General features: G+C 62.8%; 51 protein-coding genes, 1 tRNA gene and 2 pseudogenes (1 of these 54 only partly in view). 35 read left to right on the forward strand and 19 right to left on the reverse strand.

Translation table 11 applies throughout. From position 1 onward, the window contains the following. From AC0L3H_RS20900 to rpoC, 13 genes and pseudogenes are all read left to right on the forward strand, one after another. A partial coding sequence (locus tag AC0L3H_RS20900; protein ID WP_454589835.1) for an EF-Tu C-terminal domain-related protein occupies nt 1-76 on the forward strand: 76 nt, incomplete at its 5' end. Nucleotides 77-256: 180 nt separating this feature from the next. Further along, a pseudogene (locus tag AC0L3H_RS20905) lies at nt 257-2,076 on the forward strand (COG3904 family protein). 203 nt (nt 2,077-2,279) lie between these two features. Beyond that, entirely contained in the window at nt 2,280-3,947 is a 1,668-nt protein-coding gene (locus AC0L3H_RS20910) for a COG3904 family protein (protein WP_473586755.1), read from the forward strand. Nucleotides 3,948-4,059: 112 nt separating this feature from the next. Beyond that, on the forward strand, nt 4,060-4,569 hold the full coding sequence (locus tag AC0L3H_RS20915) for a metal-dependent hydrolase (protein WP_128248381.1): 510 nt from the start codon (nt 4,060-4,062) through the stop codon (nt 4,567-4,569). A gap of 35 nt (nt 4,570-4,604) precedes the next feature. Beyond that, a tRNA-Trp gene (locus AC0L3H_RS20920) sits at nt 4,605-4,680 on the forward strand. A 373-nt stretch (nt 4,681-5,053) separates the two neighbouring features. Next, nucleotides 5,054-5,257, forward strand: a complete 204-nt coding sequence (secE, locus tag AC0L3H_RS20925; protein WP_013531408.1) for a preprotein translocase subunit SecE — start codon at nt 5,054-5,056, stop codon at nt 5,255-5,257. A gap of 27 nt (nt 5,258-5,284) precedes the next feature. After that, on the forward strand, nt 5,285-5,812 hold the full coding sequence (gene nusG, locus AC0L3H_RS20930) for a transcription termination/antitermination protein NusG (RefSeq protein ID WP_006333333.1): 528 nt from the start codon (nt 5,285-5,287) through the stop codon (nt 5,810-5,812). A 169-nt stretch (nt 5,813-5,981) separates the two neighbouring features. Next, the gene (gene rplK / locus AC0L3H_RS20935; protein ID WP_023798121.1) at nt 5,982-6,410 is read left to right on the forward strand and encodes a 50S ribosomal protein L11; all 429 of its coding nucleotides are present in this window, start codon (nt 5,982-5,984) and stop codon (nt 6,408-6,410) included. Nucleotides 6,411-6,414: 4 nt separating this feature from the next. Next, complete coding sequence (gene rplA / locus AC0L3H_RS20940) at nt 6,415-7,113, forward strand: 50S ribosomal protein L1 (RefSeq protein WP_027155818.1); 699 nt, start codon at nt 6,415-6,417, stop codon at nt 7,111-7,113. 413 nt (nt 7,114-7,526) lie between these two features. Continuing rightward, nucleotides 7,527-8,045, forward strand: coding sequence for a 50S ribosomal protein L10 (gene rplJ / locus AC0L3H_RS20945; RefSeq protein WP_023798119.1), 519 nt, complete (start codon nt 7,527-7,529; stop codon nt 8,043-8,045). Nucleotides 8,046-8,099: 54 nt separating this feature from the next. Next, nucleotides 8,100-8,477 carry a 50S ribosomal protein L7/L12 gene (gene rplL / locus AC0L3H_RS20950; protein WP_023680442.1) on the forward strand — a complete coding sequence of 126 codons (378 nt, stop codon included), beginning with the start codon at nt 8,100-8,102 and terminating at the stop codon, nt 8,475-8,477. Between the two features lie 253 nt (nt 8,478-8,730). Further along, the gene (rpoB, locus tag AC0L3H_RS20955; protein WP_023798118.1) at nt 8,731-12,867 is read left to right on the forward strand and encodes a DNA-directed RNA polymerase subunit beta; all 4,137 of its coding nucleotides are present in this window, start codon (nt 8,731-8,733) and stop codon (nt 12,865-12,867) included. 184 nt (nt 12,868-13,051) lie between these two features. Next, on the forward strand, nt 13,052-17,248 hold the full coding sequence (rpoC, locus tag AC0L3H_RS20960; protein ID WP_091591775.1) for a DNA-directed RNA polymerase subunit beta': 4,197 nt from the start codon (nt 13,052-13,054) through the stop codon (nt 17,246-17,248). A 349-nt stretch (nt 17,249-17,597) separates the two neighbouring features. Here rpoC and AC0L3H_RS20965 read toward each other — a convergent pair whose 3' ends face one another. Continuing rightward, nucleotides 17,598-18,797, reverse strand: a complete 1,200-nt coding sequence (locus AC0L3H_RS20965; RefSeq protein WP_473586756.1) for an IS256 family transposase — start codon at nt 18,795-18,797, stop codon at nt 17,598-17,600. A gap of 281 nt (nt 18,798-19,078) precedes the next feature. Beyond that, nucleotides 19,079-22,045 (reverse strand): DNA polymerase I, encoded by a 2,967-nt coding sequence (polA, locus tag AC0L3H_RS20970; protein WP_473586757.1) that lies wholly within the window; start codon nt 22,043-22,045, stop codon nt 19,079-19,081. 404 nt (nt 22,046-22,449) lie between these two features. On the opposite strand from polA, the gene AC0L3H_RS20975 reads away from it, so the two are divergent. The 7 genes from AC0L3H_RS20975 (at nt 22,450) to AC0L3H_RS21005 (ending at nt 28,799) form a co-directional block, all read left to right on the forward strand. After that, nucleotides 22,450-23,835 carry a M20/M25/M40 family metallo-hydrolase gene (locus AC0L3H_RS20975; RefSeq protein ID WP_473586758.1) on the forward strand — a complete coding sequence of 462 codons (1,386 nt, stop codon included), beginning with the start codon at nt 22,450-22,452 and terminating at the stop codon, nt 23,833-23,835. 111 nt (nt 23,836-23,946) lie between these two features. Beyond that, nucleotides 23,947-24,567, forward strand: coding sequence for a ribonuclease D (locus AC0L3H_RS20980; protein ID WP_128184720.1), 621 nt, complete (start codon nt 23,947-23,949; stop codon nt 24,565-24,567). A gap of 51 nt (nt 24,568-24,618) precedes the next feature. Then, nucleotides 24,619-24,867 carry a hypothetical protein gene (locus AC0L3H_RS20985; RefSeq protein WP_473586759.1) on the forward strand — a complete coding sequence of 83 codons (249 nt, stop codon included), beginning with the start codon at nt 24,619-24,621 and terminating at the stop codon, nt 24,865-24,867. Between the two features lie 105 nt (nt 24,868-24,972). Further along, nucleotides 24,973-25,227 (forward strand): GlsB/YeaQ/YmgE family stress response membrane protein, encoded by a 255-nt coding sequence (locus AC0L3H_RS20990; protein ID WP_023797416.1) that lies wholly within the window; start codon nt 24,973-24,975, stop codon nt 25,225-25,227. 27 nt (nt 25,228-25,254) lie between these two features. Next, nucleotides 25,255-25,401, forward strand: a complete 147-nt coding sequence (locus AC0L3H_RS20995; protein ID WP_027153083.1) for a hypothetical protein — start codon at nt 25,255-25,257, stop codon at nt 25,399-25,401. Nucleotides 25,402-25,737: 336 nt separating this feature from the next. Next, nucleotides 25,738-27,990, forward strand: a complete 2,253-nt coding sequence (locus AC0L3H_RS21000; protein WP_473586760.1) for a transglycosylase domain-containing protein — start codon at nt 25,738-25,740, stop codon at nt 27,988-27,990. 56 nt (nt 27,991-28,046) lie between these two features. Then, complete coding sequence (locus AC0L3H_RS21005; protein WP_065010150.1) at nt 28,047-28,799, forward strand: SDR family NAD(P)-dependent oxidoreductase; 753 nt, start codon at nt 28,047-28,049, stop codon at nt 28,797-28,799. Nucleotides 28,800-28,863: 64 nt separating this feature from the next. Here AC0L3H_RS21005 and AC0L3H_RS21010 read toward each other — a convergent pair. Continuing rightward, a pseudogene (locus tag AC0L3H_RS21010) lies at nt 28,864-29,223 on the reverse strand (NAD-binding protein); the annotation flags it as partial. Nucleotides 29,224-29,265: 42 nt separating this feature from the next. Next, on the reverse strand, nt 29,266-29,715 hold the full coding sequence (locus AC0L3H_RS21015) for a baeRF12 domain-containing protein (protein ID WP_473586802.1): 450 nt from the start codon (nt 29,713-29,715) through the stop codon (nt 29,266-29,268). Nucleotides 29,716-30,151: 436 nt separating this feature from the next. Here AC0L3H_RS21015 and cysG point away from each other — a divergent pair, with 436 nt between their 5' ends. The 6 genes from cysG to AC0L3H_RS21045 all read left to right on the forward strand — a co-directional run bounded on the left by cysG (nt 30,152) and on the right by AC0L3H_RS21045 (nt 35,822). Then, complete coding sequence (cysG, locus tag AC0L3H_RS21020) at nt 30,152-31,603, forward strand: siroheme synthase CysG (RefSeq protein WP_473586761.1); 1,452 nt, start codon at nt 30,152-30,154, stop codon at nt 31,601-31,603. Then, nucleotides 31,600-31,905 (forward strand): DUF2849 domain-containing protein, encoded by a 306-nt coding sequence (locus AC0L3H_RS21025; RefSeq protein ID WP_473586762.1) that lies wholly within the window; start codon nt 31,600-31,602, stop codon nt 31,903-31,905. Before cysG ends, AC0L3H_RS21025 begins: the two co-directional genes overlap by 4 nt. Before the next feature lie 47 nt (nt 31,906-31,952). After that, nucleotides 31,953-33,623, forward strand: a complete 1,671-nt coding sequence (locus tag AC0L3H_RS21030) for a nitrite/sulfite reductase (protein WP_473586763.1) — start codon at nt 31,953-31,955, stop codon at nt 33,621-33,623. Next, complete coding sequence (locus AC0L3H_RS21035; RefSeq protein ID WP_091595551.1) at nt 33,598-34,362, forward strand: phosphoadenylyl-sulfate reductase; 765 nt, start codon at nt 33,598-33,600, stop codon at nt 34,360-34,362. The genes AC0L3H_RS21030 and AC0L3H_RS21035 overlap by 26 nt, the downstream gene beginning before the upstream one ends. 167 nt (nt 34,363-34,529) lie before the next feature. Next, the gene (locus AC0L3H_RS21040; protein ID WP_473586764.1) at nt 34,530-35,066 is read left to right on the forward strand and encodes a DUF934 domain-containing protein; all 537 of its coding nucleotides are present in this window, start codon (nt 34,530-34,532) and stop codon (nt 35,064-35,066) included. A gap of 135 nt (nt 35,067-35,201) precedes the next feature. After that, on the forward strand, nt 35,202-35,822 hold the full coding sequence (locus tag AC0L3H_RS21045; RefSeq protein ID WP_023797428.1) for a DJ-1/PfpI family protein: 621 nt from the start codon (nt 35,202-35,204) through the stop codon (nt 35,820-35,822). A 140-nt stretch (nt 35,823-35,962) separates the two neighbouring features. Here AC0L3H_RS21045 and AC0L3H_RS21050 read toward each other — a convergent pair whose 3' ends face one another. Continuing rightward, the gene (locus AC0L3H_RS21050; protein WP_023797429.1) at nt 35,963-36,985 is read right to left on the reverse strand and encodes a fatty acid desaturase; all 1,023 of its coding nucleotides are present in this window, start codon (nt 36,983-36,985) and stop codon (nt 35,963-35,965) included. 134 nt (nt 36,986-37,119) lie between these two features. Beyond that, a complete protein-coding gene (locus tag AC0L3H_RS21055) occupies nt 37,120-37,353 on the reverse strand; it encodes a hypothetical protein (protein ID WP_023797430.1) in 234 nt (77 codons plus the stop codon). Nucleotides 37,354-37,592: 239 nt separating this feature from the next. Between AC0L3H_RS21055 and grpE the strand changes: the two genes are divergently transcribed. Next, entirely contained in the window at nt 37,593-38,228 is a 636-nt protein-coding gene (gene grpE / locus AC0L3H_RS21060) for a nucleotide exchange factor GrpE (RefSeq protein WP_091595557.1), read from the forward strand. Between the two features lie 118 nt (nt 38,229-38,346). Continuing rightward, complete coding sequence (locus AC0L3H_RS21065; RefSeq protein ID WP_473586765.1) at nt 38,347-38,979, forward strand: trimeric intracellular cation channel family protein; 633 nt, start codon at nt 38,347-38,349, stop codon at nt 38,977-38,979. A gap of 93 nt (nt 38,980-39,072) precedes the next feature. Here AC0L3H_RS21065 and olsB read toward each other — a convergent pair whose 3' ends face one another. The 11 genes from olsB to sppA all read right to left on the reverse strand — a co-directional run bounded on the left by olsB (nt 39,073) and on the right by sppA (nt 49,656). After that, nucleotides 39,073-39,948: a l-ornithine N(alpha)-acyltransferase gene (gene olsB / locus AC0L3H_RS21070; protein WP_473586803.1), complete on the reverse strand. Its 876-nt coding sequence runs from the start codon at nt 39,946-39,948 to the stop codon at nt 39,073-39,075. Nucleotides 39,949-40,125: 177 nt separating this feature from the next. Further along, a complete protein-coding gene (locus AC0L3H_RS21075; RefSeq protein ID WP_473586766.1) occupies nt 40,126-42,414 on the reverse strand; it encodes a hybrid sensor histidine kinase/response regulator in 2,289 nt (762 codons plus the stop codon). A 189-nt stretch (nt 42,415-42,603) separates the two neighbouring features. Further along, the gene (gene acuI, locus AC0L3H_RS21080) at nt 42,604-43,593 is read right to left on the reverse strand and encodes an acrylyl-CoA reductase (NADPH) (protein WP_473586767.1); all 990 of its coding nucleotides are present in this window, start codon (nt 43,591-43,593) and stop codon (nt 42,604-42,606) included. Between the two features lie 65 nt (nt 43,594-43,658). After that, nucleotides 43,659-44,129 carry a signal peptidase II gene (gene lspA / locus AC0L3H_RS21085; RefSeq protein ID WP_473586768.1) on the reverse strand — a complete coding sequence of 157 codons (471 nt, stop codon included), beginning with the start codon at nt 44,127-44,129 and terminating at the stop codon, nt 43,659-43,661. Between the two features lie 44 nt (nt 44,130-44,173). Continuing rightward, nucleotides 44,174-45,025 (reverse strand): TrmH family RNA methyltransferase, encoded by an 852-nt coding sequence (locus AC0L3H_RS21090; protein ID WP_473586769.1) that lies wholly within the window; start codon nt 45,023-45,025, stop codon nt 44,174-44,176. Continuing rightward, nucleotides 45,026-46,063 (reverse strand): RsmD family RNA methyltransferase, encoded by a 1,038-nt coding sequence (locus AC0L3H_RS21095; RefSeq protein WP_473586770.1) that lies wholly within the window; start codon nt 46,061-46,063, stop codon nt 45,026-45,028. 89 nt (nt 46,064-46,152) lie between these two features. After that, nucleotides 46,153-46,638 (reverse strand): DUF1772 domain-containing protein, encoded by a 486-nt coding sequence (locus AC0L3H_RS21100; RefSeq protein WP_473518542.1) that lies wholly within the window; start codon nt 46,636-46,638, stop codon nt 46,153-46,155. A gap of 193 nt (nt 46,639-46,831) precedes the next feature. Then, a complete protein-coding gene (lhpI, locus tag AC0L3H_RS21105) occupies nt 46,832-47,800 on the reverse strand; it encodes a bifunctional Delta(1)-pyrroline-2-carboxylate/Delta(1)-piperideine-2-carboxylate reductase (RefSeq protein WP_473586771.1) in 969 nt (322 codons plus the stop codon). A 134-nt stretch (nt 47,801-47,934) separates the two neighbouring features. Next, the gene (locus AC0L3H_RS21110; RefSeq protein WP_091595569.1) at nt 47,935-48,267 is read right to left on the reverse strand and encodes a LapA family protein; all 333 of its coding nucleotides are present in this window, start codon (nt 48,265-48,267) and stop codon (nt 47,935-47,937) included. An 81-nt stretch (nt 48,268-48,348) separates the two neighbouring features. Further along, a complete protein-coding gene (locus AC0L3H_RS21115) occupies nt 48,349-48,633 on the reverse strand; it encodes an integration host factor subunit beta (protein ID WP_023797441.1) in 285 nt (94 codons plus the stop codon). Nucleotides 48,634-48,702: 69 nt separating this feature from the next. Beyond that, on the reverse strand, nt 48,703-49,656 hold the full coding sequence (gene sppA / locus AC0L3H_RS21120; RefSeq protein WP_473586772.1) for a signal peptide peptidase SppA: 954 nt from the start codon (nt 49,654-49,656) through the stop codon (nt 48,703-48,705). 322 nt (nt 49,657-49,978) lie between these two features. Between sppA and lptC the strand changes: the two genes are divergently transcribed. From lptC to ptsN, 6 genes are all read left to right on the forward strand, one after another. Next, entirely contained in the window at nt 49,979-50,692 is a 714-nt protein-coding gene (lptC, locus tag AC0L3H_RS21125) for an LPS export ABC transporter periplasmic protein LptC (protein WP_091595571.1), read from the forward strand. Beyond that, nucleotides 50,679-51,290, forward strand: a complete 612-nt coding sequence (locus tag AC0L3H_RS21130; RefSeq protein WP_419694699.1) for an LptA/OstA family protein — start codon at nt 50,679-50,681, stop codon at nt 51,288-51,290. Before lptC ends, AC0L3H_RS21130 begins: the two co-directional genes overlap by 14 nt. After that, entirely contained in the window at nt 51,290-52,108 is an 819-nt protein-coding gene (lptB, locus tag AC0L3H_RS21135; protein ID WP_287230420.1) for an LPS export ABC transporter ATP-binding protein, read from the forward strand. Before AC0L3H_RS21130 ends, lptB begins: the two co-directional genes overlap by 1 nt. 187 nt (nt 52,109-52,295) lie before the next feature. After that, nucleotides 52,296-53,822 carry an RNA polymerase factor sigma-54 gene (gene rpoN, locus AC0L3H_RS21140; RefSeq protein WP_473586773.1) on the forward strand — a complete coding sequence of 509 codons (1,527 nt, stop codon included), beginning with the start codon at nt 52,296-52,298 and terminating at the stop codon, nt 53,820-53,822. Nucleotides 53,823-54,091: 269 nt separating this feature from the next. After that, nucleotides 54,092-54,676, forward strand: coding sequence for a ribosome hibernation-promoting factor, HPF/YfiA family (hpf, locus tag AC0L3H_RS21145; RefSeq protein WP_023797447.1), 585 nt, complete (start codon nt 54,092-54,094; stop codon nt 54,674-54,676). 129 nt (nt 54,677-54,805) lie between these two features. Continuing rightward, nucleotides 54,806-55,270 carry a PTS IIA-like nitrogen regulatory protein PtsN gene (gene ptsN / locus AC0L3H_RS21150; protein WP_023797448.1) on the forward strand — a complete coding sequence of 155 codons (465 nt, stop codon included), beginning with the start codon at nt 54,806-54,808 and terminating at the stop codon, nt 55,268-55,270. 91 nt (nt 55,271-55,361) lie between these two features. On the opposite strand, the gene AC0L3H_RS21155 is transcribed toward ptsN, so the two are convergent. Together AC0L3H_RS21155 and AC0L3H_RS21160 are read right to left on the reverse strand one after the other, a co-directional pair. Continuing rightward, the gene (locus tag AC0L3H_RS21155) at nt 55,362-55,619 is read right to left on the reverse strand and encodes a BQ00720 family protein (RefSeq protein ID WP_023797449.1); all 258 of its coding nucleotides are present in this window, start codon (nt 55,617-55,619) and stop codon (nt 55,362-55,364) included. Between the two features lie 63 nt (nt 55,620-55,682). Continuing rightward, nucleotides 55,683-56,108, reverse strand: a complete 426-nt coding sequence (locus tag AC0L3H_RS21160) for an Hsp20 family protein (RefSeq protein ID WP_023797450.1) — start codon at nt 56,106-56,108, stop codon at nt 55,683-55,685. 142 nt (nt 56,109-56,250) lie between these two features. Here AC0L3H_RS21160 and AC0L3H_RS21165 point away from each other — a divergent pair, with 142 nt between their 5' ends. Continuing rightward, a protein-coding gene (locus tag AC0L3H_RS21165) for a nucleoside hydrolase (RefSeq protein WP_091595580.1) crosses the window boundary here: on the forward strand, nt 56,251-56,736 show its 5' portion. It continues 456 nt past the right edge of the window; 486 of the gene's 942 nt are visible here — the first part of the coding sequence; it begins with the start codon at nt 56,251-56,253; its stop codon lies off the right edge, out of view.

Here is a 56,736-nt window from a genome sequence, read left to right on the forward strand (position 1 = left end):
AGAGAAGCTGCGCTTCGCCATCCGTGAAGGCGGCCGCACCGTCGGTGCCGGCATCGTCGTCACCATCAAAGAGTAATCGACGCCGGCATCCACCGGATCGACAGGGAAGGGCGGTCTTCGGGCCGCCCTTTTTTCTTATTTGCGTACACCCGGCTTGCCAGTTTTAGGTACAGCCGGCGCCTTCGTCGTCGCATATCCCTGTTGCAAGCCTTCAAAGCTGAACTAGTATAGGTCGCATTGCGGGGGGGCTTGCCCGATGGTTCCATGGCACGGTCTGAATGGTCAGGCATGGTGGATGCTTGGGCTGATCTGCCTGGCGTCGTTCCTCATCATGGAACATGCTGCCTTCGCGGCGGACACCAAAGAATCCGGGCCGGATCTTGGTCCGGCGATGCGGTTTGTCGTCGTCCGCAGCAGCGCGCCCGGTTGCGAACCGACCTGCCCGGAATGGATATCGGCTGAAGGCTCAATAGAAGTTGGCACGCCGGCCCTGTTGAAACGCACGCTCAAGGGGCTTGGTGGCCGAAAACTGCCGATCGTAGTCAGTTCTCCGGGCGGCAATGTCGATGCAGCCCTTCAGATCGGCCGCATGATCCGCAAGAATAAGCTCGATATCGCAGTCGGTGCGACGATGTTTTACGGCTGCGAGCCACAGATGAACAATTGCCAAGCCAATGACGGCAAGGGCGCGACCTATTTCGGCTTCACCTATGCCAGTGGCGCCATCTGCAATTCCGCTTGTCCGCTGATGTTTGCCGGCGGCATCAGGCGCGTTGCCGGACAATGGGCCTATCTCGGCGTCCATCAGATTACCACGACCCACATCCAGACGAAATTGCAGTACCGGACCACCTATCACGTGGTCGGAGGCAAGAAGAAGGTCCTCAGCAAGAAGATCGTCGGCCGCAAGAACGCCGGCAGCTCCAAAACCTACGAGATGAGCAAGTCGGTGGAGAAAAGACTGGCAGCCTATTTGAAGGAGATGGGCGTCGATCATGGCGTGCTGGACGTAATGAAAGCAACGCCGGCCAGCGATATAAGGCAGATCAAGTCGGGAGATATGCTGGCGATGAAGCTCGTCACCAGCCTCGACTCCGTCGACATCCTGACGGAGGCGGCCATATGCCGGCGGAGCCCGGCGCCGCCGAACTGCAGGGAGGTCCCTGCGAATGCCAAGCCGGCCAAGCCAGCAGCGATCGAGGCGAAGGCCGGATCCTCTCAACCGGATCAAGTCCCACTTTCTCAGTCGGCCAAGGATGCACCTACTCAGCCGGTCGAGGCAGCGCCAGGGAACGAGGCGCCGGACAAGGGCTCCATACTCGTTCGCGGCAGCAATCCGATGTGCGAGCCCCACTGCCCGGAATGGATGTGGGCTCTGCCGCTCGGGGCAGTGCCAGGGAACGGGGCACCCGAGATGAGCTTCGTCGTGGTTCGTGGCAGCAATTCGTCCTGCAATCCCGACTGTCCGGAATGGATATCGGCCCAAGGCGTAATCACGAGCCAGACCCCGCAGAAGCTGCGCCATTTCCTCGCCACGCTTGGCAACCGGCGGCTGCCCATAGTGGTTAGCTCGCGAGGTGGCGACTTATTTGGCGCCTTGGCGGCCGGGAGGATTATCCACGAGAGGAGGCTCGACGTCGCCGTTGCTCGCACCGTTTTCGTTGGCTGCGACCCGGGAGAGTGGAGTTGCCTGGCCAAAGACGGTGCATATGCCGGAGTGGCCAGCGATGCGAAAGGCGACTGCGATTCGGCCTGCGCGCTGATGCTGGCGGGCGGCGTCAGGCGGCTTGTCGGTTCATGGGCGCTGCTCAGCCTGGGCCTGATGGGACAAACCAGCTGATCAAGACTTACCTTGACGAGATGGCAATCAACGCTGATCTGTTCATGGCGCTTCAGCGCATTCCGGTCGAGCACCAACTCGAACCTGACACGATGCTGAAGCTTGGCCTGACGACGGGTCCTCAATCCGTGGACGAACTGACCGGCGCCACCATTTGCAAGTCGCTGCCGAAGCCCGACAATTGCAGGGTCACGCCGTCAACCAACGCCGAAGCCGCGGCGCCCCCCAGGCTGTAGCTTCGCGTCGGCCAATAATCGGCGTCGGCGTTGCCGGCCGATATCCGATGCGAAGGGCGGTCCTCGGGCTGCCCTTTTTGCTTATTCGCGTACACCCGGTTTGCCTTTTTAGGTACGGCCGGCGCTTGCGCCATCGTCGCAAAACGCTGTTGCAAGCCGGCAAAGCTGAACTACTATAGGTCGCATTGCGGGGGGCTTCCCGAATGGTTTCGTGGCACCGTCTGAATAGCCAGGCATGGTGGATGCTTGGGATGATCTTGCTGGCGTCGTTCCTGGTCATGGGACACGCTGCCTTTGCGGCGAATACCAAAAAATCCGCGCCGGATCTTGGTCCGACGATGCGGTTTGTCGTCGTCCGCAGCAGCGCGCCTGGTTGCGAACCGACCTGCCCGGAATGGATATCGGCTGAAGGCTCGATAGAGGCCGGCACGCCGGCCCTGTTCAAGCGCACGCTCAAGGGGCTTGGTGGCCGAAAACTGCCCGTTGTCGTGGATTCTCCCGGCGGCAACGTCGAAGCGGCGCTGGCGCTTGGCCGGCTGCTGCGCAAGAACAAGCTCGATATCGCGGTCGGCAAAACCCGGTTCACCGGCTGCCAGCCCGATGCCAAGGACTGCAAGCAAAACGACGGCAAGGGCGCTCGCTATTTCGGCAATGCCTATGCCAGCAGCGCCATCTGCAATTCAGCCTGTCCGCTGATGTTTGCCGGCGGCATCAGGCGCGTCGTCGGGCAATGGGCCTTTCTCGGCGTACATCAGATCACCACGACCTACATCCGCACGAAATTGCAGTACCGGACCACCTATCGCGTGGTCGGAGGCAAGAAGAAGATCGTCAGCAAGAAGATCGTCGGCCGCAAGAACGCCGGCAGCTACAAGACCTACGAGATGAGCAAGTCGGTGGAGAAAAGACTGGCTGCCTATCTGAACGAAATGGGCGTCGGCCAGGCCGTGCTCGAGACGATGAAGAACACGCCGGCCAGCAGCATCCAGCAGCTGGCTCCCTACGACATGCTGCAGGCGAAGCTGGTGACCAGCCTGGATGCCGTCGACCTGCTGACCGCGCCAACCCTGTGCAACACCGATCCGGTGGCCGCGAACTGCAGGGAAATACCGGCGCCGGCCGGCGACGTGGTGGCCTACGCCAAGCACGCTCCCGCCGCGCCGGTCGAACCTGAAACCGGGCAGCGGGCCGATGTTGGCGATATGCGCTTCGTCCTGGTTCGCGGCAGAAGTTTTCTCTGCGATCCCAATTGTCCCGAATGGATCTCGGCGGAAGGCACGATCAGCGCTCGAACGCCGGAACGGCTGCGCCAACTGCTGGACACGATCGGTGACCGGCGACTTCCCGTGGTGATCAACTCGCCGGGAGGCGACGTGCTCGGCGCTCTGGCCGCCGGAAGGTTGATCCGAGAACGCAAGCTCGATGTGGCGGTTGCGCGGACGGACTTCATTGGATGCGAGCCGGACAAGGCGGATTGCACCGCCGAGGATGGCGTCCATGTCGGACTGACGATCGATGCGAGCGGCGCGTGTGGCGCGGCCTGTCCGATCATGCTTGCCGGCGGTGTCAGGCGCCTTGTCGGTCCTCGCGCGCAGTTGACCGTGCACTCGATGGGGCTGGAGCAGCGGGTCAAAACCTATCTCAGGGAAATGGCGGTCGGATCCGCTCTGCTGGCGGCGATGCGGTCGGTGCCCGCCTCGCGCCATCGGCAGCTCGAACCCGAGATGATGCTGAAAGTCGGGCTGACGACCGGGCTTGGTTCGGCCGATGAATTTACCGGCCCGACCATCTGCAAGTCGCAGCCAATGCCGGAGAATTGCCGCGTCGTGTCGACGTCCGAGGTTCAGGCCGAGGCGGCCGTCAAGCTGTAAGGCGCAGTCACGCCCCAGCCCAGCGCGATAGGGCGAGGCGGGGTAGTCCTTCCTGAATGCGCCACAATCCGCCGCGACGTTCGACCGATTCGGCAATGAACAAGGTTTGACGATGCTGATCGCTCATCTTCCGGCTGGCTACATACTCGGTACTTTCGCACGAAACCGTTGGCCCGGCAGATCGGGGATCATGGCGGCGGCAATGCTCGGCAGCGTCGTCCCGGACCTCGACATGGTCTATTTCCATTTTGTCGATGGCGGACGAACCCATCACCACGCCTACGTCACGCACTGGCCGCTCTTCTGGGCAGCGGTTGGCCTTGTGGCACTGTCGGTCGCGAAATGGCGGGATCCGCGATATCTGGCCCCGGTCGGCGCCTTCTTTGCCGCCGCAATGATACACATGATCCTGGACTCAGTGGCGTCGCCTATCATGTGGCTAATGCCGTTCGACCGGCGCGCGCTCGAACTCGTCACGGTTCCGGCGATGTATCGCAACTGGGTCATGAGCTTCATGTTGCATTGGACTTTTGCCCTCGAACTTCTGATATGCGCCTGGGCGCTGGCCCTCGGATTTCGACGATTGCAGCCCGGCGCGGCCACGCCTGAAAACTCGACTTGAGTTCTTGTCCGCTTTATGAAATAGCAGCGCGCGATACGGGCATAGCTCAGTTGGTAGAGCGGCGGTCTCCAAAACCGCAGGTCGTAGGTTCGAGCCCTGCTGCCCGTGCCATTTTTCGAAATGGCCAATTCATGAAAAAATTTCTGGTCTTCCGCGCATCGACCTTTTGAAAATCGCGCGGTGGCTTGCCATATAGGCTGTCTTGAGGCATAAGAGCGCCATAGCCGGAACGGGACGACTGGATGGTTCCGAGGCGGCGTTTGGCATAAAGCGGACACTTGCCACTTGCGTGGATCAAGAATCGGTTTTATGTAGACGAAACAGACACGCGACGCGTGGAGCTGGGAAGCCGGCTTTACGCGTCCGATTTGCATGGGCGAAATGATTGCGCTGATTCGGCGCGGACACAGGCTCAGGCGGCACATCCCGGCCAGCGGGATCATCCAGGAGATCCGGTCAACGGGTCTTGCAGACAGAGCGGCACATGGCTTCGAAAACCACAAATCCATTCGTCTTTCTCCAGCAGGTTCGCGCGGAGACCGCCAAGGTGACTTGGCCGTCGCGTCGCGAAACGATGATCTCGACGGTGATGGTTCTGGCGTTCGCTGTGATCGCGATGATCTTTTTCTTTACTGCCGATCAGCTCATGGGCCTCGCGGTCGAGCAGATTCTGGGCATTGGACGCTGAGTCCGGCGATTACGGAGAAGCCTTGAAATGACTGCGCGGTGGTACATCGTCCACGCCTATTCGAACTTTGAAAAAAAGGTCGCTGAGGACATCGAGAACAAGGCCAAGCAGAAAGGCCTGTCCGCTGACATCGAGCAGATCGTGGTGCCTACCGAGAAGGTCGTCGAGATACGCCGCGGCCGCAAGGTCGATGCCGAGCGCAAGTTCTTCCCGGGCTACGTGCTGCTGAAGGCCAACCTGACCGACGCAGTGTTCTCGCTCGTGAAGAACACGCCGAAGGTCACCGGCTTCCTGGGTGATTCGAAGCCGGTGCCGATCACCGAGGCCGAGGCCCAGCGCATCCTGAACCAGGTGCAGGAAGGCGTCGAGCGGCCGAAGCCGTCGGTCACTTTTGAGATCGGCGAGGCGATCCGCGTCTCGGACGGTCCGTTCGCCTCGTTCAACGGTTTCGTCCAGGAAGTGGACGAGGAGCGGGCGCGGCTCAAGGTGGAAGTTTCGATCTTCGGGCGCGCCGTGCCGGTCGATCTCGAATTCGGACAGGTCGAAAAGGGCTGATCCGAAATCCTTGTCGCCAATTCGGCGGTGAGGGAGGCGGCGTGGAAATCGCCGCCAAAACGGGTGGGAGGCGAATGCGGCTTTAGCCCGCTGCAGGAACCGCACCACCAGACTGCAACCGCCGGTGTTGCCCAGATTTGGGGCCGGCATGAGATAAAGGCAGGAAGAGATGGCTAAGAAAATTGCAGGCCAGCTCAAGCTCCAGGTTTCCGCGGGCTCGGCGACGCCGTCGCCCCCGATCGGACCGGCGCTTGGTCAGCGCGGCATCAACATCATGGAGTTCTGCAAGGCGTTCAACGCGCAGACCCAGGAAATGGAAAAGGGATCGCCGGTTCCGGTCGTGATCACCTACTACCAGGACAAGTCGTTCACCTTCGTCATGAAGACGCCGCCGGTGAGCTACTTCCTGAAGAAGGCCGCAAACCTGAAGTCGGGCTCGAAGGAGCCGGGCAAGGTCAAGGCCGGCACGATCGGCCGCGACAAGGTGCGCGCCATCGCCGAGCAGAAGATGAAGGATCTGAACGCGACCGATATCGAGGGGGCCATGCGCATGGTCGAGGGCTCCGCCCGCTCGATGGGTCTGGAAGTGGTGGGCTGAGATCATGGCAAAGATTGCAAAGCGTGTATCGAAGACCCGCGAAGGCATCGATCCCAACAAGGCCTATGCCTTGGGTGATGCGCTGAAGCTGCTCAAGGACCGGTCCTCGGTGAAGTTCGACGAGACCGTTGAAATCGCGATGAACCTGGGTGTCGACCCGCGCCATGCCGACCAGATGGTCCGTGGCGTGGTCAACCTGCCGAACGGCACCGGCCGTACCGTCCGCGTCGCGGTTTTCGCGCGTGGCGACAAGGCCGAGGAAGCCAAGGCGGCCGGCGCCGATATCGTTGGCGCCGAGGATCTGGTCGACATCGTCCAGAAGGGCACGATCGACTTCGATCGCTGCATCGCCACGCCGGACATGATGCCGCTGGTCGGCCGTCTGGGCAAGGTGCTCGGCCCGCGTGGCATGATGCCGAACCCCAAGGTCGGCACTGTCACCACCGACGTTACCGCCGCCGTCAAGGCGTCGAAGGGTGGCGCGGTCGAGTTCCGCGTCGAGAAGGCCGGCATCGTTCATGGCGGCGTCGGCAAGATCTCGTTCGACGTCAAGGCACTGGAAGAGAACGTCCGCGCCTTCGCTGACGCGGTCACCAAGGCGAAGCCGGCTGGCGCCAAGGGCAACTACGTCAAGAAGGTGTCGGTCACCTCGACGATGGGCCCTGGCCTCAAGCTCGACGTCTCGACGTTGGCAGCGTCCTGATACGAACCATTTGGATCTGCCGCTAAAGGGCTGATCCGCAAACAGAATTCCGGGCCTCCGATTATCTTGGCGGCCCGGTACCGGAAGTCGGAAGGCTTCCGGACATCCTGTCCGAGATTGCGGGCGGCCCCAGGCCTTGGTTCAAGGGGGGGCCTTAATTCATGTGGGCCTGCATGAGACGGGTGAAGACCGGACAACGGAGCGACTGCTCCAATGAAAGGTTCGAACCGTGTTTGCCTTTTGTCTGCGCACCATTCGGCTTGCCGGCTGGTGTGGCGAAAGGGGGCAGGATCCTCGAGCGTCGTTCGGGAGATCCGTTACTGGATGGCCCGGCCGGCAAAAGGCAACCCGACACCTGTCCTCGTAATGGGAATGTTCCCGTTAACAGGATTGGGGTCAACTGGAGATAGGCAGTGGACAGAGCGGAAAAACGCGAACTCGTCACGGGCCTGAATGAAGCGTTTTCGGGCGCTGGTTCAGTCGTCGTGGCCCACTACGCCGGTATTACCGTCGCGCAAATGAACGACCTTCGGTCGAAAATGCGTGTCGCCGGTGGCACCGTCAAAGTCGCGAAGAACCGTCTCGCCAAAATCGCTCTTCAGGGCACGGACTCCGCATCGATCATCGACCTGTTCAAGGGACAGACGCTGATCGCCTATTCGGAGGATCCGATTGCGGCGCCGAAGGTCGCGTCCGATTTCGCCAAGGGAAATGACAAGCTCGTCATTCTCGGCGGCGCAATGGGCACCACCTCGCTCAACGCCGACGGTGTGAAGGCACTCGCCACACTTCCGTCGCTCGATGAGCTGCGCGCCAGGCTGGTTGGCATGATCGCCACGCCGGCAACCCGGATCGCCCAGATCGTCAATGCGCCTGCGGCTTCGGTCGCGCGCGTCATCGGCGCTTACGCCCGGAAGGACGAGGCGGCATGAGGCCGTTCCTCGCTATCACAAACACACGTTCGAACCTTATGAAGGAATATTGCAATGGCTGATCTGGCAAAGATCGTAGACGACCTTTCGAAGCTGACCGTCCTCGAGGCGGCCGAGCTGTCGAAGCTTCTGGAAGAAAAGTGGGGCGTTTCCGCTGCTGCTCCGGTGGCGGTTGCTGCCGCCGGCGGTGCTGCGGCTGCTGCTGCTCCGGTCGAGGAAAAGACGGAATTCGACGTCGTCCTCACCGAGGCGGGCGCTCAGAAGATCAACGTCATCAAGGAAGTTCGCGCCATCACCGGTCTTGGCCTCAAGGAAGCCAAGGACTTGGTCGAGGCGGCTCCGAAGCCGGTCAAGGAAGCTGTTTCCAAGGCCGACGCGGACAAGTTCAAGGCCCAGCTGGAAGCAGCCGGCGCCAAGGTCGAACTGAAGTAAGCGTTTGATATCGGCGGGCGGCCTCGCGCCGTCCGCCGCTCCCTTGGCGCGAAGGGAGGCTGCGTAACGCGAAGAGTACGAAAACCTCTTTCCTGAGGGCCGTAAGCCGGCCTTCAGGAAACGGGTTTTCTCCCGTTTTGGCCGGCCACCGACAGGTGGCGGGTGAACAAATAAAGGCCGCCGCCGAAGGTGGCCGAGAATGCAAGGCGAGCCGCGGCGAGGCTCGCCCCGAGAATCGAGCTAAGGAGCGACGATGGCCCAGACACAAACTTTCAATGGCCGCAGACGCGTACGCAAATTCTTCGGAAAGATTCCGGAAGTTGCGGAGATGCCGAACCTGATCGAGGTTCAGAAGGCATCCTATGACCAGTTCCTGATGGTCGAGGAGCCCAAGGGCGGGCGTCCTGACGAGGGGCTGCAGGCGGTTTTCAAATCGGTGTTCCCGATTTCCGACTTTTCCGGCTCCTCGATGCTGGAATTCGTGAAGTACGAGTTCGAAGCACCGAAATTCGACGTTGACGAATGCCGTCAGCGCGACCTGACCTATGCCGCGCCACTCAAGGTGACGCTGCGCCTCATCGTGTTCGATATCGACGAGGATACCGGCGCCAAGTCGATCAAGGACATCAAGGAGCAGGACGTCTATATGGGCGACATGCCGCTCATGACCTTGAACGGCACCTTCATCGTCAATGGCACCGAGCGCGTCATCGTCTCGCAGATGCACCGTTCGCCGGGCGTCTTCTTCGACCATGACAAGGGCAAGTCGCACTCGTCGGGCAAGCTGCTGTTTGCCGCGCGCGTCATCCCCTATCGCGGATCGTGGCTCGACATCGAGTTCGACTCGAAGGACGTCGTGCACGCCCGCATCGACCGCCGCCGCAAGATTCCGGTGACGTCGCTGCTGATGGCGCTCGGCATGGACGCCGAGGAGATCCTGTCGACCTTCTACAACAAGATCACCTACAAGCGCGCCGGCGACCACTGGCGCATCCCGTTCAACGTCGAGCGTTTCCGCGGCCTCAAGGCTGTCGGCGACCTGATCGATGCAGACACCAACGAGGTCGTCGTCGAGGCCGGCAAGAAGATCACCGCACGCCAGGCCCGTCAGCTCGGCGAAAAAGGTCTCAAGGCGATCAAGGCGACCGACGAGGATCTGCTCGGCAACTACCTTGCCGAGGACATCGTCAACTATGCGACCGGCGAGATTTTCCTCGAGGCCGGCGACGAGATCGACGAAAAGACGCTAAAAGTGCTTCTCGCCGCCGGCGACGACGAGATCAAGGTTCTCGACATCGACCACGTCAATGTCGGCGCCTATATCCGCAACACGCTCAACGTCGACAAGAACGAGAGCCGCCAGGACGCGCTGTTCGACATCTACCGGGTCATGCGCCCCGGCGAGCCGCCGACGCTGGAAACCGCCGAAGCCATGTTCAACTCGCTGTTCTTCGACAGCGAGCGCTATGACCTGTCGGCCGTCGGCCGCGTCAAGATGAACATGCGCCTCGAGCTCAAGGCCGAGGACACCGTGCGCGTGCTGCGCAAGGACGACATCCTGGCCGTGGTCAAGACGCTGGTCGAACTGCGTGATGGCAAGGGCGAGATCGACGACATCGACAATCTCGGCAATCGCCGCGTGCGCTCGGTCGGCGAGCTGATGGAGAACCAGTACCGCGTCGGCCTGTTGCGCATGGAGCGCGCGATCAAGGAACGCATGTCCTCGATCGAGATCGATACGGTGATGCCGCAGGACCTGATCAACGCCAAGCCAGCGGCTGCCGCCGTGCGCGAGTTCTTCGGTTCCTCGCAGCTGTCGCAGTTCATGGACCAGACCAACCCGCTGTCGGAGATCACCCACAAGCGCCGTCTCTCGGCGCTTGGACCCGGTGGTCTGACCCGCGAGCGCGCCGGCTTCGAGGTGCGCGACGTGCATCCGACGCATTACGGCCGCATCTGCCCGATCGAGACGCCGGAAGGCCCGAACATCGGTCTGATCAACTCGCTGGCCACCTTTGCGCGCGTCAACAAGTATGGCTTCATCGAGAGCCCGTACCGCAAGATCGTCAACGGCAAGCTGACCAATGAGGTCGTCTATCTCTCCGCGATGGAAGAGGCCAAGCACCACGTCGCCCAGGCCAATGCCGAGCTCGACAAGAATGGTGGTTTCGTCGACGAATTCGTCATTTGCCGCAATGCCGGCGAAGTGATGATGGCGCCGCGCGAAAACGTCGATCTGATGGACGTGTCGCCGAAGCAGATGGTGTCGGTGGCCGCGGCGCTGATCCCGTTCCTCGAGAACGACGACGCCAACCGCGCGCTGATGGGCTCGAACATGCAGCGTCAGGCCGTGCCGCTGGTGCGCGCCGAAGCGCCGTTCGTCGGCACCGGCATGGAGCCGATCGTCGCCCGTGACTCCGGCGCCGCCATCGGCGCCCGCCGCGGCGGCATCGTCGACCAGGTCGACGCGACGCGTATCGTCATCCGCGCCACCGAAGATCTCGATCCCGGCAAGTCGGGCGTAGACATCTACCGGCTGATGAAGTTCCAGCGTTCGAACCAGAACACCTGCATCAACCAGCGTCCGCTGGTGCGCATGGGCGACCTGGTCAACAAGGGCGACATCATCGCCGACGGTCCGTCGACCGAGCTTGGCGATCTGGCGCTCGGCCGCAATGTGCTGGTCGCGTTCATGCCGTGGAACGGTTACAACTACGAGGACTCGATCCTCTTGTCCGAGCGCATCGTCGCCGACGACGTCTTCACCTCGATCCACATCGAGGAGTTCGAGGTCATGGCGCGCGATACCAAGCTCGGGCCGGAGGAAATCACCCGCGACATTCCCAATGTCTCGGAAGAAGCGCTGAAGAACCTCGACGAGGCCGGCATCGTCTATATCGGTGCCGAAGTGCAGCCGGGCGACATCCTGGTTGGCAAGATCACGCCGAAGGGCGAAAGCCCGATGACGCCGGAAGAAAAGCTTCTGCGCGCCATTTTTGGTGAAAAGGCATCGGACGTGCGTGACACCTCCATGCGCATGCCGCCCGGAACCTTCGGCACCGTCGTCGAAGTGCGCGTCTTCAACCGCCACGGCGTGGAGAAGGACGAGCGCGCCATGGCGATCGAACGCGAGGAGATCGAACGCCTCGCCAAGGACCGCGACGACGAGCAGGCGATTCTCGACCGCAACGTCTATTCGCGCCTGTCCGACGTTCTCGTCGGCAAGGATGCGATTGCCGGGCCGAAGGGTTTCAAGAAGGGCTCGAAGCTGTCGAAGGACACGCTCGACGAGTATCCGCGTTCGCAGTGGTGGCAGTTTGCGGTGGAGAACGAAAAGCTCCAGAGCGAACTGGAAGCCCTGCGTGGCCAGTACGACGATTCCAAGAAGGCGCTCGAACAGCGCTTCATGGACAAGGTCGAGAAGGTGCAGCGCGGCGACGAGATGCCTCCCGGCGTCATGAAGATGGTCAAGGTCTTCGTGGCCGTGAAGCGCAAGATGCAGCCCGGCGACAAAATGGCCGGCCGGCACGGCAACAAGGGTGTCGTGTCGCGGATCGTTCCGGTCGAGGACATGCCGTTCCTCGAGGACGGCACGCATGCCGATATCGTGCTCAACCCGCTGGGTGTGCCGAGCCGCATGAATGTCGGCCAGATCCTGGAGACGCATCTGGGCTGGGCTTGCGCCGGAATGGGCAGGAAGATCGGCGAGTTGATCGACGCGTACAAGACAGGCGGCGACATCAAGCCGCTGCGCAAGACGCTCGAGAGCTTCATGCCGGCCAACGACCGCAACGAGCCGGTCCGCGACTATGACGACGAGAGCGTCGTTCGCCTCAGCGAGCAGATGCGCCGCGGCGTCTCCATCGCGACACCGGTGTTCGACGGCGCGCACGAGGCCGACATCAACATCATGCTGGAGCAGGCGGGCCTGCACACCAGCGGTCAGTCGCAGCTCTATGACGGACGCACCGGCGAGCCGTTCGATCGCAAAGTGACGATGGGCTACATATATATGCTCAAGCTTCACCATCTTGTGGACGACAAGATCCACGCGCGTTCGATCGGGCCGTACTCGCTCGTTACCCAGCAGCCGCTGGGCGGCAAGGCGCAGTTCGGTGGCCAGCGCTTCGGCGAGATGGAGGTCTGGGCGCTCGAAGCGTACGGCGCCGCCTACACGCTGCAGGAGATGCTGACGGTGAAGTCGGACGACGTCGCCGGCCGCACCAAGGTCTACGAGGCGATCGTCAGAGGCGACGACACCTTCGAGGCCGGCATCCCCGAGAGCTTCAACGTTCTGGTCAAGGAAATGCGGTCTCTGGGCCTCAATGTCGAGCTGGAGAACACCAAGCTCGATGACAACCCGATCCGGCTGCCCGACGCGGCCGAATAAGCAAGACGTCCGGTCGCGGTTCCCCGCGGCCGGACGCCGAGCATGATCCCGAAAAGTGGTTACCGGTTTTCGGCCAAGATCATGCTCAAACAAGAGTTTTTCGACCGATGGTCGACCAAGTCGGCGGGCGTTTGGCCCGCGCTAGATGCAAGGGGTTTTCGATGACCCCGAAAAGGAGAACGGCATGAACCAAGAGGTCATGAATCTCTTCAATCCCCAGGCGCCTGCACAGGTGTTCGATTCCATCCGGATTTCGCTCGCCAGCCCTGAGAAGATTCTGTCCTGGTCGTTCGGCGAGATCAAGAAGCCGGAGACCATCAACTACCGCACCTTCAAGCCGGAGCGCGACGGCCTGTTCTGCGCGCGCATTTTCGGTCCGATCAAGGACTACGAATGCCTGTGCGGCAAGTACAAGCGCATGAAGTACAAGGGCGTCATCTGCGAGAAGTGCGGCGTCGAAGTCACGCTGTCGCGCGTCCGTCGCGAGCGCATGGGCCATATCGAGCTGGCCGCGCCGGTCGCCCATATCTGGTTCCTGAAGTCGCTGCCGTCGCGTATCGGCACGCTGCTCGACATGACGCTGAAGGACATCGAGCGCGTTCTCTATTTCGAGAACTACATCGTCACCGAGCCCGGCCTGACCGCGCTGAAGGAGCACCAGCTCCTCAGCGAGGAAGAGTACATGATGGCCGTCGACGAATATGGCGAGGATTCGTTCACCGCCATGATCGGCGCCGAGGCCATCCACGACCTTCTGGCCGGCATGGACCTGGAGAAGATCGCCGGCGACCTGCGTTCGGAGCTGGCTTCGACCACGTCCGAGCTCAAGCAGAAGAAGTATCTGAAGCGGCTCAAGGTCGTCGAGAACTTCATGGAGTCCGGCAACCGTCCGGAATGGATGATCATGAAGGTTGTCCCGGTGATCCCGCCGGACCTGCGCCCGTTGGTTCCCCTGGACGGCGGCCGCTTCGCCACGTCCGATCTCAACGATCTCTATCGCCGCGTCATCAACCGCAACAACCGCCTGAAGCGGCTGATCGAGCTGCGCGCGCCCGGCATCATCGTGCGCAATGAAAAGCGCATGCTGCAGGAAGCCGTCGACGCGCTGTTCGACAACGGCCGTCGCGGCCGCGTCATCACCGGCGCCAACAAGCGTCCGCTGAAGTCGCTGTCCGACATGCTGAAGGGCAAGCAGGGCCGGTTCCGCCAGAACCTGCTCGGCAAGCGCGTTGACTATTCCGGCCGCTCGGTCATCGTGACCGGTCCGGAGCTCAAGCTGCACCAGTGCGGCCTGCCGAAGAAGATGGCTCTCGAACTGTTCAAGCCCTTCATCTATGCCCGTCTCGACGCCAAGGGTTACTCCTCGACCGTCAAGCAGGCGAAGAAGCTGGTCGAGAAGGAGCGTCCGGAGGTCTGGGATATCCTCGACGAGGTCATCCGCGAGCATCCGGTGCTGTTGAACCGTGCGCCGACGCTGCACCGCCTCGGCATCCAGGCGTTCGAGCCGATCCTGATCGAAGGCAAGGCGATCCAGCTTCACCCGCTGGTCTGCACGGCCTTCAACGCCGACTTCGACGGCGACCAGATGGCGGTTCACGTGCCGCTGTCGCTGGAAGCACAGCTTGAAGCCCGCGTGCTGATGATGTCGACCAACAACATCCTGCACCCGGCTTCCGGCGCGCCAATCATCGTGCCGTCGCAGGACATGGTCCTGGGTCTCTACTACCTCTCGATCGTCAACCAGAACGAGCCGGGCGAGGGCATGGTGTTTGCCGACATGGGCGAACTCCAGCACGCGCTCGAGACCAAGGCGGTGACGCTGCACTCCAAGATCAAGGGCCGCTTCCGCTCGGTCGATGCGGACGGCAAGGTCGTGTCGAAGATCTACGACACCACGCCCGGCCGCATGATCATCGGCGAGCTTCTGCCGAAGAACGTCAATGTGCCGTACGAAACCGCCAACCAGGAGATGACCAAGAAGAACATCTCCAAGATGATCGACACCGTCTACCGCCATTGCGGTCAGAAGGAGACGGTCATTTTCTGCGATCGCATCATGGCCCTCGGCTTCAGCCACGCCTGCCGCGCCGGCATTTCGTTCGGCAAGGACGACATGCTGATCCCGGATGCCAAGATCAAGCTGGTTTCCGACACCGAGGCCTTGGCCAAGGAATACGAGCAGCAGTACAATGACGGCCTGATCACCCAGGGCGAGAAGTACAACAAGGTCGTCGACGCCTGGGCCAAGTGCTCGGAAAAGGTCGCCGACGAGATGATGGCCCGCATCAAGGCGGTCGAGTTCGAGGACAATGGCCGTCAAAAGCCGATGAACTCGATCTACATGATGTCGCACTCCGGTGCGCGCGGCTCGCCCACCCAGATGCGCCAGCTTGCCGGTATGCGCGGCCTGATGGCCAAGCCGAGCGGCGAGATCATCGAAACGCCGATCATCTCGAACTTCAAGGAAGGCCTGACCGTGCTCGAGTACTTCAACTCGACCCACGGCGCCCGCAAGGGTCTGGCCGACACCGCCTTGAAGACGGCGAACTCGGGTTACCTCACCCGTCGTCTGGTCGACGTCGCGCAGGACTGCATCGTCAACTCCGTCGACTGCGGCACCGACAAGGGCCTCACCATGCAGCCGATCGTCGATGCCGGCCAGGTCGTCGCTTCCGTCGGCCAGCGCGTTCTCGGCCGCACGGCGCTCGACGACATCACGCATCCGGTGACGGGTGAGGTTCTGGTCAAGGCCGGAACCCTGATGGACGAACGCGACGTCGAGCAGATCGAAAAGGCCGGCGTCCAGTCGGTCCGCATCCGCTCGGCGCTGACCTGCGACGTCAGGGTCGGTGTCTGCGCGGTCTGCTACGGACGCGATCTGGCCCGCGGCACCCCGGTCAACCAGGGCGAGGCTGTCGGCGTCATCGCGGCGCAGTCGATCGGCGAGCCGGGCACCCAGCTCACCATGCGTACCTTCCACATGGGCGGCACGGCGCAGGTGGTGGACTCGTCGTTCCTTGAAGCCTCCTATGAGGGCAAGGTCGAGATCCGCAACCGCAACGTGGTGCGCAACTCCGACGGCCAGCAGATGGTCATGGGCCGCAACATGGCCGTGCTGATCCTCGACGAGGCCGGCAAGGAGCGCGCCACGCACCGCCTCACCTATGGTTCGCGCATCTTCGTGGACGATGGCGACAAGGTGAAGCGCGGTCAGCGCATCGCCGAGTGGGATCCCTATACCCGCCCGGTCCTCACCGAAATCGAGGGCAAGGTGGCGTTCGAGGATCTGGTCGACGGCATTTCCGTCCAGGAAACGGCCGACGAATCGACCGGCATCACCAAGCGCGAGGTCATCGACTGGCGTTCGACGCCGCGCGGCAACGACCTCAAGCCGGCGATCGTAGTCCAGGACGCCAAGGGCAAGGTCGGCAAACTGTCGAAGGGCGGCGACGCTCGCTTCCTGCTCTCGGTCGAGGCCATTCTTTCGGTCGAGCCGGGTGCACAGGTTCGCCCCGGCGACGTGCTGGCGCGTATCCCGATGGAAAGCGCCAAGACCAAGGACATCACCGGCGGTCTGCCGCGTGTTGCCGAATTGTTCGAGGCACGCCGTCCGAAGGATCACGCCATCATCGCCGAGATCGATGGCACGATCCGCTTCGGCCGCGACTACAAGAACAAGCGCCGCATCATCATCGAGCCGCATGACTCGACGCTTGAGCCGGTCGAATACCTGATCCCGAAGGGCAAGCCGTTCCATCTCCAGGACGGCGACGTCATCGAGAAGGGCGACTACATCCTCGACGGCAATCCGGCGCCGCACGACATCCTGGCGATCAAGGGCGTGGAGGCGCTTGCCTCCTACCTCGTCAACGAGATCCAGGAGGTCTACCGCCTGCAGGGCGTGTCGATCAACGACAAGCACATCGAGGTGATCGTTCGCCAGATGCTGCAGAAGGTCGAGATCACTGCGCAGGGCGACTCGACCTACATTCCGGGCGACCACGTCGACGTGATCGAGCTGGAAGAGGTCAACGAGCGCCTGGTCGAGGACGGCAAGAAGCCGGCCGAAGGCCAGCCGGTGCTGTTGGGCATCACCAAGGCCTCGCTGCAGACGCCGTCCTTCATCTCGGCCGCCTCCTTCCAGGAGACGACCCGGGTGCTGACCGAAGCGGCGGTTGCCGGCAAGACCGACATGCTGCAGGGGCTGAAGGAAAACGTCATCGTCGGCCGTCTGATCCCGGCCGGCACCGGCGGCACGATGAGCCAGATCCGGCGCATCGCCACCTCGCGCGACGAGCTGATCATCGACGAGCGCCGCAAGGCGTCGGGCGTCGAGGTCGCCGACCCGATGCTGACCGACATGGCTTCCGCCGCGCAGTAAGCGCGGCGGGTAAGATCTCAGGCAACGAAGCCGTCGGGGCAACCCGGCGGCTTTTTTGCATGGTGAAGTTGGGGGATTCTTGCGAAGAGGACCCCCACCCTAACCCTCCCCACAAGGGGGAGGGAACGCTGCCGCGCGCCTTTATTTCTCCCCTTTGGCGCCGAAGCCAGGCAAGTTGCCAAGGTCAGCGCCAGCGGAAGTCTCCCTCCCCCTTGTGGGGAGGGGTTAGGGGTGGGGGTAAGTTGTGTGCGTCAAGTTCTGCAAAATGGCGTGGCATTCAGCGGTGACGTTGGCGTGTCCGCCGCGCAGCCCCGTGTTTAGCGGAGCGGCAGACATGGCGGGCCGCGTCTCAGGCGGCCAGTGCCCTCAGGTTCTCCTTCTTGTGCTCGCGCAGATGATCCATGTTGAGGTAGCGGGTCGCCTCGAGCCAGTTCTCGTGGATCTCCACCGCCAATGCCCGAACCAGCCGCAAACAGCTCTGCGGGTTGGGGAAGATGCGAACGACCAGGGTGCGCCGCTTGATCTCCTGGTTCAGCCGCTCCAGCATGTTCGTCGACTTCATGTGCTTGTGATGCGGCAGCGGCAGCCGGTAGAAGCTCAGCGTCTCCTCGATGTTGTTCTCCACCCAATCCACCAGCTTCGGGTATTTGGCCTGCCATTTGGCGATCCACTGCGCCAGGTCGCGCTTGACCTCGGCTAGGTCGCGCCGGTCATAGAACCATCTGAGCTCCATCAGGCAGTCGTCATCGACCTTGCGCGGCACATAATCGAGCGCGTTCCTGAGGAAGTGCACGTAACAGCGCTGCCAGACTGCCTCGGGCAGGACTTCGCGGATCGCTGCCCTGAGCCCCGGATGGTCGTCGGAGACGACGAACTCGACGCCGGCGAGCCCGCGCTGCTTGAGCCCTGCCACGAACGCGCGCCAGCTCGAATGGCTTTCCCGGTTGGCCAGTTCGACACCGAGCACCTGGCGCCGGCCCTCCCAGTCGACGCCGATCGCCACCAGCACCGCCTGGCTGGCGATCACGCCGGCCTCGCGCGCCCGCTCATAGCGCGCATCCAGAATGAGGTACGGGTAAGGTTCGGCAAGCCGCTGCTCAAAGAACGCCTGCAGGGCTTCATCCAGCCGCGCCGTCGCCTGGCTTACCGTCGAGGCCGAGAAGGAATGGCCGCACAGCTCCTCGGTGATCGCCTTGACCTTCCGGGTCGACACACCTTGCACGTACATCTCGACCAGCGCCGACACCAACGCCTTCTCCGAGCGCTGATAACGCTCAAACAACTCCGTCGAGAACCGGCCGGCCCGATCTTGCGGAACCCGAAGCTCCAGCACGCCAACCCGCGTCACAAGCTTGCGTTCGTAATAGCCGGACCGGTAACCAACCCGCTCCGTCGTCCGCTCGCCTTTCTCGGCCCCGATCGCCTCCGTCATCTCGGCTTCCAAAGCCTCCTGCACGACAGTCTGCAAAACTCTGCGGAAGCCGTCCTCATCCGACAACAGCAACGCTTTCAACTCGCCTCTGCTCAGTCTAACGTCTCGCTTGGTCATGGCACTTACCCTTCCACGGGAATCGGTGATCGCAACGTCACCAGCGTGCCATGGCCGCCCCTCGCCTCAGAGTAAGGGCTGTTCTCTCTCCAAAGCTTTTTGCAGAACCTTCAGGACACTATCATCCCGGCTTTTCGCCAATCTCCAACGGAACAAGATGTTGCAGCGCCGAAGCTGCCAATCTCCCCCCCCTCGTGGGGGAGATGTCCGGCAGGACAGAGGGGGGCCGCGAAGGATCGCTACAGATTGCAACTGGTCGGCCGCGGACATCCACATGAAGCCTAATGCGCCTCTTCCCAATTGTCGGCGGCGCGGGCGTCGACGTGCAGCGGCACCGACATCGACACCGCCGGCATCGCGGCGTTCTCCATCACATGACGCACGACGGGGATCGTCGCCTCGACCTCCGCTTCGGCCGTCTCGAAGACCAGTTCGTCATGCACTTGCAGCAGCATGCGGGCGGACAGCTTCGCCTTTTCCAGCGCTTCGTCCATGCGGATCATGGCGCGGCGGATGATGTCGGCCGCGGTGCCCTGCAGCCGGGCGTTGATCGAGGCGCGCTCGTTGAAGGCACGGACCGACGGGTTTGACGACCGTATCTCCGGGTAGTGGATGCGGCGGCCGAAGATCGTTTCGACATAGCCGTATTCGCGGGCATAGGCCTTGGTCGCGTCGATATAATCGCGGATGCCGGGGAAGCGTTCGAAGTATTTCTTGATGTAGGCGCCGGCCTCTTCGCGCGGGATCGACAGCTGGTTGGCCAGGCCAAAGGCGGAAATGCCGTAGATGATGCCAAAATTGATCGCCTTGGCGCGGCGGCGTACCTCCGAGGGCATGCCCTCGACCGGCACGTTGAACATCTCCGAGGCGGTGATGGCGTGGATGTCGGCGCCGTCGGCAAACGCCTGCTTGAGCTGCGGGATCTCGGCGACATGGGCGAGCACGCGCAGCTCGATCTGGCTGTAGTCGGCGGAAACCAGCTTGTTGCCCTTGTCGGCGATGAACGCCGTCCGGATCTTTCGCCCCTCGACGGTGCGTACCGGAATGTTCTGCAAATTGGGATCGGAGGAAGACAGCCGGCCCGTCGTCGTTGCGGCAAGCGCGTATGAGGTGTGGACGCGCTTCGTATCGGGATGGACGAAACCGGGCAGCGCATCGGTATAGGTCGATTTCAATTTGGTCAGCTGGCGCCAGTCGACGATCTTGCGCGGCAGCTCGTGGCCCTCTGCGGCGAGGTCTTCCAGGAGCTGCGCCGAGGTCGACCATTGGCCGGTCTTGGTCTTGGAGCCGCCGGGCAGGCCCATCCTGCCGAACAGGATATCGCCGAGCTGTTTTGGCGAGCCGATATTGATGCGCTCACCGACGAGCTGGTAGATCTCGTCCTCCAGCCGCGCGGCGCCCTGTGCCAATTCGCCGGAGAGCCGCGACAGGATCTGCCGGTCGACGGAGATGCCGCGCTGCTCCATCCTTGCCAGAACCGGCACCAGCGGCCGTTCCAGCCGCTCGTAGACCGAGACGAGGCCCTTGGCGGCAAGCCGCGGCTTCAGCACCCGCCAGAGCCTGAGCGTCACATCGGCGTGCTCCGCGGCATAGGCCGTTGCCTTGTCGATGTCGACCTGGTCGAAGCCGACGAAGCTTCTTCCAGAGCCAGCCAGTTCCTTGAGGGCAATGGTCGAGTGGCCGAGCCACTTTTCCGACAGAGCCGCCATGCTGTGGCCGCCGGACGTGCCTGCGTCGAGCACGTAGGAAATCAGCATGGTGTCGTCGAAGGGGGCGATATCGATGCCATGGCGGCTCATGACGACGATGTCGTATTTCAGCTCCTGAACGATCTTGAGAACCGACCTGTCCTCCAGCAACGGCTTCAGGATGGCAAGCGCCTCACGGATCGGAACCTGGTTTTCGACCACTCCGCCGCCGAGCAGGTCGCCATTGCCGCGTTTGTGGGCGAGCGGCACATAGGCGGCGCGACCGGGCGCAGTGGCTATGGACAGGCCGATCAACTCGGCCTGCATCGGATCGGCTGAATTGGTCTCGGTGTCGAAGCCGACGATGCCGGCCTCCATCGCCACGGACACCCATGCCTTCAACACTTCAGTGTCGCGGATGGAGACGTAGGCGCTGGTGTCGATCTTGCTGGCGGTGGCGTCCTCGAAGCGAAGCGCCGAGAGAAGCGATGGGGTGTCGCCTTGCTTGGGTTCCACCTTGACGGTGGCCGGCACCGCTTCCCCGGCTTCGTCTGTCACTGTGCCCGCCGCGCTTTCGGCGGCGCCCGGCACGCCAAACCCCATATCGGGACCATGCGCGGTGTCGGCGCGCTCGATAATGACGGGAACGGGTTTGACGTCAGCCGCTTCTGTTCCGGTTGCTTCCGCCACGCGGCGGGTCAGCGAGGAGAATTCCATCGTCTTGAGGAAGCCGATCAGCCTTGGTCCGTCGGGCGGGTGCAACACGAAATCATCGAGCCCGCCGTTCAACGGCACGTCGTTCTTCAGCGTCACCAGTTCACGCGAGATGCGCGCCTTGTCGGCATTGGCGATGATCGATTCGCGGCGCTTGTCCTGCTTGATCTCGGCGGCACGGGCGAGCAGCGTATCGAGATCGCCGAACTGTTCCAGCAATTGCGCCGCCGTCTTCGGCCCGATGCCGGGCACGCCCGGCACATTGTCGACCGAATCGCCGGTCAGCGCCTGCAGGTCGATCATTTTTTCCGGCGGCACGCCCCATTTCTCGATCACCTCGGGAACGCCGATCTGGCGGTCCTTCATCGGGTCGTACATGGCGACCGAAGGGCCGACCAGCTGCATCAGATCCTTGTCGGAGGAGATGATGGTGGTGTCGGCGCCGGCTTCGCAGGCAAGCCGGCAATAGGTGGCGATCAGGTCGTCGGCCTCGTAGCCTTCCGTCTCGAGGCAGGGCAGGTTGAAGGCCCTGGTCGCCTGGCGGATCAGGCCGAACTGCGGGATCAGATCTTCCGGCGGTGCCGAGCGGTTGGCCTTGTATTCGGGGTAGAGGTCGTTGCGGAAGGTCTTCGACGAATAGTCGAAGATGACGGCGAAATGCGTCGGCACGATGCCGACATCGGTGTTGCGGGCGTCCTGCGTCAGCTTCCACACCATGTTGCAGAAGCCGAGCACGGCACTGGTCGGCAGCCCATCGGATTTGCGGGTCAGTGGCGGTAGCGCGTGATAGGCACGGAAGATGTAGCCGGAGCCGTCGACAAGGAAGAGATGATCGCCTTTTTTCATGGGACGAAGGGATAGCGCGGCGCGGCGTCGTGGTCCATGCCAAAGGCGGCCTCAACCACCGGTTCCGGCAACATCCCTGACATGTCGATCCGATCACGGCTATGTTACGAAAGTGTAATCTTCGTGCCCTTGAATCGCCACGTTCGGAGACACAGATAAACGCCATCGGCATTTTTCGCCGAGGTCCGGAGTAAGGCCCGTCCCCCGCCTATCCCGGACACTTGCGGCAGCCTATCCCCCCTCTCCGGGCTGCCGCATCGTTTCGAGTAAAGGCCGCCGTGGTTCCCCCTCCACCACGGCGGCATTTTTTTGCCTTTCGGTGCCCGTGGTCCAACGACCGCCGGCTTTTCGTTTCTGCCTCGCAGCTTTAGGGTTGCCGCTCAGAATCGAAAGGCTTTATAAAAATGTCCAGAATTTCTCCCGTCCTCGACCGCCTCGACAAAAATCTCGACGAGAGCCTGGAGCGCCTGTTTGGCCTGCTCAGGATCAAGTCGATCTCCACCGATCCATCCTATGCCGCAGACTGCCGCAAGGCGGCAGAATGGCTGGTGGCCGAGCTCAGACTGATCGGCTTCGACGCCAGCGTGCGTGACACGCCAGGCCATCCGATGGTGGTGGCGCACCATGACGGGCCGGCGGGCGCGCCGCATGTCCTGTTCTATGGCCATTACGACGTGCAGCCGGTCGACCCGATCGAGCTTTGGGGAAGCGATCCGTTCGCGCCTTCGGTAAAGCAGATCGAGCCCGGCCGCCAGGTGATCGCGGGACGTGGTTCGGCCGACGACAAGGGGCAGTTAATGACCTTCGTCGAGGCTTGCCGCGCCTGGAAGCAGGTGCATGGCGGGCTGCCGTGCCGCATCACAATTCTGTTCGAGGGCGAGGAGGAGTCCGGCTCGCCATCGCTGAAGCCGTTCCTCGAGGCAAATGCGGCCGAACTCAAGGCCGACTTCGCGCTTGTCTGCGACACCGGCATGTGGGACCGCGAAACACCGTCCATCTGCGTCGCGCTGCGCGGGTTGGTGGGCGAGGAGATCACGGTGAAAGCCGCCGACCGCGACCTGCATTCCGGTCTCTACGGCGGTGCTGCCGCCAATCCGATTCGCATCCTGGCCAGGATCCTGGCCGACATCCACGACAAGGACGGCCGCGTCACCATTCCCGGTTTCTATGACGGTGTCGAGGAGACGCCTTCGCAGATCCTGAAGTCGTGGGAGGCGCTCGGCGAGACCGCTGAGACGTTCCTTGGGCCCGTCGGCCTGTCGATCCCTTCCGGCGAACGCGGCCGCTCGGTGCTCGAACTCACCTGGGCGCGGCCGACTGCCGAGTTCAACGGCATTATAGGTGGCTATACCGGCAAAGGGTTCAAGACGGTGATCGCGGCGGAAGCCTCGGCAAAAGTGTCCTTCCGCCTCGTCCACAAGCAGAACCCGGAAAAGATCCGCGCCGCTTTCCAGGCCTTCGTCAGGGAGCGCATCCCGGCCGACTGCTCAGTCGATTTCCACCCGCATGGCGGCTCGCCGGCGATCCAGCTTTCCTACGACTCGCCATTTCTCGCCAAGGCCAAGGACGCGCTGTCCGACGAATGGCCGAAGCCGGCGGTGACCACGGGAAGCGGCGGCTCGATCCCGGTGGTCGGCGATTTCCAGACTTATCTCGGCATCGAATCCTTGCTTGTCGGTTTCGGGCTCGACGATGACCGCATCCATTCGCCGAACGAGAAATACGAGATGAGTTCCTTCCACAAGGGCCAGCGCTCGTGGGCGCGCATTCTCGACGCGCTGACACGCTGAGAGGGCCAGGCTGCAACTTTCTGTTGATTTTTCATCGGATCGCGGCGAGGACGGGATAGAGCGACGCCGGGCCCAGTTGGACGCACGAATGGGCCGTGACCGGAGAAGACGATGAGCGATATCCGCTTCCACAAGAACGACCTGCCCGGGCTCTTGCACTACGACGTCGGGGCGGTCGCGATCGACACGGAGACGCTGGGGCTCAATCCGCATCGCGACCGGCTTTGCGTGGTGCAGATCTCGCCGGGCGACGGTTCCGCCGACGTCATCCAGATCGCGCCCGGCCAGAAGAAGGCGCCAAACCTCGTCAGCCTGCTCAGGAACCGCAGCATAACCAAGCTGTTCCATTTCGGCCGTTTCGATCTCGCCGTCCTCTACAACGCCTTCGGCGTCATGCCAGAGCCGGTGTTTTGCACCAAGATCGCCTCGCGGCTGACCCGAACCTACACCGACCGGCACGGGCTGAAGGACATTTGTTTTGAGCTTCTCGGCGTCAGCCTGTCGAAGGCGCAGCAATCGTCGGACTGGGCGGCGGAGACGCTGTCGCCCGAACAACTCGAATACGCAGCCTCCGACGTGCTTTACCTGCACCAGCTGCGCGATGTGCTGACGATGCGGCTGGCGCGCGACAACCGGAGCAAGGAGGCCGAGGCCTGCTTCCGCTTCCTGCCGACGCGTGCGAAACTCGACCTGATGGGCTGGGATGAGGCAGACATCTTCGCCCACAGCTAAGTGGAACCAGGTGTTCGCCTCGACGTTCTATCGATCGATGGAGGGGATGAAATGGCTGCCAGAAAACCAATCGAAACAGCACCCAGGGATGGCTCCAAGGTCACCGTCTACTGGAAGGACAGCGACGGGGTGATGAACGAATCCATCGCGCAGTACAGGTCGCTCGACCGGCTGAAAGCGGCCGGCGGCGACTGGGACGAGAACGACACCGGCTGGTGGGCCTATACGGACGGTCATACGCAAAGAAAGATCGAACCGATCAGCTGGCGGCCTGCATCCGGGGATGACGAAGGCGAATGACGCCGCTGGCGGCGCCGGTTTCTTTCCAATAGGTTGGACCTGTTGCAATCGGAGGTCGATTCGGAGCTTTCTGCTCCGCGACCATTCGCGCGGGAGGGATCTGCAATGGGTACTGAGAGCCTGCTTGTCTTCATCATCATCGGCGCCATTGCCGGCTGGCTCGCCGGCTTGATCGTCAAGGGTTTCGGCCTCGGCCTGATCGGCAATATCGTCGTCGGCATCGTCGGCGCCTTGATAGCCGGCTTGCTCTTCCCAAGGCTGGGATTCGCCATAGGCGGTGGCATACTTGCCTCCATTATCCACGCCACGATCGGCGCGGTGATTCTGCTCGTGCTGATCAAGCTGGTGAAGCAGGCCTGATCCTGCGAAGCACATCAAGGGCGCGCCATGAAACAGAACATGCTCTATCTCGTCATCGGCGCGCTCGTCGTCGTGGTCATCGCGCTCGGCATCTATGTCTATCGCGAGCAAACCAGGCCGGAGGGCGTGGAACTCAAGATCGACGACAAGGGAATATCGATCCAGCGGAATTGAGCGGCGTTGGGTTGGCGCGGCCAAGGTGCCGACGACCTTGCCACATCATATCCGCTATTTCAGCCCTTCCCCGAGGGTTCTCAGGTGATATCCCAGATCGACTTCAAAGCCAGTGAGGCTGTGCGAGCCGCGCTCTGACGGTCGAGCGGCAGTGCTCGCATACGACTTAACCCGCCCTTAAATCGCCGCATCTACTCTGCACCCCGAACGCCATGGAGCAACGTTCGGCCGTTCGGACGCGCGCTCTAAGACTTTGAAGCTTCGCATCGGCTTTTCCGAAAATCGATACCGATTTTCAGGCCGATGCGACAGGCATCGGGACAGACAGCACAGCGCATGGCGAACCGCAGAGACAGCCGCATCGAACCGAGCTTCGAGGGACCGCCGCGGGCGAAATCCTCGGCCGGTTTTTCGGTGAGCGAGGAGGATCGCGTCGTGCCGAGCAACCGCAACACCTCTGCAAAGCGCCAATCGGCCAGGACAAAAGCGTCGCGTCGCGGGCGCGGCAAAAGCCGGCGCGGCCTGTTCGGCGTGCTCGGCCGGCTGGCCTACTGGTGCTTCGTGCTGGCCATCTGGGGCGGCATCGCCGCCGCCGGCATCGTCGTCTATTACGGCGCGAAAATGCCGGCGGCCACCACCTGGGCCATCCCCGACCGCGCGCCCAATATCAGGATCGTCTCGGTCGACGGAAAACTGCTCGCCAATCGCGGCATGAGCGGCGGCGAAGCCGTCGGCCTGCATGAAATGTCGACCTATATTCCCGAGGCCGTCATCGCCATCGAAGATCGCCGCTTCTATTCGCATTTGGGCATCGACCCGATCGGTCTGTCCAGAGCCATGGTGGCCAACGTTGTCGGCGGGCGTTTTTCGCAGGGCGGCTCGACGCTGACCCAGCAATTGGCGAAAAACCTGTTCCTGACACCCGATCGCACGCTGGAACGCAAGGTGCAGGAAGTGCTTCTGGCGCTGTGGCTCGAGCACAAGCACACCAAGGACCAGATCCTCGAAATGTATCTCAACCGGGTCTATTTCGGCTCCGGCGCCTATGGTGTCGAGGCGGCCTCGCGCCGCTATTTCGGCAAGAGCGCGCGCGACGTCACGCTGCCCGAAGCCGCACTTCTCGCCGGCCTGTTGAAAGCGCCGTCGCGACTGTCTCCGGCGCGTGACCCGAAGGCCGCCGAGCGGCGCTCGCAGCTTGTTCTCGTCGCCATGCGCGACGAAGGCAAGATCAGCGCCAAGGAACTGACCACGGCGATGAGCGCGCCGGCGTCGCGGGTGGCATCCTACTGGACGGGCTCGGAAAACTACGTCGCCGACGCCATCGTGGAAGAACTGCCCGACCTGATCGGCGACGTGCGCGGCGACATCATCGTCGACACCACCGTCGACCTGACGCTGCAGAAGCTCGCCGAACAATCAATCCGCCGGCTGATCGAGGGCAGCGGCAAGAAGCTCAATGCCAGCCAGGGCGTGCTGGTGTCGATCGACAATTCCGGCGCGGTACGCGCCATGGTCGGCGGCTATGATTATTCGACCAGCCAGTTCGACCGTGCCTCCGAGGCACGCCGTCAGCCCGGCTCGGCGTTCAAGCCCTTTGTTTACATGGCGGCGCTGGAAGCCGGCCGCACGCCCGACAGCGTGCGCAATGACGCGCCGATCAAAATTGGCAAATGGACGCCCACCAATTACGGCGGCAAGTATTTCGGCAAGGTGACGCTGGCGACGGCGCTGGCGAAGTCACTGAACTCGGTGGCCGCCCAGCTGACCATGGAAGTCGGGCCTGACGCGGTCGTCGAGGCGGCGCATCGCATGGGTGTCGAGTCCGACCTCACGGCCAACACCTCGATCGCGCTAGGCACGTCCGAAGTGACACCGCTGGAACTGACGTCGGCCTATGTCCCCTTCGCCAATGGCGGCTACCGGCCGGATGTCCATTTCATCCGCCGCGTGACGACAGCCGGCGGCAAGGTGCTCTACGACAACAATGGCGGCGCCCCGCGCGTCATCAAGCCCGAGATCGTCGGCATGATGAACTCTATGATGATGGGCACCGTTGAAATCGGCACTGCCAGGAAGGCGGCCTTTGCCTGGCCGGCCGCCGGCAAGACCGGCACCAGCCAGAATTCGCGCGACGCCTGGTTCATCGGCTATACCGCCAATCTCACCACCGGAGTCTGGTTCGGCAATGACGATGGCGGTCCGATGAAGAAGGTCACCGGCGGCGCGCTGCCGGCGCAGGCCTGGCATGAGTTCATGGTCGCCGCGCACGAAGGCGTGCCGGTGCGGCCGCTGCCCGGGACATGGCGGTCGACGCCTGCCGATATGATCGTGCAGGACGAATTACCGCCCAACACGGCGCAACCGGCGCCGGTGCCGTCCGCTTCGGTTGGCCAATCCGCGCCGTCCGCCCAAAAAGCGTCGCCGCCTCGCGCCGTGCGTCCCGCCGAAACGGTCGATGCCGGCGGCTTCGGCATGCCGGGCGGTGGCGGCACCACCGCATCGATCAAGCGCCCGGTGCCGCCCGCCGATGTCGGCGGCCCGGTCAAGAAGCGGCAGACGTCGATCCTCGACATCCTCACCGGCGGCTGACCCCCTCGTCATCGCTGCCGTGTTCCGCTACATCTGCGGTTTAAGAGAGATCGTGAATGGCCGAGACCGACACCAGAAAGACCATCGTGCTGACCGGCGCCAGCCGCGGCATCGGCCACGCCACGGTCAAGCGCTTTTCGCGCGAAGGCTGGCGCGTCATCACCTGCTCGCGCCAGGCCTTTGCCGACGACTGCCCGTGGCCGGCCGGTCCGGAGGACCATATCAAAGTCGATCTCGCCGACCAGGAGGATGTCGGCATCGCGATCTCGGAGATCCGCCATCGGCTGGAGGCGCATGGCGGCCAACTGCATGCGCTGGTCAACAATGCCGGTATCTCGCCGAAGCTCAAGGACGGCAACAGCCGCATGAATTCGATCGACACGCCGATGCATGTCTGGCGCGACGTGTTCCAGGTGAATTTCTTTGCGCCGATCATGCTGGCGCGGGGATTGTTCAGGGAATTGGCGTCGGCCAAAGGCTCGATCGTCAACGTCACGTCCATCGCCGGCACTCGCGTGCATCCCTTCGCCGGCACCGCTTATGCGACGTCGAAGGCGGCGCTCGGCTCGCTGACGCGCGAAATGGCGCATGATTTCGGCCCGCACGGCATCCGCGTCAACGCCATCGCACCCGGCGAGATCGACACCGCGATCCTGTCACCGGGCACGGAAAAGATCGTCGAGACGATTCCGCTACGGCGGCTGGGCACCACTGCGGAAGTCGCCGACATCATCTTCTTCCTGTGCTCGCAGCAGGCATCCTATGTGACGGGCTCGGAAATCCACATCAATGGCGGCCAGCACGTGTGAGCTTTTTCACCCTTACCCTCTCCAGTTCTTCACGGGGAGGGTAAGGGTGAGGGGCGGCGTAGGCTTAGGCTGCTGAAGGCGCTTTCGGTGCTGCCAAAACCTCTCCCACGATCCCGCGCGCGATCTCGCGCTCACCCATGATGACTGTGTCGGCTCCGAGCCCCTTGAGATGCTCGACCTCGGCATCGGAGTGGGCGCGGGCGATGACGTTGATCTTCGGGTTGGCGGCGCGGGCGCGCAGCACGATCTGTCCCGCCTCGAAGGCGTTGGGGATGGCTAGGATCAGCCGCTTCGCGCCCTCGGGATTGGCTTCGGCGAATACCTCGCTGCTCGCGGCGTTGCCGGACACGGTTTCGATGCCGTCGTCCCTGAGCTTGGCCAGCGTCTTGTCGGCATCCTCGATGACGAGGAAGGGCAGGGCGGCCTGGTTGCTGCTAAAAAGAGATGGCCTGCGCCTGATGCCCGATCAGGTGGCCTGCAGCAGGTTTTCGATGTCGACGATCGTGTGGTTGGTCAGCGTCTTGGGAATTTCCGCTGTGATTTTCTCGGCAACTTCCTTGTGCAGTTTTCGACGCATGTCACCCAGCACCTGCGGCGGTGCAATCAGCACCATCTCCTTGAAGGTGCCGCGGTGCGCGAGCTTGTACAGCCGCTCGGCAATTTCGTCGGCGAAACGCTCCTTGCCGAGGCGATGCCAGTCAGTGTCCTCGACTGCGCTGCGGTGGACGGATGGGCCGTCGCTGTAGCGGCCAGGGCGGTCCGAACCTTGCTCTCGCGTTGCCGGATTTTCCTGTTCCATCTCCTGCACGACCTGAAGGTCGGGATATTGGGTGTCGCCGCGGTTCTCAAGGAACAGTGCCTTCTCGCCGTCGGCGACCACGACCCACAGTCCGCGTTTCAGCTTGAGGTTGTTCACCGGAGCGCTCCTTTTTCTGTTTTTCATGGTTTTCCAGGCCCGTCTCTGGAGCCATTGCCGCAGCTGGACAGCCAGGCTCGGATTCGCACAGGCAAACGCGCGCCGAGGCAGGAATGTTCCGGTGACGACAAGCACGGCGAGCAAGCCAACCAACGGGGATGACGGTGCTCAGCGCATGTCGGCTTTAATCTACTAGATTGGTAGAAATTAGAAAAAAGTGTTTTGTAATATATCTCGCTTGTCGCTAGAACGGCCGCAGATCGAGGCTCGCAACAGCGGCTTGGATCCGCTCCACTCGTGGGTGTGGAATTTTTTTCTCCTGCCTCTGGTGCTTGCGGAAAAGCGATTGCTTCGCACGAAGCGATGCGCGAGTGCGTTCCTTCTGTTTTTTCGCGCCCGCGCGTAAAACCGAAAGCGTATTCAGGATTCCGCTCGTATGCCGCAGGCCCCCGCCAAGCTCAACGCCTTTCCCGTCTTTATGCGGGTCACTGGCGAAGCCGTGGCCATCGTCGGCGGCGGCGAGGAGGCTCTGGCCAAGGCGCGGCTGATCGGCCAGTCAAGCGCCGTCTTGCGCATCATAGCCGATGCCCCCGAGCATGATTTGCTGGCCTTCATCGCCGCGAATGGCGCCGTCCACATCGCTGCCGCCTATGAGGCCGTGCATCTCGAAGGCGCGGTGATGGTGTTTGCTGCCAGCGGCAACGAGGCGCTTGACCGCCGCGTTGCCGAGGATGCGCGCCGGCTGGGCATTCCGGTCAATGCCGTCGACCGGCCGGAGCTGTGCGATTTCTTCACCCCGGCGCTGGTCAACCGCGCGCCGGTCGCCATTGCCATCGGCACGGAAGGGACCGGACCGGTGCTTGCCCAGATGCTGCGCAGCCGCATCGACCGCATGCTGTCGCCGTCGCTCGGGCCGCTTGCTTCGCTTGCTGCCTCGTTGCGCGGCACTGTTGAGAGATTGTTGCCGAAAGGCAATGCCCGCCGCCGCTTCTGGAGCGAATTTTTCGGCGGCGCGCCGGCCCGCGCCATGGAGGCTGGCCAGCTTTCGCAGGCGCACGGTGCCGCCGTCGACCTGTTGCTTTCGAACGCGCCGGCATCGGGTCACATTGCCCTGGTTGGCGCGGGTCCCGGCGCCGAAGACCTGCTGACGCTGCGCGCCCACCGGCTGCTGATGGAAGCCGATGTCATCGTCCATGATGCGCTGGTGCCGGAGGCGATCGTCGCCATGGGCCGTCGCGACGCCGAGCGTCTGCCGGTAGGCAAACGCAAGGGCTGCCACACCAAGAGCCAGGCCGAGATCAATGCGCTGCTGATCGAGCTCGGCCGCGACGGCAAGCGCGTCGTGCGGCTGAAATCCGGCGATCCGCTGGTGTTCGGCCGGGCGGGCGAGGAAATGGCAGCGCTGCGCGATGCCGGCATCGCCTATGAGGTGGTTCCGGGCGTCACCGCGGCCTTCGCCGCCGCCGCCGATTTCGAGCTGCCGCTGACGCTGCGCGGCGTGTCGTCGTCGATGGTGTTCACCACCGGCCACGACCTCAAGGGAAATTCGCTGCCCGACTGGGCAAAGCTCGCCATTTCCGGCGCCACGGTCGCCGTCTATATGGGCCGCTCGGTCGCGGCCGAGGTTGCCGGCCGGCTGATCGAGGCCGGCCTGTCGCCGGATACGGCGGTCGCCGTGGTCGAGAATGCCAGCCTTGCCAACCGGCGCCGTTTCCACGGCACGCTCGCCGACCTGCCGTCGCTGGAGATTCGCGCCGACCTTACCGGTCCGGTCATGACCATCATCGGCGATGCGGTCGCCGGCGCCAATTTTGAACGTTCCGAGCCGCTGGCGGCACACAGGCATAAAGGCGCGGCCCAAACAGCCGCCGAAGGAGCTGAACGATGAAAGTCCTGACTGCAAACCGCCTCGCCGACGGCGAAGCCGTCTGGTACGCCAATGGCGGCTGGGCCGAGACCATCGACAATGCCGATGTCGCCTATGACAAGGCGGCTGAAGACCGGCTGGAGGCGATCGGCGCCACGGCCTCTGCCAACAATGAAGTGGTCGACGTCAATCTGATCGACGTGACCGTCGCCAATGGTGTCGTCAAGCCGGTCCGGCTGCGCGAAAAGATCCGCGCCGCCGGCCCGACCAACCGCAACGACCTGGGCAAGCAGGCCCGCCCGGTAGCCGCCCGGGCGGCGTAAACGACGACATTGAAGACAACGGGCGGACGCGCCCGGAAAGACCAGACATGTACCGTTACGATGAGTTCGATCACGATTTCGTCCAGGCCCGCGTCGCCGAGTTCAGCGATCAGGTCGCGCGGCGGCTTGCCGGCGAGATCACCGAGGATCAGTTCCGGCCGCTGCGGCTGATGAATGGCGTCTACCTGCAGTTGCACGCCTACATGCTGCGCATCGCGGTGCCTTACGGCACGCTGAACAGCAAGCAGTTGCGCATGCTTGGCCACATCGCCCGCAAATACGACAAGGGCTACGGCCATTTCACGACGCGCCAGAACATCCAGTTCAACTGGCCGGCGCTGTCGGACATTCCGGCGATCCTGGCCGATCTGGCTGGTGTCGAGATGCACGCCATCCAGACCAGCGGCAACTGCATCCGCAACGTCACCGCCGACCACTTTGCCGGTGCCGCCGCCGACGAGGTGGCCGATCCGCGTCCTTATGCGGAAATCCTGCGCCAATGGTCGTCGGTGCATCCGGAATTCTCGTTCCTGCCGAGAAAATTCAAGATCGCGGTGACCGGCGCGGAGCGCGACCGCGCCGCCATCCAGACGCATGACATCGGCCTGCATTTGAAGAAGAACGCTGCCGGCGAACTCGGTTTCGCCGTCTATGTCGGCGGCGGCCAGGGCCGTACGCCGATGATCGCCAAGAAGATCCGCGACTTCCTGCCCGAGGCCGACCTTCTGTCCTATTGCACGGCGATCCTGCGCGTTTACAACCTCTACGGCCGCCGCGACAACAAATACAAGGCGCGCATCAAGATCCTCGTCCACGAGACCGGCGTCGAGGAGATCACCCGCCAGGTCGAGGCCGAATGGCAGGAGCTGAAGGATGCGGATCTAAAGCTGCCGGAAGCCGACATCCGCGCCATCGATGCCTATTTCGCACCACCGGTGCTGGCCGAACGGCCGGAAGGCGACGAGGCCGTCAAGCTCGCCCGCCTCGATTCGAAGAGCTTTTCGGAATGGCTCGACCAGAACGTGGTGACACACCGTCACCCCGATTATGCCGCCGTGACCATCTCGCTCAAGGGCATTGGCGAAGCGCCGGGCGATGCCTCCGACAGCCAGATGGAAGCGGTCGCCGACCTTGCCGAAAAATATGCTTTCGACGAGCTGCGCGTCAGCCATGAGCAGAACCTGATCCTGCCACATGTCGCACGCGCCGACCTCAAGGCGGTCTATGACGCGCTGGTCGACATCGGACTGGCGACCGCCAATTCCAACCTGATATCAGACATCATCTCGTGCCCGGGCCTCGACTATTGCGCGCTGGCCACGGCGCGCTCGATTCCGGTGGCGCAGGAAATCTCGCGTCGTTTCGCGTCGCTCGAGCGTCAGCGCGAGATCGGCGAATTGAAGCTGAAGATTTCCGGCTGCATCAATGCCTGCGGCCATCACCATGTCGGCCATATCGGCATCCTCGGCGTCGAGAAGAAGGGCGCCGAACTCTACCAGGTCACGCTCGGCGGCTCGGCCGACGAGAACACCTCGGTCGGCGAGATCATCGGCCGCGGCTTCAGCTCGGCAGAGATCACCGACGCAATCGAGCAGATCGTCGAGACCTATCTCGGCCTCCGGCTCGACAGAAACGAAAAATTCATCGACGCCTACCGCCGTGTCGGTCCCGCGCCGTTCAAGGAGGCGCTCTATGCTGGCGAAGCCAAGGCCGCTTGATCGTATCGTCGACGCCGAGGCCGGCATCGCCGCCGAAGCGGCGGGGCTCGATGCGCTCTATGGTCATCTCAAGCCGCTGGAGATCATCGAGCGGTCGGCCCGGGAATTCTTTCACGGTGAAATCGCCGCAGTTTCGTCGTTCGGGGCGGATTCTGCAGTGCTTCTGCACATGATCGCCAAGATCGACCGGACGCTGCCGGTCATCTTCCTCGACACCGGCAAGCACTTCGAGGAGACGCTCGGCTATCGCGACGCGCTGGTTGCCGATTTCGGGCTGACCGATATAAGGGTGATCACTCCCGAAGAAGCGGCGCTCGAACGGATCGATCCGACCGGTAATCTGAACGAAACCGACACCGACGCCTGCTGCGAGGTCCGCAAGGTCGAGCCGCTGGCGCGCGGCGTCGAGCCGTTCCGCGCCTGGTTCACCGGCCGCAAGCGTTTTCAGGCGACGACGCGGGCATCACTGCCGGTGTTCGAGGCGGTCGGCTCGCGCATTCGCATCAATCCGCTGGCGCATTGGACGACATCAGACCAGGCCAACTATATGCGCGCGCATGCGCTGCGTGAGAATCCGCTGGTCGCCTATGGCTATCTCTCGATAGGCTGCTTCCCGTGCACGCAGCCGGTGCAGCCGGGCGAGGATGCACGCAGCGGCCGCTGGGTGGGGCACGCCAAGACCGAGTGCGGCATCCATTTGTCGGGGCTGGAGAAGTCGCTGACCGACGCATCGCTTTAGGGTATGTCGATATTCAGGTGAGGCTGGCCTGCGAATGGCGGCACGTACCCAAAGTACGCTCCGCTCCGGTTCTCGGAAGCCACCATTCTCGGCTCGGCCTTACCTGAATCTCAACACACCCTCGAGCGTTTTGAACTTTGGAATTTTGTGGACTTGGGAATTTCTCGATGAGTGAATCGATAGCGGAAAACGCCACCCGCCTCTGGACCCCGACAGGTTTTTGCGAGGACGAGTGGAGCCATGCCGAGAGCGCCGACGCACTGTCCGGCAATGGCCGCTTCATCCTGCCGCTGCAGGCGTTTCTCGACCTCGATCCGGCGGTGCGCCGGTCGGCGAGGGAGCGCCTCGGCGTACTGCTTCAGCCCGGCGATCAGCTCGAAAAGATCGCGGACCTGCTCGACCAGATATCGCTGGTGGCGCTGGCCTTCCCGGCTTTCAGTGACGGCCGCTCCTTCTCCAAGGGCGAACTGCTGCGCAGCCGCTACCGTTTCGAGGGCGCGGTCCGCGCCACCGGACAGGTTCTGGTCGACCAGCTTCCGCATATGCTGCGCCTCGGCTTCGACGAGTTCGAAGTATCAAATCCAGTGTTGCTGAAACGGCTCGAGGAAGGCCGCACCGGCGGTCTGCCGCTGTCCTACCAGCCGACCGTGAAGCTGGAGGCCAAAGGCCCCAAATATTCCTGGCGGCGGGTGCGCACCGGTTGATCTCCCCACCGAGCAAGTCGCATCTGGTCGGACCACTTTGCCGATTCAATCTTTTATTTTCGGCATCCGCCCCTTAAGATATGGCCTATTATTTCGCGATCCGAAATAAATTCGCCACCAAGGGAGGAACCGGGAATGGCTGGTAAGAAGATATTGATGCTCGTTGGCGAGTTCAGCGAGGAATACGAGATTTTCGTCTTTGAACAGGCCATGCATGCGGTCGGCCACACCGTGCATGTCGTGTGTCCTGACAAGAAGGCGGGCGATATCCTGAAGACGTCGCTGCACGACTTCGAGGGTCACCAGACCTATACGGAAAAGCTCGGCCATGACTACATCCTCAACAAGACGTTTTCCGAGGTCAATCCGGCCGAATACGATGCGGTCTATGCGGCAGGCGGGCGCGGGCCGGAATATATCCGCATCGACAAGCGCGTGCAGGCGCTGGTGCGGCATTTCCACGAGACCGGCAAGCCGATCTTCACCATTTGCCACGGCGCGCAGATCCTGATGGCGGTCGACGGCGTGCTGCGTGGCAGGGAAGTCGCGGCGCTGCAGTATTGCGAGCCGGAAGTCACGCTCGCTGGCGGCACCTACATCGATGTCGCGCCGACCGGCGCCCATGTCGACGGCAATCTGGTGTCGGCCAAGGGCTGGCCGGGGCTGGCCGCCTTCATGCGCGAATGCCTGAAAGTGCTTGGCACCGAGATCCGCCACGGCGAGATCCTGATGCGCGACGAACGCAAGGCGGCTTGAGTCGGGCCTTGGAAACCGCCGCACCTGTGGTGCGGCGGCACTACAGCGCCGCGTCCTTTTGGGACGCGCAAAAGAAGCTGTAGAACTTGATTCTGCGCATGATCCTTCCGAAAATCGATTTCGATTTTCGGGTGATGCTTTTACGCAGTCATCCGCGCTTCGCGAAACGACACCAGCTTGCTGCGGCTCTCATCCCACAGCGCCAGCTTGACGCAGCGCAGGCTGTCGAGAAGCGTGACGCGGCCGATTTCGCGCAGTTCCGGATAGTCCCTCAGGACCTCCTGCAGACGATAGCACGGCACCTTGGCGGAGAGGTGGTGCACGTGATGGACGCCGATATTGCCGGTGAACCAGTTCAGTACCGGCGGCAGGTCATAATAGGACGAGCCGTGCAGGGCCGCATGCTGGAACTCCCATTCGGAGTCCTTTGCCCACTCTGTCTCTTCGAACTGGTGCTGGACGTAGAACAGCCAGATGCCGGCGGAGCCGGCGAGAACGACGATGGGCAAGTGGACAACCAGGAACGCTTCGAGGCCGACGAACCAGATGAGGGCGGCGGCCGCAACCGCGATGGCCACGTTGGTGGCCATTGACGACACCCAGGGCGTGAGGCCGCCTCGCATCATGCCGACCGGCAGTCGCTGCTCAAAGATGAAAAGCCAAATGGGGCCGAGGCCGAACATGACGAGCGGATGGCGATAGAGACGATAGGCAAGGCGGCCCCGCCAGGACATTTGCCGATATTCGGCAACAGTCAGCGTCCTGATGTCGCCCGTGCCGCGCTCATCGAGATTGCCGGCGCTGGCATGATGGGTTGCGTGGGCACGTCGCCAGCAATCGTAAGGCGTCAAAGTCAGGATGCCCAGGCCGCGGCCGATCCAGTCGTCGGCGGTGCGGTTGGCGAAGAAGGAACCGTGGCCGCAATCGTGCTGGATCATGAAGATCCGCACCAGAAAGCCGGCGGCCGGAAGGATGAGGATCAGACCCCACCAATGGCCATAGGCATAGGCAGCCGAGGACAGTGCCCACAGCGTGGCAAAGGGGATGAGGGTGATGGCAAGTTCGACGGCGCTGCGCCGCCTGTCAGGTTTCTTGTAGCGCGCCAGGATCTTCAACCAGGCACGCTTGCTGTTCGCTACAGCTTCGGGGGAAATCATGTTCATCAGGAAGCATAGACGGACCATTTCGTCGCCGCAAGCCAGGCATCACGCAAAGTTACTGCGGGTAATTGTCGCGCGACGCGCAAGCTGCGGCAAAAGGCATGCCAATGACGCGCAGCGACAGGCGTGTGTGTTGTCTATCGCCGGTTGCCACCGGCGGCTACGCTGCTTTCGATGCCGTCCAGGCGGTCAAGCAATTCCCTGAAACGATCGGGAATGTCGTTCTCCGTCCGGAACGCCGGCAACGCGCGCAGAAAGTGCATCGTTGCCTCCGTGCCGAACTGGCGCCTGATGCCGGCCGCCAGCCTTTCACGTCTTTCGTCATCGTTGGGGGCGCCATTCTTACGGTCGCCGTCGTTGCGGGTCGCCATCTCAAAATCCTGTGTCGGTTTCGAAACTCTTCCAGCAGACGAATGGTTCCCCCATCGCAGCATCTTGGCAAGCAAAGCCGGTGGTTACAGTAAAATTTGAATTAATATCGAAAGGTCTCCATGATGCGTCGTCAAAAGCGCGAGCGGCCTGTCCAGTATCGCTTGCCCCTTGATTTTTGGCCGCCAAACCTCGATATCGGGCACAAAATCCACATCATTTGAAATGACGGGAAACGGCGATGAGCGACCAGGCAAAAGACGAACGCGCGCCCGATGAAGCCGAGACGGCCGGGGCTGCCACCGAACACACGCAAGGCAGCGCCGACGGCGACTATGAAGCGCTTGTGCGGCTGCTGAAGGAAAACGACGAGTTGAAGGACCGCGCGCTCCGCGTCGCAGCCGAGATGGAGAATCTGCGTCGCCGTACCGCCCGTGACGTGCACGATGCACGCGCCTATGCGGTTGCCAATTTCGCCCGTGACATGCTGTCGGTATCGGACAATCTGCGCCGCGCACTGGATGCGATCCCGGCTGAGTCCAAGGCGTCAGGTGATGCCGGTTTGAAGTCACTGATCGAGGGCGTCGAGCTCACCGAGCGCGCCATGCTATCGGCGCTCGAGCGGCACGGAGTGAAGAAGCTCGAGCCGGAAGGCGAGAAATTCGACCCGAATTTCCATCAGGCGATGTTCGAGGTGCCCAATCCGGAGGTGCCGGCCAACACGGTGGTCCAGGTCGTGCAGCCCGGCTATTCGATCGGCGAGCGGGTGCTGCGGCCGGCCATGGTCGGCGTTGCCAAGGGCGGTCCCAAGCATGTGGCAAGCGAAGCGCCGGTCGAGCCAGGGCCGGTGAATGAGCAAGCTGAGAAGGATGCGTAAGTTAAGGGAATAGGGCAGTAGGAGCAGTAGGGGCATAGGGTAAAGGAGCCGTACCAATCGTCCGGCTTCGTGCTATTCATACATCCCTATTCACCCGCTCTCCTACTCCGCTATGCCCTTGAACCCGATCGAGCTTCTCGACTATGCCGGTGTCGCCGTCTTCGCGGCGACCGGTGCGCTGGCCGCTTCGCGCAAGCAGCTCGACATCATCGGATTTCTGTTCCTGGCCAGCGTCACCGGCATCGGCGGTGGCACGTTTCGTGACGTCATCCTCAATCTGCCGGTCTTCTGGGTTACCAGCTCTGGCTATGTGCTGATCTGCGCGGTGGTGGCGATGCTTGTCTTTTTCGGGGCGCACCGTCTCGAATCCCGCTGGAAATTACTGCTCTGGCTCGACGCCGTCGGCCTCGCCGCGTTTTCGGTGATGGGTGCCGCCAAGGGCCTGGCCATCACCGGCTCGCCGGTCGTGTCCGTTGTTACCGGCGTGCTCACTGCCACGTTCGGCGGGATCTTGCGCGACCTGCTGGCCGGTGAGGCTTCGGTGCTCTTGAGACCAGAAATCTATGTCACCGCCGCCCTTGCGGGCGCCATCCTGTTTACAACAGGCGATCTCGCCGGACTGCCGCCGCTCGCCTCGGGCCTAGTGGGCTTCATAGCCGCTTTCTGCGTGCGTGGCGGCGCGCTTAAGTTCGGCTGGGCCTTTCCGTCCTACAAGAGCCGGCCCGGCCGGCGGCCGGAAGATATTCCGTGAAATGAGGGCGAGTAGCGAATAGGGACAACGATCCGCAGCGAATTGGCGGAACTCCCGCTACTCGCTACTCCCTATTCGCTATTCATTGGAATCTCAGGCGGCGAAGCGCTGGGCTTCCCCGCCATAATAGCTGACGTAGCGGGCGCCGATCTCCTTGACCGGCATCACCACGAACACGTCGACCGTCGAGAATTCGCGGTCGATGACGCAGCCGTCGCCGATGCGCGCGCCGACGCGCAGATAGCCCTTGACCAGCGGTGGCATCGCCGCGATCGCGGCCTTGGCGTTGACCGCCTCGATCGGCATCAAATCCATGGAACAGTAGCGGCCGGCGACGGCGCGCACGTCCCAGGCCGAATTCGTCCGGCAGTGATGGGCGAGATAGGTCAGCGCTTCGGCGTGTGCCGCCGGCACGGTGCCGGGGAACGAGGCGCAACCGGTCATCACGCCGATCCCATAATGGTTGATATAGGCCCAGATACCTTGCCAGAGCGCCTCGATGGTGCGCTTCGAGCGGTATTCCGGCAAGACGCAGGAGCGGCCGAGTTCAAGGAAACGCTGGCCGGGATGGCGGGCGATAAGCTTGGTCAGCTCAAACTCGCCCTCGGAATAGAAGCCGCCGGCCGCTGCCGCGATCTCCTGCCGCAACAGGCGGTAGGTGCCGACAATGCGGCGATGCTCGGGACCGGACAGCGAGGTGTCGAAGACGAGCAGATGATCACAGAGCGGATCAAAATGGTCGGCGTCGCGGCGGTCCTGCACCTGAAACAGGGTTTTCCTGGCGCCGAGCTCGTCATAGAACACCCGGTAGCGCACTTCCTGCGCGGCGGCGATCTCGGCCTCGTTGCGTGCGAGCCGCACTTCGAGGTTGCCGATACGGCCAAGCGCTTCGCCTTTTATGACAGCATCGACGTTGCGCCCGGTGAGCAAAGCACCCCTGGCGTTCGGCCGAGCGTCACATTCCGGCATAACTGTATGCACGAGTGATTCTCCTTCGAGCCATCCCTCTTGGCACGGGGATACGGCGTAGGTGCAACAGGATTGTGACAGTACCGTGATACGGCCCTGCCGGCAATACTTCGTCGGCTGGGCAACCCTTCAACCGGCTATGTTCTGCAGGTAAGCCAGGCAAGGACAGCCGGCGGATCAAGCGGCCACGTGACCCTCGACCGCATGGACAAGCGCGTCGGGGTCGAGCGGCTTGGTGACGAAGCCGCTGGCGCCATGGGCGAGCACTGCGTGGCGGGTCGTTTCCTGACTGTCCGCCGATAGCACCATGATCGGAACCGGCGACACGGCGGTTTCCTCCTCGTGCCGGCGGATGGCGGCGATCGCGTCCAGCCCGTCCATGACAGGCATGTGCAGGTCCATCAGCACCACGTCGAAGCGATACTTATGGTCGGTGCCGGTGATGGCCTCGACGGCGGCCTTGCCGTTGCCGACCAGTTTCACGCGATGCCCGGCCTTCAGCAGCGTGGCACGGGCAAGCATGGCGTTGATGTCGTTATCCTCGGCGATCAGCACGGACAGGCCCCGCCGCCGGCCGCCAATGGCGCGGGCGGTTGGTGCGCCGCGCTTTTCCGGCTGCGGCTGGGTGAGGGCAGGCACGCTGCTGGTCAAAAGCACGCGAAGCAACGTTTCGCCACGCACCGGCCTTGCCAGAAAGGTGGCGTATCCGCTGGCGCGGAACTCGCCCAGCATGCCGCGGTCGGTTGGCGCGATCAGTGTGATCGCCTCGCAATCGGCAAAGCCGCTCTGGCGAAGGCGTTTGAGCAACCTGCCGTCGCCTTCCTCCATGGCCGCATCGACCAAAAGCGCGTCGCAGCCTTCGGCGAAGGACGCTGCCTGGGCGGCGGTGGTGGCCAGATCGACCTTGCCGCCATTGGCGCGGATGGTGCGGGCGATGGCGTCGGCCTCGATGGCGTTCTTCGACAGGATCACGGCGCGCCGCCCTGACAGCGCATCTCGACGGCTCTGCGGCGGCTCGGTGGCCGATATTGCAGGGATTTCGAAGACGAATTCCGAACCCTGGCCGAGCTGGCTCGACACCGAGATCGTGCCGCCCATGGCGATCACCAGGCGCCTGGAGATGGCAAGACCGAGCCCGGCGCCCCCATGCGCGCGAGTCGACGTGCCGTCAGCCTGTTCGAATTCCTCGAAGATGCGCTCCAGGTCGTCCTCGTGCAGGCCGGGACCGGTGTCGGTGACGGTGAAGCCTATGCGGTCGGTGGTTTCGGTGCGGGCACGAGCGATGCTCACCAACACGCCGCCGCTGTCGGTGAACTTGATGGCGTTGCCGATGAGGTTGAGCAGCACCTGCCTGACCCTTCCAGGATCGGCTGATATCATCTGCGGCACGTCGGGTTCGACATGGCAGCCAAGGCCGATGTTCTTGGCGAAGGCACGCGCCGCCAGGAGTTCCACGATGTTGTCGGCGATCTCGCGCACCGACATTGGCTGCGGTTCGGGATCGAAGCGGCCGGCCTCGATCTTGGAATAGTCGAGCAGGTCCTCGATCAGCGCCAGCAGCGCGCTGGCCGAGGTCGAGATGGCGCCGACATAGGTCCGTTGTTGCGGCGAGAGCCCGGTGTCCGCCAGCAGCTTGGCCATGCCTATGATGCCGTTCATCGGCGTGCGGATCTCGTGGCTGACGGTGGCGAGGAAGCGCGATTTGGCCTGGCTTGCATATTCGGCTCGCTCGCGGGCGGTGATCAGCGACGTTTCGGCGTGCTTGCGTGCGGTAATGTCGCGGGCGATTGCGCGATGCGAGACGGAACCGCTCTCCTTGTCGCGCACGGACAGTTCGATCCATGAGAACCAGCGCGGGCCGCTCGGTGTGCTAATGGCGACGTCGGTGGAGCTCAGGCATTCATGGTCGGAAAAAGCGGCATCGGGAACGATGCCGACCTCGATGCCGAGGTCGGCCAGGGCCCTGCCGGCAAGGTCGCGCTGGTCGGCTCCGACAAGCTCGGCGAAAACCTTGTTGGCATAGACGATGTGGCCGTCACGGTCGCGATGGACGACGAGATCGCCAAGCGCGTCGATCAGCCCGCGAAAGCGTTCCTCGCTCTCCTGCATCTCCCACACGCGGTCGGCCAGGCTCTCAACCTCGGCGCGGCTGCGCGCTGCGGTCGCGCCAAGCAGCGCAACCGTGCGGCGCGCCGTGCGCCTGGCACGCAGATGCACGGCAAGGCCTGCCATGCCAGTCGCCAAAAGCCCGACGGTGATGAAGATCGGCGCGCCGGTCAGATGCGACAGGCCCGCCAGCACGACGATGGCGACGAGCATCAGGAACGGCAGGCCTTCGCGATTGGCGGCGGGCAATTCAGGCGCCAGTGGCGGCGCCGCGATATGCTGCCGGCTTGGCGCCTCCGGGCCGATCCCGTCGACGTTTTCGGCGCTCTCTGTTTCTCTGATGCCGGATTCCGTGACCATGCGGAAACCCTTGCCAGACAGAGATTATGGAAAATTGCCGCGGATCGTTCGAATTTTAGCGGTCGCGCGGTTTTTGCCTCTCCGCTCCTGAAGCGCGTCGCGTTTGGCCGGCCTCATGCGAGGCGCTTCACCGCTGCACACCCTGGGTCAGGCTTTTGCCAATGCATTAAAAACCGGAGAAGGAAGAGCTCACATGTCCACCACCACGCGACCGCGGACCTTGCCCTCGACGATATCGTGCGCGGCGTCGATGATGCCATCGAAGCCAATGGTCGTGGACAGTTTGGCGAGCTTCTGGAGGTCGAGGTCCGTGCCGATGCGGCGCCACGCCTCCATGCGGACCGTTTTTGGCGCCATCACCGAATCGATGCCGAGCAGACAAACGCCGCGCAGGATGAACGGGGCGACGCTCGTCGGCAGATCCATGCCGCCGGCCAGGCCGCAGGCGGCGACGGCGCCGCCATAGGAGGTCATCGAAAGGACGTTGGCCAGGGTGTGACTGCCGACCGCGTCGACGCCGCCGGCCCAGCGTTCCTTGGCGAGCGGCTTTGCAGGCTGGGCAAGCTCGTCGCGCGAAATCACCTCCGAAGCACCCAGGTCGGTCAGGTAGGAACTTTCAGCGCTGCGGCCGGTCGCGGCGACGACGTGATAGCCGAGGCTGGACAGAATCGAAACCGCGACCGAGCCGACGCCGCCGGCCGCGCCCGTCACCACGACGGGGCCGCGTTCCGGCACGATGCCGTGCCGTTCCAGCGCGATAACGCAAAGCATGGCGGTGTAACCTGCCGTGCCGACCGCCATCGCATCATGCGGGCTCATGCCCTGGGGCAGCGGCACCAGCCAGTCGCCCTTGACACGGGCGCGCTCGGCATAGGCGCCAAAATGCGTCTCGCCGACGCCCCAGCCGTTCAATATGACCTTGTCCCCCGTGCGCCAGTCGGCATGGGAGGACGAGATGACCGTGCCGGCGAAATCGATGCCCGGCACCAGCGGCCAGCGGCGGATCACCGGCGCCTTGCCGGATATGGCGAGGCCGTCCTTGTAGTTCACCGTCGTCGCCTCGACGGCGACGGTGACATCGCCTTCCATCAGGTCGGCTTCGGTAAGGTCGGTGATCGCGACCGACTGCTTCTTCTCGGCGTCGCGCGAAACGAGGATGGCTTTGAAGGTTTCGGGCATGTCTTCTCCTCGGGCTTCTTGAATGGGACACTGTATGGCGGCAGAAGGCCAGGTCAATCGCCAGGTCAGTCGCTTGAGGGCTTGGCCTCACGCCGCCAACCAATGAGTTCGTCGAGGACGACCACCACCGCGCCGACTGCGATGAAGGCGTCGGCGAGGTTGAAGATGGCGAAGGACCATATTGGGGTGTGAAACAGGATGTAGTCGATCACGTGACCATAGGTAACGCGGTCGAACAGATTGCCGAGCGCGCCGCCGACGATCAGCGCAAAGCCGATGCGGGTAAGCACGTGGCCGGGCGGAGTGCGGGCCGCGAGATAGAGCACGAAAGCGACGACGAAAGCGGCGATGACCACCAGGCCCGTGTCACCGAAGGACGAAAACATCGAGAAGGCGATGCCGGTGTTGTAGGTGCGATACAATGCCAGGAACGGGACAAGATCGACCTTTTCCTGAAAAGGGAGGCCGGTCTCGACCAGATATTTCACCCACTGGTCGAGCGTCACCGCGGCGGCGACCAGTACGACGTAGGGCAACCAGGATTTTGCTGTTGGGGATTTCACCGTTCGGGATGTCACGGTCAGGCGCCCTCCGGGGCAAGTTTCAGCGCGCCGCGCCGAATCTCGAACAGCATGATGCCGGTGGCCACCGCGAGATTGAGCGAATCGGCCCGACCGGACTGTGGAATCCGCAGCAATCTGTCGCAGCTTTCGGCCAGGCTTTCGGGCAGGCCCTGCTGTTCGTTGCCCATCATCAGCAGCACCGGGCCTTCGGAAAAGTCGACCGAACGGTAATCGACCGCACCCTTCAGATGTGTGCCGGCAACAAGGCCAGGAAAGCTTTTTCGCCACGCAAGGAAGGCTTCCGGCGTCGCCTTGGCGACCGGCACGGCGAAGATCGAGCCCATCGTGGCGCGCACGGTCTCGACGGAAAAAGGATCGGTTGTCTCGCCGACCAGGATGATGCCCTTGGCGCCAACGGCATCGACGGTGCGGATGACGGTACCGAGATTGCCGGGGTCGCGCACGCGGTCGAGCGCCACCCAGACATCGCCGTCTTGAGCGCGGATGTCCTTCAGCGGCAGGAACTTTTGCGAAAAGACGCCGACCACCATTTGCGGGTTGTCGCGGCGCGTGATGGCGACGAGCACTTTTTCCGAAACTTCGAGCACGGTGCCGCCGGCGGCAACCGTGCGTGCCGCGACCTTTTCGACCGTCGCGTTGCCGCGTCCGGCTTTGGCGAAGACCAGCGTCCGGATCGACCAGCCGAGGTCGAGCGCGTCGATGACCAGCTTCAGCCCCTCGGCCATGAATGCGTTCTGCTGGTCGCGGTATTTCTTCAGCGAGAGCGCCTTGATGTCCTTGATCAACGGATTGGCAAGGCTGGTGACTTCCTTCACCTGCCCTGGCGCGCCGGCGTGCCGCTCGCTCATTCAGGCCACCCAGCGCGAAAACAGCGAGGTGGACAGCGCCCGGCCGGCGGATTTCTCGCGGATAATCAGTTCGCCGGATTCGACCGTGCCGCCCATGCCGGCAAAAGTGTCGCGCATCAAGGCATGGATGGCGAAGAAGGAAGCGCGGATCGAATAGGCGGTCAGCACGACAGCGAGCGGCTTCGGCGTCAGGACCGAGCGGCAGAGGTCGGTCAGAGCCGGCAGATCCTCGAACAATTGCCAGACCTCGCCCCTGGGGCCACGGCCATAGGCGGGCGGATCGAACAGGACGATGTCGTAACGGCTGCCACGGCGCTCCTCGCGCTCGGCGAATTTTAGGGCGTCGTCGACGATCCAACGGATCGGCTTTTGCGACAGGCCCGCCATCTCCTGGTTCTCCCTGGCCCAGCCGATCGCCTTCTTGGAAGCATCGACATGGGTGACCTCGGCGCCGGCGCGCGCCGCCACCAGCGAGGCAAGGCCGGTATAGCCGAACAGATTCAGCACTTTGACCGGCCGCTTCGCCGCCGCGATCAGCCCGGCCATGTGATCCCAGTGCGAGGCCTGCTCGGGGAACACGCCGACATGGCGAAACGAGGTGAAGCGGCCGAGATAATCGATGCCGTCATGCTTCATTGGCCAGGTTTCGCCGAGTGGCGTCCTGGGGAAACGCCAGCGGCCGATGCCTTCCTCGTCGGTGTCGCCGGTGAAAATGGCGTCGGCGCGGTCCCAGTCTTTGGCCGGCAACGCTTTTTGCCAGATCGCCTGGCCTTCAGGCCGGACGATGCGATAGGGGCCGTACTGCTCGAGCTTCTGTCCGGCACCGCTGTCGAGCAACGCGTAGTCGGCGTTGGGCGCGACTTCGAGGATCAGCGGCAGGTGTTCGGCGGGCAGGGCGCCGTCGCGGCGGGAAAGGACGCGCGGCGCGGCTATCGGCTCGGTGCGGTTGCCCGATGCGCCGGTTGCGCGCGGTTCCGCCCCGCCCTTTGCGGTCTGATGCGAGCGGCTGTCGCGGCGTTTGTCGCGAAAAGGTTTCAAGAAGAGCATCTCCTGGGCGACGTGGCCCGCTTCTGCCACAGCACATTCACCGGCGCAACAAACGCAGTCGCCGGACGTTTCCGAACCGGTCAGCCGCGCCTGATGAAGAGCAGGGCAGCAACCAGCGATACGAAACCGACGGCCTTGAAGCCGGCGACGATCATATGGCCTGTTTCCCAGCGCAGCCGGATCGCTTCGAAATTCTCCGGAATCGGGCCAGGCACCCAAGTGGCCAGAATATCGTTCGCCGGCTTGACGAGAGCAAACCACATCGCAAGAGACACCGCATAGATCACGGCAGCGGCCAACGCATACCAGAACGCCGGTCGGTCATTGCGCAGCATCCAAGCGAGCAGTCCCGGACAGCCGATCGCGGCCAGGTCCAATGGCGCGCCAATGACGGCAAACAGCTGGAACTGGGCGTTGAAGACAGTCGTCTCGCGCCAGAGAGAAGGCGACCATTTCGTCAGCCGAGGAGCTGATTCCAGGACATGGGCGAAGGATGGTCCAAGGCTGAGCGCCGCGACAACGGCGGCCAAGATGGACCAGAACAACAGGAACCCGCGTATCTCCATAACGCCCGAACAACGGGGTGACGCCGGAGACGTTCCCCGTCGGAAGGGAGTAGGCAGTAGGCAGTAGGCAGTAGGGGAGTAGGGGAGTAGGGGAGTACGGGAGTAAGAATAAGTGACCAGGAAAAATACAACTGGCACGAAGCCGCACGGTTAGTACTGCTTCCCCTACTGCCTACTGCCTACTGCCTACTGCCTACTGCCTGCTGCTCGCCTTGTACACCGCAATGCCGGCGGCGAGGTCTTCGAGGGCTGCGCCGACCGATTTGAACAGCGTGATCTCACCGGGGCTCTGCCGGCCCTTCTTCTGGTCGCGTGCCAATTCATGCAGGTCGGCGACGATGGCTTGCGCCTCCAGCACGCCCGAGGCCAGCGGCTGGACGATGTCGCCCGCTTCCTTGGTGGCGCCGGCCCGGGTGTCGACGTAGACGCGGGCGCGCGCAATCGCATCGTCGTCGCTTTCGCGCATGGCCGGCGTGAAGCCGCCGACCAGATCGACATGGGTCCCCGGCTTCAACAGCGCGCCCTTGATCAGCGGCGTGGTCGTGATCGTCGCCGACGAAACGATGTCGGCCTGGCCGAGTTCGGCGTCGAGATCGCTCGCGGCGGTGGCCGCAAAGCCCTCGGCGCGCAATTCCGCCGCAACCTTTTCGGCATTGGCCGGCGTGCGGTTCCAGATGCGGATGACGGTGATCGGCCGCACCGCGCAATGCGCCCTGGCGAGGAACGGCGACAGCGCGCCGGCGCCGACCACCAGCAGCCGCGAAGCGTCCTCGCGGGCCAGATAGGAGGCTGCCAGCGCCGAGGCGCAGGCCGTGCGCCACTGCGTCAGCCGCTGGCCGTCGATCATGGCTTCAGGCTCGCCGGTCGCACCGTCGAGCAGGAGGTAAAGCCCCATCACAGCGGGTTTGCCCACGGCGTTGTTGTCGGGCGACACGGTGACGATCTTGACGCCGATATGGCCGCCTGCCGACGAGCCGGCGGCATTGAAGTCGGTCCAGGCCGGCATCAGGAGCAGGGTCGAGGCCGCGCCGTCGGGCCGTTCGACCGTATGGTGGTGCCTGACCGGCTGTACCGCGCCATCGCGAAAAGCCGCGCGCAGCGTTTCGACCAGGCCGGGAAAGGTCAGCGCCTGATCGACCTCGGCCGCCGAAATGCTCAACATAGGAAACTCCGTCGAGAGAAATACGCCTGACGCATGACCGCGAAATCAGAAGCGATTTTCTGCAAAGATCATGCGCAATCAAAAATGGTACAGCGTCCTTTGCGCGCCCAAAAAGGACGCGCGGCGGTTCCGGCTCAGCCCGTCGGCTTCGGCAAGGAGGGGCCTTGTTGCGCGGCCGGTGCCCGGCTGACCGCCTGGCGCAAGTTCTCGGCCTCGACGCCGCGCTGGCGCGCCAGCTTGCGATAGCGGCCCTGCTTGATCCAGGTCGCCAGGCTGCCGACGATCATGCCGATGGCGAGGGCCACGAACAGGAAGATGAAAAGCGGCAGCGTCATCGTCAGCGCCGGATTGCCGGGGTTGAATGGGTCCAGGGTGAAGGCAACCGGATCGCGGTTGGCCACCGCCAGCGCAATCAGAATGACGGCCAGCGGCACGAAGACCACGATGAGCATGAAACGATTGAACATAGAATTTCCTGTCGAAGGCGGGCTCTACCAAAGGCCGGGCCTCCTGAAAAGGCCGGCATGGCGCATGAGCCCGCGCGGCGCTTATTTGCCGCTGTTCAGCCTTTCACGCAATTCCTTGCCGGTCTTGAAGAACGGCACCCATTTCTCCTCGACCTCGACGGATTCGCCGGTACGCGGATTGCGGCCGGTGCGGGCGGGGCGGTTTTTCACCGAGAAAGCGCCGAAACCGCGCAGCTCGACCCGGTTGCCTTCGGCGAGCGCGTCGGTGATCTCGTCGAAAATCGCGCCGACAATGTTTTCGACGTCACGCAGGAAAAGGTGCGGGTTGCGTGTGGCGATGATCTGCACAAGTTCGGATTTGATCATGAGAAGGCTCCCCGTGAAAACACTGCGGTCAAATTATGAGGATGATTTTATTTGCTTTTTTCACTCGTCTCAAGGGTGCCAGACGGAAACCAGACCGTCAAGAAACAAGCGATCGGCACCAAGTTCGTGAATGATGTCGCCGCCATAGTCGGGCAGGCCGAGCGCACTGCCGATGGTTCGTGCCATCGCCTTCGAGAACAGGAAGCCGCCGCTTTCCGCGTCCTTCCACTCCACCACCTTGAGCTTGGCGTCGATGCCCTTGGTTGCGAGCCAGTCGATCGCTTCGGTCTCGCCGCCGACCGCGTCGACCAATTTATTGGCAACGGCCTGCCGGCCGGTGAAGATCGATCCGTCGGCCAGCGCCAGCGCCTCCGGTTTGGTCATCTTGCGGCGTTCGGCGACGATGCCGACGAACCAGTCGTAGCTGTCGAGGATGAGCTTGCGGACCATGGTGCGCTCGTCGTCATTGGTCGGCTTGAAAGGCGATGGCGAAGCTTTCAACGGCGAGGATTTCACTTCCTCGAGCTTGACGCCGAGTTTGTTCATAAGGCCGCTGACGTCCGGATACTGGATCAGCACGCCTATCGAGCCGACAATCGACGATTTGCGCGCGACGATATGATCGGTCGCGGTAGCGATCATATAGCCCGCCGATGCGGCCAGCGTGCCGACCTGGGCCACCACCGGCTTCTCGGCGGCCAGCTTGCGCACTGCCTCGTAGATCGATTCGCCGCCGACGGTGGTGCCGCCAGGTGAATCGATCGACAGGATTACAGCTTTCACCCTCGGGGATTGACGGATGGCGTCCAGTTGCTTGATCAGGTCGTCGTCTTCGGTGATGGTGCCCTCGATCTTGACCTTGGCGATATGGTCGATCGCCGCGCCAGTGAAGTCATCGCCGTAAATCCAGGTCGAAAAGGCAATCAGCCCGGCTGCTGCGACAACAAGCGCTGCAACGCGCCAGAATGTCAGCTTGCGGCGCAAGCGGCGGCGGTCGATCAGGTCGTCGGCTCTCAGTACCATGGTCAGCCTCATAGTCGGTGGGAGCAGATGCTTTTAAAGCAACCGCCCGCGCCCGGCTACCGATTCCTGACGAGCTTGCGCCAAAGACAAGGTCTCGACGTTGGCGAGACGGCGTTTCGAGAGAACATAAAAGACCAATCCACAGCCCCTAACGCTGTCGGCGCGTATCTGGTATGACGTGCAAGTTGTGCCGGTTTCATTTTTCGTTTGTGCAACAGCAACCGTCACACTTTTGCGGTTTTCCTCCGCTTGTGCTTGCTTGAGGGCGCCGGCATCCCACCTATAGGGGTGCTTGGCGGCAGGGGTTTAGAAGAAAGCAGTTATGTTAGCGCGACCGATCGAACCGACCAACACCGAGACGGAGTTGGCTTCCCCGGACGTAGGCCCGGCGCGAGTCGACGCCTTCGGCATCGCCCAGCGCCATTCGCGCCGCGTGCGTATCTTGAAGCTGGCGGTGCCGCTGGCCGCTGCCGCGATCGCGGTCGCCGTCCCGGTCTATTCCTATCTCATGGCACCTGGCTCAATCCAGGTCCAGGCCGACGCCAGCGCGTTCGCCAATGGCAAGCTGGTGATGGCCAACCCCAAGCTCAACGGGTTCACCAAGCAGAAACTGCCCTATTCCATGACGGCTTTGCGCGCCATACAGGACGTGAGCCAGCAAGGTATCATCAATCTGGAAGGCATCGACGCCAAGCTGCCGATATCAACCGACAATGTGGCGGCCATCAATGCCCCGCACGGTAGCTTCAATCGTGATGGCAACACGATGAGCCTGACCAGCGATGTCACCATAACCACCACAGATGGCCTGGCGGCAAAGTTCAAATCGGTCTTTCTCGACATGGGCAAAGGCACTATGAAGACGAACGATCCGGTCGACGTCAGCCGTGGCGGGTCGCGGATTACCGCGGATTCGATGTCTGTCCAGGACAACGGCAAGATCGTGGTTTTCGAGAACAGAGTGCGTGTCAACATCGATCCCGCCAGCTTGAAGGCGGCAGAGGCAATGAGCGGAGAATCCAATGCGGTTCAGTAGTTCGACACGGCTCGTGGCCGCGGCTTCGGCGTTGCCGGCTGTTGGGCTGGCTTTGGGGCTGGCTTTGGGGGCGGCGCCGGCTCTGGCGCAGTCCAGGACCACCAGCCAGCTGTCGGGCCTCAAACTGTCCGGCGACAAGCCCATCCAGATCGAAAGCGACAAGCTCGAGGTCCGTCAGGCGGACAGCGTCGCGGTGTTCACAGGCAATGTAAACGTCGTCCAGGGTCCGACCTTGCTCAAGGCCGGCAAGATGACGGTCTATTACGTCAAGGACCCGGACGCTGCCGCCAAGGGTGAGCAGGCGTCGGGTGCCGCGATGACCGGCTCGGCCGACATCGACCGTCTGGAGGTCGCCAACAAGGTCTATATCAAATCGGACGACCAGGTCGCCACGGGCGACAGCGGCACCTTCGACATGAAGACGGAAGTGCTGGTGCTTTCAGGCAGCAAAGTCGTGCTCTCGCAAGGCGACAATGTACTGGTCGGCTGCAAGCTGACCGTGCAGATGAAGAGCGGTCTGGCCCAGGTCGACCCCTGCGGCGGTGGACGCGTCATGATGTCGATCACGCCGCCGAAGTCGGGAGCGGCGAACCCCTGATGGTCGACGTAGCATCGCTGTTGGCGCGTCTTCCAGGACGCGCCGCCAGCAAACTTGCGGCACCGGCCGCGATTAGCCTCGATCAGGTAAAATTCAAGGGAACCCTGATCGCCAAAGGGCTGACCAAAAGCTACAAGGGCCGCAAAGTCGTCAGTGGCGTGACGATCGGCGTGCGCGCCGGTGAGGCGGTCGGGCTGCTCGGCCCCAACGGCGCCGGCAAGACCACCTGCTTCTACATGGTCACCGGCCTGGTGCCGGTCGACGAAGGCACGATCGAAATCGACGGCTTCGATGTCACCTCTATGCCGATGTACCGCCGCGCCCGCCTTGGCATCGGCTACCTTCCGCAGGAGGCGTCGATCTTTCGCGGCTTGAGCGTCGAGCAAAACATCCGTGCCGTGCTCGAAGTGGTCGAGAAGAGCCGCAAGGAGCGCGAACGCATTCTCGACGAACTGCTCGAGGAGTTTCACATCAGCCATCTGCGCAAGGCCCCGTCGCTGTCGCTTTCCGGCGGCGAGCGGCGGCGCCTTGAAATCGCGCGCGCCCTGGCGACCCGCCCCGCATACATGCTGCTCGACGAGCCTTTCGCCGGCATCGATCCGATCGCCGTCGCCGACATCCAGCAACTCGTGCGCCATCTGACGGCGCGCGGCATCGGCGTGCTCATCACCGATCACAATGTCCGCGAGACGCTCGGCCTGATCGACCGCGCCTACATCATCCATGCCGGCCAGGTGTTGACCCATGGCCGGGCCGACGAAGTGGTTGCAAACCCGGATGTGCGGCGGCTTTATCTCGGTGAGGGGTTTACACTCTAAGCGTGAAAATTTCTGTCCAGACGCGGTTTTTGACGCGAGACAGAGCTTTTTCTTCGATTTCTCGTCGGAATACGCACGGACAGGCGAGTTTTGATCGCCGTCGCCTTGACAAGCAAAAGCCGGGCCAGTTTCTATGCCGAACTCCTTCCGGCAGTCCGATGCGTAGACAGGGCGTTTGAACCGAACCATGGCGTTGGCGGCAAAACTACAGCTACGACAGTCCCAGTCGCTGGTGATGACGCCGCAACTCATGCAGTCGATACGGCTGCTGCAGTTCACCCACATCGAGCTGGAACGCTTCATCGACGACGAGATCGAGCGCAATCCTTTGCTCGAGCGCGCCGAGCCGCAAGACGATGCCGTCAGCGACCAGGCGCAGAAGATCGATGCCGCGCCGGAAACGGCCACCGCCGGCGACTGGTTCGAGAAGGAAACGGCGTGGAGCGCCGAGGCGATCTCGGAAAAGCTCGATACTTCGCTGGAAAACCTGTTTCCCGACGACCCCGGCACCAGCGAGCGGCTCGGTCCCGACCTGACGGCCCAGTGGAAATCGGCATCCGGCAACGGTTCCGCATCCTCTTCCGACGGTTTTGACGTCGGAGACATGGCGGCCGGAGCCATCACGCTGCGCGAGCATGTCGCCGAGCAGGTCGCGCTTGCCTTCGCCGACCCGGCAGCACGCCTGATCGCCAGCGAACTGGCCGATGGCCTCGACGAGGCCGGCTACATGCGCGCCGACATGGCTGAGATCGCCACTCGTCTCGGCACCGACAGAGCGGCGGTGGCAAATGCGCTCGCGGTCTGCCAGACATTCGAGCCCACCGGCCTCTTTGCCCGCGACCTTGCCGAATGCCTGTCGCTGCAGCTTGCGGTCCGCGACCGTCTCGACGATGCGATGAAGGCTTTGATTGCCAATCTCGAACTCCTGGCCCGGCGCGATTTCCACACCCTGAAACGGATTTGTGGGGTCGATGAGGAGGATCTGCTCGACATGCTGGCCGAGATACGTGCGCTCGATCCGCGCCCGGGGATGGCGTTTTCGGGCGGCGCCAGCGACGCGATCATCGCCGATGTCGAAGTGCGTGCGGCCAATGACGGGAGCTGGGTGATCGAACTCAACCCCGAAACGCTGCCGCGCGTGCTGGTCGACCATATCTATTTCGCTCGGGTTTCGCCGCATGCGAAAAATCAGACGGAAAAGGATTTCCTGGCGGAGTGCCTGCAAAACGCCAATTGGCTGACGCGCAGCCTCGATCAGCGGGCGAAGACTATCCTCAAGGTTGCCTCAGAAATCGTGCGCCAGCAGGACGCCTTCCTCGTCCATGGCGTGCGTCACCTGAGGCCGCTCAACCTGCGCACGGTGGCCGACGCCATCGGCATGCACGAATCGACCGTCAGCCGGGTCACCGCCAACAAATACATGCTGACGCCGCGCGGCGTGTTCGAACTGCGCTATTTCTTCACCGCCTCGATCGCTTCGTCGGGTGGCGGTGACGCGCATTCGTCTGAAGCGGTGCGCGACCGCATCAAGCAGTTGATCGACGAGGAGAAACCTGCCGACGTGCTTTCCGACGACGCGATTGTGGATATGTTGCGGGAAAGCGGCGTCGATATCGCCAGGCGCACGGTCGCCAAGTATCGGGAGGGCATGAATATTCCCTCGTCGGTGCAGCGGCGGCGTGAAAAACGCGCTTTGGCCAGCGCCGGACGTTGATCTCCGACGGAATTTTCGACAGCTTTCGCACTTCATTGACAAGCCGCAATGAAGTGGCTAGAAGCCCGCCCGCATGGGACGGGCTACTGCCCGCATGCGGATGGTCCGTCACGACGTTGGCCACGGGACGGTCAAGAAGGCGGCTTGTGATCAATCGGAAAAGTTCGGATTTAAAATCGGCGCAAGTGACGCCGCAAAGCTTGTGCGCTCAGACCACGGGTATAAACTCGGGACAGTTTGAAGCCTGAGCAAGGAAGGTCAGTATTCAGATGACGCTGCGCATATCAGGAAAACACATGGATATCGGCGATGCGTTCCGTACGCGCATCAACGACCGTGTCGGAGAGGTGATCGGGAAATATTTCGATCGGGGCTTTTCTGGGCAAATTGTAGTCGTCAAATCGGGATCGCGCTACACGGCCGATTGCATGATCCGGCTGGATTCCGGCGCTTCGCTGCAGGCGACCGGTGAAGCGCAGGACCCGACGCTCGCTTTCGAGGCGGCGGCGGATCGCCTCGAGACCCGCCTTCGCCGCTACAAGCGTCGGCTGAAGTCGCATAATTCAGGCAACGCCAATGGCGAACCCACCGACGTCGCCTATACGGTGATGGCGCCGCTTGCCGACGATGACGAGGAAATGCCGGAGAATTTCGCGCCAGCCATCGTCGCCGAATCAACCATGACGCTGCGGACCATGTCGGTGGCGTCAGCGGTGATCGAACTCGACACCAAGGACAGCCCGGTCCTCGTCTTCCGCAACGCCGGAAACGAGCATCTCAATATCGTCTATCGTCGGCCGGACGGAAACATCGGCTGGATCGACCCGTCTACGACCAAGGTCGCGCAGGGCTAACGGCCAAGGCCGCACTGGGCTGACGGCCAAGGCCGCAGCGGGCTGACGGCCAAGGCCGCACTGGGATAAGGCACCAGCCGCACGCGAGAGTGAGGGCTGGCGACGGCAGGCGAACAAGGGATTTCAAGTATGGACCTGAGCGATCTTATCAACGTTCCGGCAATCTTGCCGGCGTTGAAGGCGAACTCCAAGAAGCAACTGCTGCAAATGCTGTCCGAAAGGGCGGCGGCAATTGCCGGCATTCCGGAACGGGAGGTGTTCGACACCATCCTGCAGCGTGAACGGCTGGGCTCGACCGGTGTCGGCAACGGCATTGCCATTCCGCATGGCAAGCTGGCCGGGGTGAAGCGGATCGCCGGGGTTTTCGCCCGGCTGGAGACGCCGGTCGATTTCGAGGCGCTGGACGACCAGCCGGTCGATCTGGTGTTCCTGCTTTTGGCGCCCGAAGGCGCCGGCGCCGACCATCTCAAGGCGCTGTCGCGCATTGCGCGGGTGCTGCGCGACGCCGACACGGTGGCCAAGATCAGGGGCACCCGCGACGCCGCAGCGATCCATGCGCTTTTATCGGATACACAAGCCTCGCACGCGGCCTGAGTTTTTTCGATCAGTTCGGTTAAAGGGCCGCCGCGAGCGGCCCTGTCCGTTCTAACCAGATCGCTGCGCCGTCTTGTTAGTGGATGGCGACTTAGTGGATCGCGACGGGGGTCAGGTCGTTTTCCAGGGCGCCGGCCAGCGCCCGCTCGCGAGCGTCGGAAAGCAGGATCGGCTGGCCGTTGGCGGCAAACAGGGCCCACAGTTCCAGCCCGGGCGCGATTTCGCCGAGGCCCGGGAAACGGCCGCGCAGATCGTCGCTCGAGATTTTCCTGAGATAGGCGACCGAGCCTTCGCCGAGATGGGCGAACTCGCCGCTGGTCATGATAAGGTTTTCGTCAGTTCTGGTCATTTAAGCCTCCGTGCAGCGAGGACCCCGTTCAAGGCCGCCTCGCATGAGAGCAATCGGTAAAAATCAGTCTTTCACCGATATGTTTATTTTCCGTACCAGCCGTTCGGACTCGGGCCGATCGAGATCGATCGACAAAAGACCGTTCTTCAGCTCCGCCGCGATCACCCGCATGCCGTCGGCCAGCACGAAACAGCGCTGGAACTGGCGCGCGGCAATGCCGCGGTGCAGAAATTCGCGCTCGGTGTCATCGTTCTGACGGCCGCGCACGACCAACTGGTTCTCCTCCGTGGTCACATCGAGATCGTTTTCGGCGAAACCGGCGACAGCGAGTGTGATACGCAGCCTTTCGGCCTTGCCGTCGGCACCGCTGAGGCGCTCGATGTTGTAGGGAGGGTAGCTGTCACCCGACTTCGCCAGACGCTCCAGGGTCTTTTCCATGGCGTCGAAACCCAGGAGAAGCGGGCTGGAAAAAGGCGTCATTCGGCTCATGTTACACTGTCCTCTCAAGAGCGACATAAACTGGAAAAACCCGTATGGCATTTTTCCCGATGGTCTTGATATGGTCCGCCCGGCGGTCGAGTTCAAGCCGTCAAAATCCCCGCCCAAAAAGACTCCCTAAAAAGGAATTGAAATGCCCCAATCCCGCAAGATCATCATCGACACGGATCCCGGCCAGGATGATGCCGTCGCCATATTGCTGGCGCTCGGCAGCGCCGAGCTGGAGATCGTCGGCATGACCGCCGTCGCCGGCAACGTGCCGCTGAGACTCACCGAAAAGAATGCACGCAAGATCTGCGAGCTGGCCGGCCGGCCTGACATCAAGGTCTATGCCGGCGCCATCCGGCCGCTGGCGCGCGAACTGGTAACCGCCGAGGAGGTGCATGGCGAGACCGGGCTCAACGGACCGCAATTGCCCGAACCAACCATGGAGCTGCAGGCCCAGTACGCAGTCGATTTCATCGTCGAGACGCTGATGAAGGAAGAGAGCGGCACGATCACCCTGTGCGCACTCGGTCCGCTCACCAACATAGCGCTGGCGCTGATCCGCGAGCCGAAGATCGCGCCGCGCATCAAGGAAATCGTGCTGATGGGCGGCGGCTTCTTCGAAGGCGGCAAC

The organism is Mesorhizobium sp. WSM4816, from assembly GCF_055811535.1.

Excerpts from the sequence above, each read along its gene's own strand:
- AC0L3H_RS21090 (WP_473586769.1), bottom strand. The coding sequence starts at position 45,025 with ATGAGCGAGCGGCACGCCGGCGCGCCAGGGCAGGTGAAGGAAGTCACC.
- AC0L3H_RS20980 (WP_128184720.1), top strand. The coding sequence starts at position 23,947 with ATGAGCGATATCCGCTTCCACAAGAACGACCTGCCCGGGCTCTTGCAC.
- AC0L3H_RS20975 (WP_473586758.1), top strand. The coding sequence starts at position 22,450 with ATGTCCAGAATTTCTCCCGTCCTCGACCGCCTCGACAAAAATCTCGAC.
- AC0L3H_RS21000 (WP_473586760.1), top strand. The coding sequence starts at position 25,738 with ATGGCGAACCGCAGAGACAGCCGCATCGAACCGAGCTTCGAGGGACCG.
- AC0L3H_RS21040 (WP_473586764.1), top strand. The coding sequence starts at position 34,530 with ATGAGTGAATCGATAGCGGAAAACGCCACCCGCCTCTGGACCCCGACA.
- AC0L3H_RS20965 (WP_473586756.1), bottom strand. The coding sequence starts at position 18,797 with ATGACCAAGCGAGACGTTAGACTGAGCAGAGGCGAGTTGAAAGCGTTG.
- rplL (WP_023680442.1), top strand. The coding sequence starts at position 8,100 with ATGGCTGATCTGGCAAAGATCGTAGACGACCTTTCGAAGCTGACCGTC.
- rplK (WP_023798121.1), top strand. The coding sequence starts at position 5,982 with ATGGCTAAGAAAATTGCAGGCCAGCTCAAGCTCCAGGTTTCCGCGGGC.
- AC0L3H_RS21025 (WP_473586762.1), top strand. The coding sequence starts at position 31,600 with ATGAAAGTCCTGACTGCAAACCGCCTCGCCGACGGCGAAGCCGTCTGG.
- AC0L3H_RS21075 (WP_473586766.1), bottom strand. The coding sequence starts at position 42,414 with ATGGTCACGGAATCCGGCATCAGAGAAACAGAGAGCGCCGAAAACGTC.
- AC0L3H_RS21160 (WP_023797450.1), bottom strand. The coding sequence starts at position 56,108 with ATGAGCCGAATGACGCCTTTTTCCAGCCCGCTTCTCCTGGGTTTCGAC.
- AC0L3H_RS20995 (WP_027153083.1), top strand. The coding sequence starts at position 25,255 with ATGAAACAGAACATGCTCTATCTCGTCATCGGCGCGCTCGTCGTCGTG.
- AC0L3H_RS21035 (WP_091595551.1), top strand. The coding sequence starts at position 33,598 with ATGCTGGCGAAGCCAAGGCCGCTTGATCGTATCGTCGACGCCGAGGCC.
- rplA (WP_027155818.1), top strand. The coding sequence starts at position 6,415 with ATGGCAAAGATTGCAAAGCGTGTATCGAAGACCCGCGAAGGCATCGAT.
- AC0L3H_RS21110 (WP_091595569.1), bottom strand. The coding sequence starts at position 48,267 with ATGTTCAATCGTTTCATGCTCATCGTGGTCTTCGTGCCGCTGGCCGTC.
- AC0L3H_RS21115 (WP_023797441.1), bottom strand. The coding sequence starts at position 48,633 with ATGATCAAATCCGAACTTGTGCAGATCATCGCCACACGCAACCCGCAC.
- AC0L3H_RS20910 (WP_473586755.1), top strand. The coding sequence starts at position 2,280 with ATGGTTTCGTGGCACCGTCTGAATAGCCAGGCATGGTGGATGCTTGGG.
- ptsN (WP_023797448.1), top strand. The coding sequence starts at position 54,806 with ATGGACCTGAGCGATCTTATCAACGTTCCGGCAATCTTGCCGGCGTTG.
- acuI (WP_473586767.1), bottom strand. The coding sequence starts at position 43,593 with ATGCCCGAAACCTTCAAAGCCATCCTCGTTTCGCGCGACGCCGAGAAG.
- AC0L3H_RS21045 (WP_023797428.1), top strand. The coding sequence starts at position 35,202 with ATGGCTGGTAAGAAGATATTGATGCTCGTTGGCGAGTTCAGCGAGGAA.
- lhpI (WP_473586771.1), bottom strand. The coding sequence starts at position 47,800 with ATGTTGAGCATTTCGGCGGCCGAGGTCGATCAGGCGCTGACCTTTCCC.
- hpf (WP_023797447.1), top strand. The coding sequence starts at position 54,092 with ATGACGCTGCGCATATCAGGAAAACACATGGATATCGGCGATGCGTTC.
- rpoB (WP_023798118.1), top strand. The coding sequence starts at position 8,731 with ATGGCCCAGACACAAACTTTCAATGGCCGCAGACGCGTACGCAAATTC.
- secE (WP_013531408.1), top strand. The coding sequence starts at position 5,054 with ATGGCTTCGAAAACCACAAATCCATTCGTCTTTCTCCAGCAGGTTCGC.
- AC0L3H_RS21155 (WP_023797449.1), bottom strand. The coding sequence starts at position 55,619 with ATGACCAGAACTGACGAAAACCTTATCATGACCAGCGGCGAGTTCGCC.
- AC0L3H_RS21005 (WP_065010150.1), top strand. The coding sequence starts at position 28,047 with ATGGCCGAGACCGACACCAGAAAGACCATCGTGCTGACCGGCGCCAGC.
- grpE (WP_091595557.1), top strand. The coding sequence starts at position 37,593 with ATGAGCGACCAGGCAAAAGACGAACGCGCGCCCGATGAAGCCGAGACG.
- olsB (WP_473586803.1), bottom strand. The coding sequence starts at position 39,948 with ATGCCGGAATGTGACGCTCGGCCGAACGCCAGGGGTGCTTTGCTCACC.
- rpoC (WP_091591775.1), top strand. The coding sequence starts at position 13,052 with ATGAACCAAGAGGTCATGAATCTCTTCAATCCCCAGGCGCCTGCACAG.
- AC0L3H_RS21030 (WP_473586763.1), top strand. The coding sequence starts at position 31,953 with ATGTACCGTTACGATGAGTTCGATCACGATTTCGTCCAGGCCCGCGTC.
- lptB (WP_287230420.1), top strand. The coding sequence starts at position 51,290 with ATGGTCGACGTAGCATCGCTGTTGGCGCGTCTTCCAGGACGCGCCGCC.
- AC0L3H_RS20915 (WP_128248381.1), top strand. The coding sequence starts at position 4,060 with ATGCTGATCGCTCATCTTCCGGCTGGCTACATACTCGGTACTTTCGCA.
- AC0L3H_RS21100 (WP_473518542.1), bottom strand. The coding sequence starts at position 46,638 with ATGGAGATACGCGGGTTCCTGTTGTTCTGGTCCATCTTGGCCGCCGTT.
- lptC (WP_091595571.1), top strand. The coding sequence starts at position 49,979 with ATGTTAGCGCGACCGATCGAACCGACCAACACCGAGACGGAGTTGGCT.
- AC0L3H_RS21130 (WP_419694699.1), top strand. The coding sequence starts at position 50,679 with ATGCGGTTCAGTAGTTCGACACGGCTCGTGGCCGCGGCTTCGGCGTTG.
- AC0L3H_RS20990 (WP_023797416.1), top strand. The coding sequence starts at position 24,973 with ATGGGTACTGAGAGCCTGCTTGTCTTCATCATCATCGGCGCCATTGCC.
- AC0L3H_RS20985 (WP_473586759.1), top strand. The coding sequence starts at position 24,619 with ATGGCTGCCAGAAAACCAATCGAAACAGCACCCAGGGATGGCTCCAAG.
- rpoN (WP_473586773.1), top strand. The coding sequence starts at position 52,296 with ATGGCGTTGGCGGCAAAACTACAGCTACGACAGTCCCAGTCGCTGGTG.
- cysG (WP_473586761.1), top strand. The coding sequence starts at position 30,152 with ATGCCGCAGGCCCCCGCCAAGCTCAACGCCTTTCCCGTCTTTATGCGG.
- AC0L3H_RS21050 (WP_023797429.1), bottom strand. The coding sequence starts at position 36,985 with ATGAACATGATTTCCCCCGAAGCTGTAGCGAACAGCAAGCGTGCCTGG.
- AC0L3H_RS21055 (WP_023797430.1), bottom strand. The coding sequence starts at position 37,353 with ATGGCGACCCGCAACGACGGCGACCGTAAGAATGGCGCCCCCAACGAT.
- nusG (WP_006333333.1), top strand. The coding sequence starts at position 5,285 with ATGACTGCGCGGTGGTACATCGTCCACGCCTATTCGAACTTTGAAAAA.
- sppA (WP_473586772.1), bottom strand. The coding sequence starts at position 49,656 with ATGGTACTGAGAGCCGACGACCTGATCGACCGCCGCCGCTTGCGCCGC.
- polA (WP_473586757.1), bottom strand. The coding sequence starts at position 22,045 with ATGAAAAAAGGCGATCATCTCTTCCTTGTCGACGGCTCCGGCTACATC.